Consider the following 56,305-nt stretch of genomic DNA (forward strand, 5'->3'; position numbering starts at 1 on the left):
CAAAAAAGACTGCTTTCCTACCCTTTTAAGGGTGGTTGCAGTCTTTTTTTATTGCGCGTTTTTTTACAGCGCCTTTTGTTTTTAGTACGGTCTTATTTCTCAGGCAGAAGCATCGCAGCCGCAATATATGCGATAACTCCTGCACCGCCTGCACAGCCTATAAGCACTGCACAAATACGGACTATGTTCACGTCGATGTTGAAATACTCCGCTAGTCCTGCGCAAACGCCTGAAATTATCCTGCCTTCTCTTAATTTGTAAAGTGGCTTTGCCATTTCTATCACTCCTTATCTGAAATTAAGCGAAATTTCGCCGATACCGTTGTCAATGTCAAGTTTTATTTTGTAGAGAAGCTCGTTCTCTTCTGTTGTGCTATTTATTTTCACTTTGCTGTCTGATTTTATCTTATAGTCGTTTTTGCAGCCGTCAATATCAAAATTTATACTTCCTATGCCGCCGTCTATATCAGCGTCGCCGAGAAGCTTTCCTGAAAAGTCTGTTTCGCCTACCCCGCAGTCAAAGTCGGAATCGTTAAAAGTGCAGTCTTTGAAAACTGTTTTTCCTACTCCAAGGTCAAAGTCGGCTTCATTTTTGCAGGTGACGTTAATGACCTCTGAGCTTCCTGCACCGAAATCTATGTCGAGGTTTTCACAGGTCAGATCTGAAAGCTTCATTTGTCCTGCGCCTGCGTCTATCTTTACAGTGTCAAACGCTTTTTCAGGAAGCTCTATAGTCAGCGTAGGCTGACTTCCGTCAAAGGAGATATATCCGCCTTTAAGGTGCAAAAGGCTGTCGGCGGTCTTGACCTGAAGCTTGCTGTTTGATGACGAAAAATTTATCTTCTCTGGAAGATTTTCTCCTGTGACGTGGATATTTTCGTCACTGCTCTTTTTGATGTTGAGATCCCCTGCGGAGAAGTCGATCTCCATATTATCTATAGTGGCAACGTCAAAAGTTTCGTTGTAGGAATAACGCTTGCCAAGGCTTTTGGTGTTTGTGACCTTGATAAGCACCACGCTCACAATGAAAAGCACTATGCCGATAATAAATATCGTCAAAAAAAATGGGAAACGTCTGCGTTTTACGTCATCTGTATTATCATATTTTGCCATTATGCCACCGCCTTTGAGCTTACAAACCTATGGACAAAGTTTGTGAATTTGTTGAAAAGGCTTACACAGCCACGCCATATGCACCTTATAATAGGCATTACAATCATGCCTCCAAGTCCGATACAAATAAGTCCTGCACCGATAAGGGCAATGCCTGCGGGATAGACCGTGAAAAGCGTTACTATACCGCCTATTGTAAGGGAGAAGCCTGTTGCGAAAACTGCAATTATTATGCTTAAAAGTGCGCAAAGTATCGCCAAGGCTATTGCGGCAAAGACACACATAAGGCTGAACCATATTGGGCTTGTGATGATGATAACAAGAAGCTTTGAAAGAGAATTGCCGTTCTGTGGCACATTATTGTCAGTATCACGAGCCTGTGAGGGGTCAGCGGCGGCTTCCATTTGAAATACCGAGTCGCCCTGTGGGTGTATGCCACTGTCCTGCAAAATTTTGTTGGCAAGCTCTTCGGGCGAGCCGAGGTTTGCGGCAGTTTCAGCTTCGTGGGCTGCACCTGCATCAAGGAATATCTCCTCATAAAACCCCATTGCGTCATTTATTTCATCTTCGGCAAGTCCGCCGTCTTCAAGCAACCTGCGCAGTTGGGTAAGATACTCAAGTCTGTTCATGTGTTTTCTCCACCTTTTTCTAATAATATACTGTCTACCATATTCTTATGCTTCTTCCACTCTCTGCGGTATTCTTCAAGAGCTTTTTCTCCCTTTGGGGTAACGTGATAATAACGTCTGTTCCTGCCCATATATTCCTTATCGTAGGTTTCAAGCAGATCGTTTTTTTGAAGCCGTTTCAGCACAGGATACAAGGTGGATTCTGAAACGTCCACCGCACTGCGTATGAACTGCGTTATCTCATATCCATAGGTATCCTCTCTGTCTACCACTGACAGTACCATGGAATCAAGCAGTCCTGCACTTATTGGAAAGCCCATTTACTCTCTCCTCTCTTTAGTCAGCTCAGTTGTTATATAGATCTATAATACTATATCGTTGAATATATTATACGTCATATAATATTATTTGTCAAGGGGTAAAATCGATTTTTTTGTTATCATCACTTTATGCGAGTTAGTTTAGAATAATTGTTTGTTGAAAATTCCTAGACAGCCTTGAAGAAGCGTCAGCCCTCAGGGATATTTCCCATATGCCTGCAAGAGTAAAGTGTGCAATGCTTGGCTGGCGGACGCTTTCCGAGGCGCTGAAAGGTAAATAGGGTATAAAAATGCCGCTGAGAGAAGTTCTCAGCGGTCTATTTTAAGCTTCGTTTTTAATGCTTTCCCTGATTTTATCGCAGACCTTTTTCAAGTTCTCGGTGAAAGTGCTGTGCCACTCCTCATAGGTGGTATCATCACTGCTTTCTGGAACTTTTACTGCGTGCATATAAAAATATTTTTTGCCGATAATACAACACTGTTTGAATATCGTTTCAATATCTTTATGTGCGGGGAAAATGACTCCTGTGCGATCAGTCTCAAATATTACCATGTCACGAAGGCATTTGTTAAAGTCGTTGTCATCAAAATCTTTATAATTAGGCGGACTTTTCATACACTCTCCCCAACTAGGCTTGAACTTTGCATCAAGTATCATAAAAGGCTTTTTGTCTTTCTTGAACACAAAGTCAGGTTTTGAGGTGAGCCTTCCGTTCTTGGAAGGGTCTGGAACTTCGTGGGGGTCTGAAAGCTCACAAAGATATTTGTGTTTCTCCTGCGATTTTACCTCGCCAAGATCATATCGGGCAAACTGATTTTTGAGATAATTTTCCCAAAGGGTCGGGATATAAAGCAGGATAGTATCAGCTTCGCTGTCTTGATCAGGGTCAAAGAGGGTGAGATACTCGTCATGGAAAACTTTCAGGCATACCTGTCGGAGCTTTTCATACTCGGTGTAATATGGGTGTGCGATAGGCTGTAAATTCTGCGGAAGAATGGTCTTTACGTTGGTGGAATAGAGATCCATTGACGAGTGGAGAATGTTAAGATAGCTTGTTATCTCACTGCTGTCAAGAAGCGCTGTCATGACGGAGTTGTTGCTAAAGCGTTCTTTCAGGCGTTTGTGTGCGGCATAGATAAGGCGGTTAAGAGGGTTGTCTATGGTGTTTTCACGATAAGAATAGGCTATCCTGCCATTTTGCATACCCATGTTTAGCCTTATGTGCCGTGCGATGTCGATACTGCCCTTTAGGCGGCTGTTATTGCCCTCAAAGCGGCAATATTTTCTGTATACGCCTTTTCTTGAAGCTTCCGTAACGGCGTTTTTGAAAAGATAGACAAGAAGAAAATCGAAGAAATTATCGTCATTTATTCTGAGGTCATTCTCTTTTATATACTCATCTTCAAATGTATCGAGGAGCATGGTTTCCAGAAAATATGGCTTTGAGTCTTTGTCAAAGCGTGATTTTATTTGCAGTGTGATGTCATATTCTTTTTCAGCGTATCTATAGATACGGTTTCTCACTACGCCGACACTTCCGCCGATATAGTTCTTTCCATTGAAAGTTCTACATAGGTGGTGAATTTTTCCCTCATAGGTGTAATTATAGCTGGAGATAAAATCCCGCACCACGTCTTTGTAGTTAATGCCTTCGACTATTTCTATTTCATCAAACTTTGAATAGTCATAGACTGTTGCGGTTATTTTTATGGCTGACATTATTCTTCGTCCTCGGCAGTGGTTTGTGGCTCGTTGGTGTCTTTATCACCGCTTTGGTCATTCATCAAAGCTTTATGACAATCGTTTATGAATTTATCTACGCCGTTCTTGCCACGGAGATATTCCCTGAGTATAGACTCTATATTGTGCTTCCAAATATCATCAAGATTTTCGCCCATGCTCTTGGCTTTATCATAGTCCTTAAAATATGCAGGTCCGATATGATAATCTTCATTAAGACCAAATCTCTTGCCGCTCTCGCCTGAAATGACTTCGTTCATTCTTATGGCTCTCTGTGCAAGGTCTTTGCTGACTTTTTCGTCGTTAAGCATAGACCTGAGCGAGGTTTTCATAAAGTCATTTGCTTTTATAGGTATCCAATCAAAACGGCGGCGGAGTGCAAAGTCAAAGGTCTCAACATTTCGGTCGATATCGTTCATTGTGCCTATTATCACAACATTTTCAGGCACATAGAAGCCGTCATTGAAAATATCATTGTCCAGCTTTTCTATACCGTTTTCTGTTTCTCCATATGTAGGCAGATTGTGATACTGTGTCTGAACTCTATGGTCACTGCCACGCTTTTCAAAGCAATACATAAGCTCGCCGAAAACCTTAGAAAGCTCGGCTCTGTTTATTTCATCTATGACAAAATAGTAGATTGGTGCTTCTATTTCTTCGTCCATTGCGCTTTGTTCAGCCTCAGCCGCTTCACGGCAAAGCGCCTTGAAAGTGCCGTCCATGCGGACAAATACCATTTGATCTCCACGCTCTATAGGGCGCAGACCTTCCACAAAGTCGGTGTAGTCATATGAGCCGTGGAACTGAACGAATTTGAAGTACCTGCTGGAATAACTACATATTGAATCTAGCTGTTCACTATTTTGTTCGTTGACATACTTCTCAACAGAATATGTCTTTCCTGTTCCCGGTGCACCTGTGAAGATTATGTTTTTCTTGCGGGAGGTTTTGATACATTCGGCTATGTAGTCGGTTACTGTTGGGTCATTGGTTTTGGCTGGTGCTGTTGACTGAGTTGGTGTTGGCATTTCGTTACCTCCGTTGCTCTGACAAAGTTCTTCTATCGCAGTATTAATATTTTCAAGGCGTTTATTTAACTCATCTTTTGATAGAGTTGTAAAAAGCGGAGACTTGTACATGGTGGCTAATCTTGGCTCATTAGTAATATCTATCTTTTTGTCATAAATATCTTTTAGCGTTGATTTAAGGTTAACCTCACTAAATTGCTGTACGTCATAGTCAAGCTTGTTGTCTACATTTTTTGTTTTATTTCCTAGGAATTTTACAAGTGTATTTTGTCGAAGTGTACTGTCTCCATTTTTTGTACTATCAGTTGAATAAAACCATTTATTATACCTATGTAAGAGTCCGTTTCTGTCATTGGCAAAGCTTGTTGAACCCAATATTAGTGACATTAAAAATTGAAATGCTGGTTTTTTACCATGCTTATTACTTTTTAGTTTATCTTTCATGTATTCAACATTTTCTTTAAATTTACCGCTTTGGATTCCGTCCCTTATTTCCTGAAACGTAGTATCCATTGTAATTTTCATATAATTCCCTCCGCCTAAAAATTTTATCACTCTTTCATTGTAACAAAATTCTTCAAATTTGTTAATAAAAAGTTAAAACCCGACAGGCTTTTTTTTGCCGTGTCGGGTCGATATTATTCCGCCTTAGAAGTATTTTCTTTCTTCGCCTTGCTGTCAGCCTTTGAGCTATCATTCTTTTTGCTGTCAGCGGATTTTTCTTCCGTGTCCTTTATGGAACTTGCAAGGTGGGTGAAGTCGGGGAGCTTATCCCTTGTTAGAGTGAGATTGTTGTTATACATCTTGATAAGCTCGGCGGCGGTGTTGTTTTCTTCAGCAAGCTTGCCGTCATCGGTCATAAGATAATTTCCGCCCCATTGACCTATGAACGCCCACATGGCTTTTTCGTCTGCAATGCTCTGTATGTCAGGGAAGCTTCCACATTCGCTCATTGCAATAGGCTTGTTCTTTGATATGCTTTGCAGGAAAAGCATTATGTTCACCTGTGCGTCCTTATTGCCGTCGTCATAAACATCGCAGGAAAGCACGTCGCAGTATTTGTCGCCCACATACCAATCGGCATTCTGTGCTGACCATACCCATATGAGATTGTTCAGCTTGTGGTATTTCGTCTGACGCTCGTACATAAGCTTCCAAAGCCATTTGTAGGCTTCCTTGTCATTGCCCCACCAGAAATCGCCATTGCTGGCCTCGTGGAGCGGTCGCCAAAGCACTGCTATTCCCTCATCACGGAGGGTGGAGAGTTTCTCAGATACGGTGTCGATATCCTGAACGACAGCAACACATTCTTTGCTTACCTTGCCGTCCTTTTGAAGCTTTTTGATATCCTCAAGGCTGAGTTCTGCGATATTTTCCTTTGTAACTGCCTTTTTGATGTCAAAATCCGTCTGGTCGGCATAATATTCACGCTTTTCGTCAGGGGCAGCCCAGTGCCACATATAGCCCACTATGCCGTCCTTTGAAGCCCAATCCATGGCGATGTTCATCTCGGTGTCGGTGGTAATGCTGTCCTTTTCAGTGGCAAGCATAAGGTCGCCAAAACGTATTGCAGGGTATTTTCCTGTGGTTTTGTATATCATGTCTGTTTCAGCAGATGTGCCGATGGTGTCATGCTGACCCAAAAGCACCTGCTTGCCGTAGCTTTCGCAAAGATACTGATAAAGCGCTTTTGCGTTGTAGTCGGAGTCTTTGTTTGAAAGAGCAGGCTTTGATATAGTAAGGTCAAGCTTTGATATATCCTCGCTTGCGGTGAGGGTCAGGCAGTCAACGTCAAGTCCGCCGTCCACTGGGATAACGGATATTGCCGTCTTGCCTTTTTCTATGTAGATGTTCTTGAAAGTCACCTTTTCAAACTTGCCCGAGCCGCTGGCTGAGAAATCCTGAAGCTTTTTGCCGTTCACAGCTATGCCGTTCACGCACGGCACATCGGAAGCCACTGTTATGGTAAGGTCATAATACTGTGAGTCGGTAAGCTCGATCTCTCTTGACCAATCTTCCTCAGCGGAAATGTTCGTCACATAACCCTTGCCCTTGTAGCCCTTGCGGTCGCTTTTTACTTTCGCCTTGCCTGAAACTGAGCCTGTTTCGGCTTCAACGCTTTTTGAAAACTTCACATAAGGTATGGCGTTTGCCACTATCTTTGTTTCTTCGTAGCTTTTTAAAGCCTGCTCGTCAGCCTTGCTGTCATCGTTTGTCTGTTTCTTTGTTGTGGTTACAACAGATGTTTTTTCGGGGGCGGTCATGCTCTCGTTTCTGCCTATCTGCACTCCGCAGCCTGACAGCGTGCAAATTGCTGCAACAGCCGCTGCCATTATCCGATAATGTCTCATTTCAATATCCTCTCAAATTTTGTCTTTTGCTCAGAATGTGAGCGTGTATGTTTTACCTGTTTCCGTGTCAAACTCTGCTGCGCCGTCTGTGTACAAGGTCTGTACCTCGCTGCTTGCAGTGTGTACCTTTACACTGTCACACACTATCCTGCACTTCTTTCCGCACTTTGAGTGAATGTGGCAGGCTGTTATCTTTGAGTCTTTCCACTCAAGGTCGATAACAAAGCCGCCTCTTGCACAAAGTCCTTTGAAGCTGCCCTCCGACCATTCTTTCGGCAGTGCAGGCAGGAGAATTATCTCGCCGTTCTCGCTTTGCAAAAGTGCCTCCGTGATACCAGCTGTGCCACCGAAGTTTCCGTCTATCTGGAAAGGCGGGTGCATATCGAACATATTCTCGCTTGTGGAGTTTGAAAGAAGTGCTATAACATTTTCGTACACTTTTTCACCGTCAAAAAGTCTTGCCCAGTGGTTTATTATCCAAGCCCTTGACCAGCCTGTGTGTCCGCCGCCGTGTGAAAGACGTCTTTCAAGGGTAGCCCTTGCGGCTTTGGCAAGCTCAGGGGTCTTTCGCATTGTTATGATGTCAGCAGGATAGAGTGCGAAAAGCTGCGAGATGTGCCTGTGACCAGGCTCTACCTCGTCATAGTCCTCTGCCCATTCCATTATCTGACCGTATTTGCCTATCTCAGGTGCAGGAAGTCTGTCTCTGGCTTCAAGGACTTTCTTTCTGAAACCTCCGTCAGTTTCAAGTATTTTTGAAGCTTCCGCAACGGCAGTGAAAAGCTCATAGATTATCTGGCTGTCCATAGACGGACCTATGCAGATAGAGCCTTTTGAGCCTGAAGCTGTGAGATAGGTATTCTCAGGGGAAACTGACGGGCAGGTAACAAGTCTGCCCTTTTTGTCTTCGATAAGGAAGTCAAGGAAAAATTCTGCCGCTTCTTTCAGGGTGTCATATTTCTCGCTGAGAAACTCTCTGTCCTGAACATAGAGATAATGCTCCCATATGTGCAGGCAGAGCCATGCCGCACCCATTGGCCATTGTGTTCCAGGTATCCACAAGTCCTGCGGTGCGGTGTCGCCCCATATGTCGGTGTTATGGTGACAGACAAAGCCACGGCAGCCATACATATTCCTTGCGGTCTTTCTGCCGTTTGGACGGAGCTTCTCAATATGGTCGATAAGAGGCATATGAAGCTCTGAGAGATTACAGTTCTCTGCACACCAATAGTTCATTTCGGTATTGATATTGATAGTGAATTTACAGCCCCAAGCAGGCCACATATCTTTGTTCCAAATTCCTTGGAGATTTGTAGGCAGGGTCTTTTCCCGGCTGCCTGCAATAAGAAGATATCTGCCGAAATTGTGATACATTTCAATAAGCTTGTTGTCGGGATTGCCCTCTTTCACAAGTGCAAGTCTTTCGTCTGTAGGCAGGGTGGAATTACCTGAGCTGTTGTCGCAAAGGGAGATATTCGCGCGGTCATAGTATGACTTGTAGTCTGCGATATGGTCAGCTTTAAGCTGTGCATAGGTTTTTTCCTCGGCTCTTTCAACGTCAAAGACAGCCTGTCCCTTGTAATCCTCACAGCGGTAGCTTGTCTGTGCGCCAAGGAGAATAGTCACCTCGTCGCAGTCCTCGCAGGTTATGAAGCTTCCATATGGGTAGACCTTTCCGCCCTTGTGGAGTACCTTTATATAAGCGGCAAAGTTTATGCCGTCCTCTGAGCCACATCCACCGTAAAAGAGGATATCGTTGTCATGAACGGGCGAGTTATCATCAAAATAATCATCTCTGCCGTCAATGCATACACGGACGCTTATCGCTTTTTTCTCGGAAGCCGTTATGTGCATAACAAGCACCTGATCGGGCTGTGAGATAAACACTTCTCTTGTGTAGTCAACGCCGTTTATGGCATATTCTGTGGTGCAGACAGCGGTGTTAAGGTCAAGGCTTCTGCTCTTGAAGTCACATTCGCTCTCTTTATAATGTATAACGTTCATGTCGCCCAGTGGCATATAGTGCCTTTGATTTACAGGCGTGCCGCAGAAAGCGTCATAGATTATTTTTTCAGCCTCGTTTATTTTCTCCTCAAAAAGCAGTTTTCTCACTTTTTCGAGATTAGGCAGTGCGGACTTATTATTTCTTTCACGGAAGCCGCCCGACCAGACGGAGTCCTCATTGAGCTGAATCCTCTCTTCAAGTGGCTGAGAGAACACCATTGCGCCTATCCTGCCGTTTCCAAGGGGCAGTGCTTTGTTCCAATCGTCTGCCGGGGTCTTATACCAAAGAAGTGCGGAAGTATCCATAGCTAATCCTTTCGTTATCTGTATATATCTGTATTTTGATATGGTTGTAGGTTACAATCCCTTATATTATAGCATATTTTGTTTTGGTTGACAAGGGGGAGATCGTGGCTCTTGTGAGATGTGAGAAATAACAAAACCAGTGTAAGCCCACAGCAGGCTTTCACTGGTTTTGTTTATCATTTATAAAAAGTTTAACAATATTTTATACGCTGTTTTTATGTGCGAATTTTTTCTGCAATGTTCTGAAAAGCGTCAAAAATCTCTTCTCCCGAATGTCCCAAGGCTCTTATGGCTATGCCACGTTCTGTGTGGGTGGCGCAAAGCTGTGCGCTGTCAGGTCCGCCTGTGTAGTCGGCTTGGTAAATGCTTTCCAGCATTGTCTTGTCAGGGGTGTAGATATACATAAATCCCGTGTGGGTGAAACCCTCGAAAAAGCCTTTTTGCCGTATGGGCAGTGCGGCGGGGTCGATAAGAGTGTTGTCGATAAAATCCGCTCTGCCGTCAATTGCTATCTCGGTGCGTGAGCGAAAGCGCTTCAAGCCGAACTCCTCCCCCATTGCAGTTCTGCCACAGCAGTATATCTCAGAGAAAATAAGCTCAGAGCTTTCTGTGATGTTCACCTTGCCCATAGAGATATGCTCACAGCCTGTGAAAGTCATAATAGGGTGTGGCATATAGTAAAGCCTTGCGTTTTTGCGCACAACAAGCTTTATGCTCTGTTTTGATACGCCGCCGTTTGTGTTGAAAAGCTTTTGATAGCCCTGATCTGTGAAAATGACCTTGCAGTTTTCCCCCACAAAAAGCTTTATCTCGTTTTCGTCACCTGCCAATACTCCTGCTGAGCCGCACATTGAGATATATTTCGCCCAGCCTTTATGGTCATAAAATGGTGAATACACCTTGAAAGGGGGAGCGAAATATAAGTCCTCAGTAACGGTTTTTTGTCCGTCAAAGGCTGTTGACAGGCTTAGTCTGCCGTTCATTTCAGATCCTCAAAAAGCACTGATTTTTTTATCCAGTCTATGACCTGAGAAACGCCCTCACGGCTCATGAGATTTGTGAAAAGAAACGGTCTGTCGCCCCTCATGCGCTTTGAGTCGGAAGCCATTACTTCAAGGGAAGCTCCAACAAGCGGCGCAAGGTCTGTCTTGTTGATAACAAGCAGGTCGGAACGTGTCACGCCAGGGCCGCCTTTTCTTGGTATCTTTTCACCCTGTGCAACGTCGATAACATAGATAGAAGCGTCTGCAAGGTCAGGGGAGAATGTGGCGGAAAGATTGTCGCCGCCGCTTTCAATGAAAACGATCTGGGTGTCAGGGTGCTTTTTCACCATTTCGTCAACGGCTTCCAGGTTCATTGAGCAGTCTTCTCTTATGGCAGTGTGAGGACAGCCGCCTGTTTCAACACCAACTATCCGGTCAGCAGGCAGGCATGAGTTTTTTGTAAGAAATTCTGCGTCCTCTTTGGTGTAGATATCGTTTGTTACAACGCATATGGAATATTCTTTTGACATTTCTCTTGTAAGGCGTTCGATAAGTGCGGTCTTGCCCGATCCCACAGGTCCGCCTACGCCTATTTTTACATAGCTCATTTTTGGTACTCCTTATTATATTATATAAATCATAGCTTATGACATATACTGTCTTGAATACAGCCGCTCGTGCTGCATTGCACGCAGGTCAAAGCCTGCGCCGCTTATGCCAATATCGTTTATATCAGTGGAAAGGGCTTTTCCTGAAGCGGAGGATATAAGCTCAAAGCTCTCTCCGAGAATTTTCTGCCCTGCAAGCTGACTAAGAGGTACAAGCTTCACGCAGTTTGTGACTATTGCGGAGCATATGGAATAGCCGTATACCGCAAGCCCCTCTGAAAGCTCGATGCCATTGTCACGCATATAAAGCCCATAGGCGATGCACTGATGACCCTTGCATATGCCCTGCTCCGTCAGGCTTTTATAAAGTCCTGTGAAGCTTTCCCGACCATTGTTGCATATTTTGAAAAAACGCCTTGTGACCTTTTCTAAGCCGCTTCGTATCTCAAATGGTGTTTTCACCGCAGAGTATATCTCATCAAGACGGCAAAGCTCCTTTTCGTCAGCATTGTATGCCGCTGCCGCCGCACCAAGCTCATTGTAGGGCAGCACTGAGATGTAAGAATGGAGATATTCTTCAAGCTCTTTTGGCGAAGTGATGATATCATGCTCAACGTAGGTTTCAAGCCCGTTTGAAAGCGTGAACGCACCCACTGGGAAAAGGCTGTCGCATATTTGCAGAATGTGCATAAGTCCTGCGGTATCGGTCATTTTTTATTAGCTCCGTTTAGTGTGAATGTTCGTGGTGATGATGTTCCCCATGCTCGTGGGAGTGGCTGTGTGAGTGTCCGTGAGCTTTGCAGACGATAAAATCGTCAAATCTGCCTATGATGTTCTCGCACTCAAAGCCGAGGTTTTTCAGGTGCTTTTCTGTAGGCTCGTCATGTGGGATAAGCACGTTGTCGTCAGATATTTTAAGTGACAAATGCCTGTTGCCTATCTCAAAGCAAAGCCTGCCCATTTCCTGCATAGTGTGAACGTTTATCTTGATAAGGGGACAGCTTGTGAGCTTCACTGCTACGCAAAGCTTATCGTCAAGATAGATGATATCCCCGTCCTTTAGGTTTTCGTCAATGGCAATGCCTATGTCACGTCCTCCTGCGGTGGTTTTTCTTATGCGCTTTTTCTCGGCTTCAAACCAATCAAGCTCAACTGTGTCTACTTCTACAGAGGGGGTGCTTTCAGAGAGATTGCCTAATATTTTTTCTGCTATCATTTTTGTTTCCTCGCTTTAGAACATAAAGTAACGCTGTGCCAATGCAAGCTCGTCAAAAGGCTCGCAGGTAATAACTTCGCCGTCAACTGTGACAGTGTAGGTCTCAGGGTCTACTCTTATATCACCGCAGACGTTGTTGTATACCATATCAGCCTTTGAGATGTTTCGGCAGTTCTTCACAGGAAGCACCTGCCTTTTAAGACCAAGCTTCTCCTTTATGCCGTCATCGTAGGCGTATTTTGATACGAACGTGATACAGGTGCTTGAAAGGGCAAGCCCGTGACCACCGAACATTTCTGTGTAACACACAGGCTGAGGGGTAGGGATAGAAGCGTTTGCATCGCCCATTTTTGATGCGAAAATAAATCCGCCCTTTATTATCATGTCAGGCTTTGCACCGAAAAATGCAGGATTCCAAAGAACAAGGTCTGCCACCTTGCCAACTTCCACTGAGCCTACATATTCTGATACGCCGTGGGTTATAGCAGGGTTTATAGTGTATTTTGAAATGTAGCGTTTTATTCTGAAATTGTCGTTTCGCTGGCTGTCCTCTGGGAGTGCGCCACGCTGTTTCTTCATTTTGTCAGCAGTCTGCCATGTTCGTGTGATAACTTCGCCTACACGTCCCATTGCCTGAGAGTCGGAACTCATCATTGAGAATATTCCCATATCGTGCAAAACGTCCTCTGCGGCGATAGTTTCAGGACGTATCCTTGAATCCGCAAAAGCAATGTCCTCTGGTACGTTCTTGTCGAGGTGATGACACACCATGAGCATATCCAGATGTTCGTCAAGAGTGTTTGCGGTGTAAGGCATTGTAGGGTTCGTTGAGGAAGGGAGAACATTCGGGAATGCTGCTGCTCTGATAATGTCAGGAGCGTGTCCGCCGCCTGCACCCTCTGTGTGATAAGTGTGGATAGTCCTGCCCTTGAAAGCATTGACGGTATCTTCAACAAATCCGCCCTCGTTAAGAGTGTCGGTGTGGATAGCCGCCTGAACGTCATACATATCCGCAACAGTAAGTGCGTGGTCGATAACGTCAGGGGTAGAGCCCCAGTCCTCGTGTATCTTCAAGCCTATACAGCCTGCCTTTATCTGCTCCTCAAGAGTTGTGATGTCGCTTGAATTTCCCTTGCAAAGATAGCCGAAATTCATTGGCAGGTCTTCTGAGGCTTCCAACATTCTGTGGATATTGAACTCGCCAGGTGTACAGGTGGTGGCATTGGTGCCGTCGGCAGGACCTGTACCACCGCCTATCATGGTGGTGATTCCGCTGTAAAGGGCTGTTCTCACCTGAGTTGGAGAGATAAAATGAATGTGCGTGTCAAGTCCGCCAGCGGTGAGGATAAGTCCCTCGCCTGCGATAGCTTCCGTGGAAGCGCCTATTATCATGTTTTTGTCAACGCCATTCATGATGTCGGGATTGCCTGCTTTGCCTATTCCTGCTATCCTGCCGTCCTTTATGCCAACGTCAGCCTTTATGATGCCTGTGCTGTCGATGATAAGAGCGTTTGTGATAACAGTGTCAAGGCACTCCTTGTCAGTGGCTTTGCAGGATTGCCCCATGCCGTCACGGAGAGATTTTCCTCCACCAAACTTTGCTTCATCGCCATGAACTGTCAAATCTTTTTCCACTTCTGCAATAAGAGAAGTATCGCCCAAGCGCACCCTGTCGCCAACTGTCGGACCATACATATCGCAGTAAGCTTTTCTCGATATCTCGATCATTTCCTACACCCCCTTGAAGCCAAGCTTTTTAGCCTTTTCAAAGGCTGCCTGCTTGATGTTTTCATCGTCCATTTTTCCGTTTACAAGACCATTCAGACCATAGCCTATGCGGTCGCCGCCGATAGGTATAAGACGGACGGTCTTTTTCTCTCCCGGCTCAAATCTTACCGCTGTGCCTGCGGGGATATCAAGCCGCATACCATAAGCCGCCTTGCGGTCAAACTCCAAAGCCTTGTTTACCTCAAAAAAGTGGAAGTGGGAGCCTGTCTGGATAGGTCTGTCCCCTGTGTTTGAGACTGTAAGCTCAATGCTTTCTGCTCCCTCGTTGAGCTTGACAGTGCCTTCCTCAACGATAAATTCCCCTGGGTGAAGCTTGCTTGCACCCTTGATAGGGTTGTGTACTGTCACAAGCTTTGTGCCGTCGGGCATTGTGGATTCTATTTGTATTTCGTGTATCATTTCAGGAACGCCGTCCATAACGTCATCAGCGGTAAGAAGCTTTGTGCCGTATTGCATAAGCTCAGCGGCTGACGCTCCTGCTCTTGCTTTTTCCATTACTTCCATGCTTATGTATGCCACAGCTTCAGGGTAGTTGAGCTTTAATCCCTGTGCCTTTCGGTCACGGGCAAGCATGCCTGCATAATGGAGCATAAGCTTATCCTGCTCTCTTGGAACAAGTCGCATTATTATTCCTCCTATTTATATAGTATAGTGTATCTACTGCTTTTTCTCTGTAAGGGCTTTTCTTACTACTCCCTCAGGGTCGCTTATGAGCATAGTGCCGAGCCATACGACGGTGCCGAGTGCAACAACGCAGATTCCTAAAAAGCTGTCGTTTATCATGTCTGCGGTGGCAGGTGTGAAATATCCTGCGCCCTGCTCTTTGTATTCAAAAAGTGCGTCCACGAGCCACATTATAGATGCGCCCCAGTACATATAGCACATCAGCCCCACTTTAAGCTTTCTGGCTTTTGGTGATGTGTACCATGCTATGGTAATGATAACGGCTGCTATGAGTGTGATAAGAAGTGTCATACGGCGTCACCTCCCAGCTTTGCAGTCTCTTTTGGCTTACGTTTCAGTATCTTGTCAGACACCACAGTCAGCACAGCCCATACCGTTGTCACAAGAACAGCCATTGATGTTCCGACAGTCGCCATTTCGTGGAATGCTACTGCCATTTCCGAAGGGTCGTTAGCCGCTGTCAGGAATGGGAAGAACGGAGATATCTCGCCATGCCACAGATGCTCAAATGCCAAAAGACCTGAGCCACCCCACAGAAAGCCTGAGAGCCTTGTTATCTTTTTAGAAAGAGGAAGCTTGTCCTCCGAAAGAGCTTTGACCTTTGTCTGCTCCTCTGCCTTTGCCTCGTGAGACTTTACTGCCTTTGCCACAATAGTTGTAACGATCGCTTCTGTTGCTGGTACTAAAAAACAAGCCATAATAAAACTTCCTTTCAAAATTGTTTTCTGAGTTTGACCTAGTGATAATAAAAAAACAACGCCCTTATAAACCGACAGGCATTGCCGTATCGGTTATAAGAGCGTCATTGCTTTGATTATCAGTATAGCACAGAGCTTTTTATTTGGCAATAGTGTTAATGAAAAATTCTTATTTTATTCAGCTTTGAATAAAAAATAGATGTGAACAAAATGAAAGTCTGATATCTGAATATTGCATTATTGCCGTTTGCAGATTTGCACAAAGAAACTATTCAAAAATGAATAGTTTCGACTTTGATATGGGTGAAATGGCGTAAATACGCTGTATAAGTGATAACAAAGATTATTCCAAAGTGAATAATTTTCAGAAAAATTGAAAAATAGCTCTTGACAACTTGCAGGAATGGTGATATAATTCTGCACATAGAGCAATTCAGAAATGACTTGAACGGTCATGCGGATATGTTCCTCAGTGATTTTGAAAGGAAAGTGACCTCAAATGATCAACAACAATTGTCAGCCACCGAGCGCCTCAGGCTCTCCTCGTTTTTGTAATATGGGTAATTTCATGAGGCTTCCTCACGCGACCTCAGCAGAGGGATTGGATTTCGCTATCGTTGGTATCCCGTTCGATACCGCCGCTTCTTTCAGAGCAGGCGCAAGATTTGGTCCTAACGGTGTAAGAAACATCTCGGCAATGATAAAGCCTAACAATGTTGCAATGGGCGTCAACATTATGGATTCACTCAAGGGCGCAGACCTTGGCGACGTTCCTGTGATCCCTGATTATATCCACGAAACATATGCAGCTATCGAGCAGACCTTGGACGGTGTTCTTGAATGCGGTGCAGTTCCGATAAGCATTGGCGGCGACCACGCTATCACCCTTGGCGAACTTAGAGCTATTGCAAAGAAACATGGAAAGGTAAGTCTAGTGCATTTCGATTCACACCTTGACCTGTGCGATACAGTTTTCGGTCAGAAATACAATCACGGCACACCATTCAGAAGAGCAATGGAGGAGGGTCTTATTGATCCTGAGAAGTCGGTTCAGATAGGCATGAGAGGTTCTCTTTACGATCCTGACGATTTCAAGATCGCCGCAGACCTTGGCTTCACGGTTATCCCAGGGGACAAGCTCCACACATATTCTCCTGAAGATCTTCTCAAGGTCATAAAGGAAAAGGTGGGCGACAATAAGGTGTTCCTTACATTCGATATCGACTTTGTTGACCCGGCTTATGCACCAGGTACAGGTACTCCTGAGGTGAGCGGATTTACTTCCTTTGAAACACTTCAATATATAAGAGCGCTGAAAGATCTGAACTTCACAGGCTTTGATGTAGTAGAAGTTGCTCCTCCATATGACCACTCAGAGATAACAGCTTATATGGGCGCAAATATCATTTTTGAGTTCATGTCTATCCTTGCTTATCAGAAGAAGATCGGCAAGAGATAATAAAGATAGAAAAAATAATTCACTCTCCAATAAATATAATATCAAACGCAACGGAGCGTTGACGGCGGCACTAGGGTGTCCGGCTTGTCAGCGCTCCGAATTATTTAGAAAAGTAAGTGAAAGGTTGGAATCAGTTATGAAAAGCGGAAGAAGATTTGGAATGTTAAGAAAAGTTTGTGCAGTGGTAGTGGCTTCAGTACTTGCGGCAGGATGTCTTACAGCCTGCGGAAGCAGCAAGAACACAGGTCCGCTCACACTGGACCAGATCAAGAAAAACGGTAAGCTCACAGTTGCGACAGAAGCCGCTTATGAGCCTTTTGAATACATGGACGGCGATAAGATCATAGGCTACAACGCAGATCTGTTCGCTAAGATCTGCGACGATCTGGGGGTAGAGCTTGATTATATCGATCTGCCGTTCCAAGGGATACTTGCAGGACTTGAAGCAAAGAAATATGACGTTGTTGGAGCAACACTTGGCGTAACTGCTGAACGTGCAGGCAAGTACACGATGACTTATCCTATCCAGAACGGAACTACAGTTTTCGTAAAGAGAAAGGGCGATGACAGCATCAAGTCTATCGAAGATATGTCGGGCAAAAAGGTCGGCACACAGACTTCTTGCTACAATGAGGACGATACAAAGAAATTCAACGAGAAGCTAAAGTCAGAGGGCAAGGACGGCTATGCTGAACTGCTCAAATACGACTCATTCCCTGAGGCTTTTGCAGAGCTTAAGAACGGCAAGATAGACCTTGTTGCTCAGAACTATGCAAGCTGCGCCGCAGTTGTAATGAAGAATCCTGACGATTATGAGATAGTGGCTGACGATTCAGGCAAGGCTGAAATGGTCGGTACAGACACTTGGGTATCATGGGCTGTTCGTAAGGAAGACACAGAGCTTTCTGACTATATCAACTCTGAGATACACAAGTTCAAAGAGGACGGAACTCTTGCAGAGTTCCAGAAGAAATGGTTTGGTGAAGCCGTTGACCTGCCTGAGAGCGATTATATCCCTGCCGAGTAAAAAGCACCTTTGAAAGGAGGAAATGCTCCGTCGCAAACGGCGGAGCATTATATATCAATGGAGAATTTCAACATAGTATGGCATTATAAAGACCTGCTGCTGAAAGGTCTTGGCTATACAGTATTCGTATCCGTTGCAGCGATACTTATAGCGCTTTGCGTTGGTATGCTGCTTTCGGTGATGAGAATGGGCGGCGACTCGCTTCCTTCAAGGATACTGAAAAAGATAGTCGCAGTTTATATAAGCTTTGTCCGCGGCACGCCTGTGCTGGTGCAGATATACATTATATATCAGGCGCTTGCAGTAATGGGTCTAAACCTTTCAAACCTGGCGTCAGGCATAATCGCTCTGAGCCTTAACAGCGGCGGATTTATCGCAGAAATAATCCGTGGCGGGCTTACGGCTGTGCCAAAGGGTCAGACGGAGGCGGCCAGAGCCTTGGGCATGAGCGAGCCAAAGATACTAATGAGGATAGTTTTTCCGCAGGTATTCAAGGTAGCTTTGCCGCAGCTAACAAGCGAGTTCATAAACGTTATAAAGGTGTCGCCGATGCTTTCTGTATTGGCAATCGTAGAGCTTACAAGAACGGCTCAGCGTCTTGTAACGCAGACATACATAAACCTGCCTTTCTATATTGCTATCGCAATTATGTATTTTGTTATCTGCGCAGGACTTGAAGAGCTTGTAAAGCTTCAGAAGAAAAGACTTGAAAGAAGATAAGGAGGCGCGGATATATGAACGAATTTATGCACGTTGCGGAAATAGCGCTTCCACTGCTTTTGCAGGGTCTTGGAACAACGGCGGCAATATCGGTGCTGTCTATCCTTATTGCAATGGTGTTAGGCTCGGCGGTAGGCTATATGTGCCTTTCAAAAAATAAGGCTGTTGAGCTTATCGCAAGGGCGTTTATAAAGATATTCAGATGCACCCCTTTTATGGTGCAGGTATATCTTGCATATTACGGACTCCCTGCTCTTGGTCTGAACGTTTCAGCGTTTTCAACAGGCGTTATAATTCTTGGAATGTACACAGCGGCTTATACCGCAGTTATCCTTGAAAGCGGCGTCAGCGCTATCCCAAAGGGACAGTTTGAAGCTTCATATGCAATGGGAATGTCAAGATTTAAAACAATGGTGAGAATAATTTTTCCGCAGACTTTGAAAATAATCGTTCCGTCACTGACAGGACAGTTTGTTCAGACTGTTAAGGACTCATCTATCCTTTCTATCATCACAGTTGCAGAAATGACAATGATGACAAAGGAAGCTATCGGTATAACTTTCAGCCCTCTGATAGTTTATATCTGTGCAGGCGTTCTTTACTGGGCGCTGAACCTTGTTATCGAGTTCGCATCAAGATGTATAGAAAAGCACAACAACCGTGTTGCTATCTGACGAAAAAGGAGTGTAAAATACAATGGCTGAAAGCAGAAAGCCTGTTATATCGGTTCACGATCTGGCAAAGAATTACGGGGAGCTTAAGGTCCTCAGAAAAATAGATATGGATATTTACAAGGGCGAGGTGGTAAGCGTTATCGGCCCCAGCGGCTCTGGCAAAAGCACTTTTCTCAGATGCCTGAACTATCTCGAGGAGCTGACATCAGGCGAGATAGATATAGGCGGAGTTTCCCTAAAGGGCATCGACGAGGACAAGCACAACAAAAAGCTCAACGAAAAGGCTGCAAAGGTCATAAGAAAGAACGTTGGAATGGTGTTCCAGCAGTTCAACCTTTGGCCGCACAAAACAGTGCTTGAAAACGTTATGGAGTGTCCTGTTCAGGTTAAAAAGGCTAACAAGGAAGAAACAAAGAAGAAAGCCATGGAGCTTCTTGCGAGAGTTGGAATGGACGGCAAGGCAGACGCTTATCCTACTCAGCTTTCAGGCGGTCAGCAGCAGCGTGTGGCTATTGCGAGGACTCTTGCAATGGAGCCTGAGGTCATACTCTTTGACGAGCCGACTTCCGCCCTTGACCCTGAGTTCGTTGGCGAGGTTCTGAACGTTATGAAAGACCTGGCTAAGGCAGGAATGACAATGATAGTTGTCACACACGAAATGGGCTTTGCGGCAGAGGTGGCAAACAGAGTCTGCTTTATGGACGGCGGCTATGTTATCGAGGACGGCACCCCTGAGGAAGTGTTCAAGCACCCTAAGAGCGACCGTGCAAAGCAGTTTTTCTCAAAGATACTTAATGTGTAAACTATAAAGCCGCAGAAAGGAGTGCAGACAAATGGATTATGAGCAGCTAGGGCACATTCTCGAAAGTATCCACCCAGGAGTGACTATTGCCGACAGCAGCGGAGTGTTCAGATTTGTTTCAAACTCCTATCTCAGCGGCAGAAGCGTAAAAGGCTCTGACATAATAGGTAAATTCGCAGGCTCAGAGGAAATGATGAAGATGTTTTCCCCTTGCGTGACGCAAATGGTTTTTGAAAGCCACAAGCGTGTCACAACGGTGCAAAAAGGCGTTGACAATGACGAAACTTTCGTCACGGGAATACCGGTATTCAAGGACGGAGAGCTTGAGATGATAATAAGCTATTCCTCTTGGGAGATAACAGGCTTTGACGACCTGAGGGAGCGTTACAATGTTTTGCAGTATCAGAACAAAAAGCTTCTTGATGAAATAGAGCTTATGACAGGACGTGACGGTGGACAGCGTTATATCGCCCAAAGCAGCCGTTCAAGAGACGCAAGGCGGCTTGCAGGAGTTTTCTGTGACGCAGGCTGTCCGTGTTACATCTATGGTCCCACAGGAAGCGGCAAAAGCTATCTTGCTTCCACTATATACGGCAAAAAAGGAACGCTTTACACCTATGACTGCGCACCTGTCGGGGAAGAAGTCATAGAAAAGGAGCTTCTTGGAGAGGGGTCGATGATATCGCCGCTTTCGGGCATTTACGCTGTGATAATAAAGCATATAGACAGGCTGTCGCCTAGGCTTCAAAGGGCAGTCCTTGAAAAATGCGCAAAAGCAGGCATTGTGCCTGTGGGGCTTTCTGAACATTCGGTGGAGGAGCTTAAAGGCGCTGACAAGCTGTCGGAGGAGTTTATAAGAGAGTTCGAGCCTTATCAGGTACAGATGTATTCTCTTGGCGAGCGTGCGGAGGATCTTAAAAGCTTTATCGACTATTATCTCGGCTCGGCAAACAAGAAATACTCACGGAGCGTTGAGTTCACGCCTCGTGCCATGGGCTGTTTGTTGGGATATGATTGGAAAGAAAATATCGACGAGGTGCATAGGACTATCGAGCGTATCGTTCTTACTACCGAGAAGAAAAAGGTGGACGTTTTCGACTTGCCTGACAGGATAACAGGCGGTTCGTCTGAGGTATTTGCACAGAATGCTTCCCTGAAGGATATGCTTGAATTTTACGAAAGCGGACTTGTGATGAGAGCCTATGAAAAATACAGAACATCTGTGGCTGTGGCACAGAAGCTTGGCATAAGTCAGGCGACGGCGGTGCGGAAGATACACAAATATGCAGGCAGGGACGTTGAATGAACGAGCGTTTTGATGTTATCGTTACGATACTTGAACTTATCGGCACTGCAGCGTTTGCGGCAAGCGGTGCGCTGACAGCGATAAAAAGGCGTTTTGACCTTTTCGGCGTTATAATAATAGGAGTGACAACGGCTGTGGGCGGTGGGATAATGCGTGATATCGTCATCGGAAGTCATCCTGTGGCGGCGTTTCGTGACCCCCTCGCAATGAGTGCGGCGGCTTTGATATCGGTGCTTGTGTTTGCTGCCTTGGCTGTAAAAGGCGACCTGGGGGGCAAGGCGTTGAAGCTTTATGATACTGCAATGCTCATGCTCGATACTATAGGGCTTGGCATTTTCACTGTTACAGGTATAACAGCGGCAATGAGGAGCGGCGTGTCAGACAACACTTTTTTGCTTGTGTTTTCAGGAGTTATAACAGGCGTTGGGGGCGGAGTTCTCAGGGATATTTTCGTGAACAAGAAACCTGAGATATTTGTGGGCAACATTTATGCCTGCGCTTCTGCCACAGGTGCAGCGGCTTTTCTGCTTTGCTATGGCATGATGTCATTCATGCCTGCCTGCATGGTGAGCCTTGCGGTGACGTTTTCCCTAAGGCTCATGTCGGTGAAATTCGGTTGGAATTTGCCGAAGATTCAGATAAAAGCCAGACAGGAGCGGAGGATAGCCGCCACTAAAGAAAATCTCATAAATAAAAAAGGAGCATAGACTATGAAAAAGTTTATTATTACCATAAGCCGTGAGTTCGGCTGCAACGCAAGAGAGGTCGCAAGAAAGGCGGCGGCTGAGCTTGGCGTGGAGTTTTATGACAAGGACCTTGTAGATATGGCGGCGGAGCGTGCAGGCATAAGCCGTGACTCGTTTCTTGACAGTGAGGAAATGCTTGACAAGAACGCTGACCGCCTGCTGAAGTCATTCGGCTACGGCTCATCAACGCAGTTTTATTCCGACAAGGCTGTAAAAGCGCAGGTCGATATCATCAGAGATCTTGCAAACAAGCGTGTATCCGCCATATTCTTCGGCAGATGTGCAGACTATGTTCTCAGAGAATATCCAAACCACATGAACGTTTTTCTCTATGCGCCTTTGGAAGCAAGGATAAAGCATATGTGTGAAACTTATGACCTTTCATGGCCGGAGGCTGACAAGCTCATAAAACGTGTTGACCGCCAGCGTCACAACTATTATAAATACGTCACTGGCAAAAATCGTGGTGACCGTGACAACAAACATCTTATGATCGACGTAAGCGAATACGGCACTGATCTCACTGCCGAGATGATATGCTTCGCTGCAAGAAAGATGTTCGAGGACTAAGCTTTCTACTGATTACCAAATCTTCATTTGTGGGGTGCTTCTGCTTTGGGGCACCCCTCTTTTCTTACATTTGTGAATATGAACAAAATGCAGGATATAAAATTGCTTTATTCATACAACATTTTCTGTGAGTTTAAAAGACAGCTTGCGTTAATAAAAAATTTATATATGAAATATAAAATGACTGATTTTTAGTATTGCAGTTGTAGTTGCTACAGGATATATCATAGGTATATCGAAAGAAAAGTTTCGTGGAGTAAATTATTTTCGAAAAGTAAAATGAAAGTTAAACAAGAAAATCCTGCAAAGCGCAGCTGTAAATATAGGAGGAATGTAAAGTGAAAAGGTTCAGATTTATAATCAAACGGCTGCTTTCAATGATAGTCATAATGTTTTTGGTATCCTTTCTGGTGTTCGTTGTTCTGAGAATGTCAGACGCAGACCCTCTCACAGTAATGATAGGGAACAATCAATCCACTCCTGAACTCAGGCAGGCTCTTACAGAAAAATATCACCTTGACGACCCTGTGCATATACAGTATCTCAGGTGGATAAAGGGAGTTCTTTCAGGCGACTTCGGTACAGACTATGTTGACGGTCAGGACGTAAAAGGTCTTATAATGTCAAGGCTTCCAATAACATTCGGACTTGTGATAATGAGTTCCGTCATAGGCTCAGTGATAGCTGTTATAATGGGAGTTGCAGCGGCGCTGAGAAAAGGTAAACCCTCAGACGCAGCAATTTCAGGACTTATGCTTGTGCTTTCAGGTGCGCCGTCATTTTTGGTAAGCATACTGATACTTATTTTCATGACAAAGTACGTTCCTGGATATTCGTTTATCGGAACATATACAAATTTCGGAGAGTTCTTACAGCGTATAATGATACCGAGCCTGATAATGGCGCTGACGTTCGTTGCGATGCTTGGACGTATCACACGAAGCAACATGATAAATCAGCTTCAATCTCCTTATATCGCAACAGCGGCTGCAAAGGGATTAAAGCAAAGCAACATAACCTACAAGCACGCTTTTCACAACGCCGTTATTCCTGTTATAACAGTTGCAGGATATATGATAGCAGGCTCTATAGGCTCGACAGTAATAGTTGAGCAGGTCTTTTCTCTTCCTGGTATAGGTGGTCTGCTCATATCGGCGATAGAGGAAAACAATTTTCCAATAGTTCAGATACTTGTGCTTTTCATGCTTGGAGCTTATCTTGTAATGAGTTTTGTTATCGACATACTTTATACCGTTCTTGATCCGAGAGTTGATCTTAAATAAGGTGGGATTTTTAATGAAGAAGAAAAATAAAGCAGGAACGTTTTTCACACCTGTTGTGGCGGTGACGGGAATATTCCTTGCGGTAATAGTTTTCGTATCGCTCTTTGCAAGCGTTATCGCACCGTATGACCCTCTTGCCACAGACGTGAATGCCATATATGCTCCAGCCTTTTCTGAGGGACACATTTTCGGAACTGACGGACTTGGCAGAGATCTTTTTTCAAGGCTCATATGCAGTGCAAGAACTTCCATTCTGAATGCCTTTCTTATAGTTGCCATAGAGGTAGTCATAGGTGTTCCTCTTGGGCTTATCTGCGGATACTACATAGGTCCTCTTGACAGCATCGTAATGAGGGTGTGGGACGTTATAAGTGCAATACCGCCACTTCTTCTTTCCTTTATCCTTATTGCGGTAATGGGAAAGGGCATGATGACAGGTATCATCGCCATAGGCATTTCTTATATCCCTCTTACAACAAAGACCGCAAGGTCAATGATAATGACAGAGAAAAAGGCGGTGTATGTTGAAGCATACAAATCAATGGGCTTTTCAGACGCAAGGATAATTTTCGTGCATATCCTGCCGAACATCATCACACCTATGATATCGCAGTTCACACTTGATATCGGTACAGCTATCACATCAATGGCGACTCTGAGCTTTCTGGGACTTGGCGTTCAGGCTCCGAATGCCGACTGGGGAACGCTTCTCCGTGACGGCATGGGCAACCTTTATAATAGCTCGGCACTGCTTTTTATACCTGCAATATGCGTAATACTTGTAACAGTATCCATAAACCTTTTCAGCGACGGTGTTCAGAACTATCTTGACCCGTCATCAAGAAAGCTTCCGTCATTCAAGAAATACGAAAAGAAACACGGCATAAAGAAGCTTTCAGCGGTTAAGGCAAACGGGGAGGCGTAAAAGATGAAAAAAGGAAACGTTCTTGAAATAAAAGACCTTTCTGTAGACTTTATGACAGTTAGAGGTATCGTATACGCCGTTCAGGGCGTTGACCTTGAAGTGAAGCAAGGGGAGATACATGGTATCGTAGGCGAGAGCGGCTGCGGAAAAAGCGTAACATCAAAGTCGGTCATAAGGCTCCATAACGAGGAGACCACCAGATATGCAGGGGATATCTACATAAGAGATGACAGCGGCGAGAAAGATGTTCTTGCAATGAGCAAAAAGCAGCTCCGTGATTTCAGGGGCAGTACAGCCGCAATGATATTCCAAGACCCTATGACTTCCCTTGACCCTATCATGAAAGCAGGCGAGCAGATAGCAGAAATGCTAAGGGCGAAGAAAAACTTAAATCGCCGTGAAGCAAGAGAAAAGGTCATCGAGATGTTTGAAAAGATAGGCATAACACCTGCGGAGAAAAGATACGAGCAGTATCCGTTTGAAATGAGCGGAGGAATGTTACAGAGAATAATGATAGCAATGGCGCTTATATGCGAGCCGAAGCTTCTTATTGCAGACGAACCTACCACGGCGCTTGATGTTACTATCCAGGCGCAGATACTAAAGCTTATAAAAAAGCTCCAGCAGGAAAGCGGAACGTCGGTAATATTCATCACTCACAACCTTGGTGTTGTGGCTGAGATTTGCGACAGCGTGACTGTGATGTATGCAGGAAAGGCCGTTGAGACCGCAAGCGTTGTGGATATTTTCGACCACCCTGCTCACCCATACACAAAGGCGCTCCTTGAAAGCAATCCAAGAGAGAGCGACACAGAAAAAAGAATGAAAAGCATACCTGGCAGTCCTCCGCTTCTGTATGAAAAGTTCAAGGGCTGTGCCTTTGCACCAAGATGTAAGTATGCTGACGATAAATGCAGAAGCTGCGTGCCTGTTACAGAAAATGTGTCTGAGGGACACAGCACAGCTTGCTTCAAGTGGCGGGAGGTGACATCACAATGAACAAAGAAAAAGACAGACAGCCTTTTATAAGCGTCAGAGATCTGAAAAAGTATTTCTGCCTTGACAATTACAAGCTTGCAAAGGCAAAGACGAGATATATCCACGCCGTTGATGATGTTAGCTTTGATATATACAAAGGCGAGATATTCGGCATAATAGGCGAGAGCGGCTCGGGCAAATCAACCATAGGAAGATGCGTTCTGAAGCTTATCGACGTTGATTCAGGCGAGATATATTTTGACGGCAAAAACATAACTCATGTAAGCCGCAAGGAACAGCAGGAACTGCGTTCAAGAATGCAAATGGTCTTTCAAAATCCTCTTGCTTCCTTTGACCCGAAAAAGACTATACGCTTTAGCCTTGAAGAATCTGCAAAGGTGCATAAGATAAAGCCTGAGGTCTACAAGGCGAGGATAAAACAGCTTATGGAGTATATAGCGCTTCCGGAGGATTTGCTCACAAGATATCCTAAAGACCTTTCGGGCGGTCAGCTCCAAAGGCTTGCAATAGCAAGGGCGCTTATGCTGGAGCCTGATTTCATTCTTGCAGACGAGCCTGTTTCGGCACTTGACGTTTCTGTGCAGGCGCAGATATTGAATCTTATGCTTGACCTGAAAGAGGATAAAGGGCAGACGATACTTTTTATCTCCCATGATCTGAACGTTGTCCGTCACGTTTGCGACAGGATAGCGGTGGTATATCTGGGAGCGGTAATGGAAATGGGTACGGTGGAGCAGGTCTATAACAGCGTTGCTCACCCTTACACTCAGGCACTTATTTCAGCGAAGCCAAAGGAACACCCTCTTGAAAATAAGAAGCATATCCTGCTGGAGGGAGATATACCGAACGCAGTGGATATCCCCGAGGGCTGTCGCTTTGCAGGCAGGTGCAGATATTTCAAAGAGGGCTTGTGCGACAACCGCACGCCAAAGCTCAAAGACATTGGAAACGGGCATTACGTTGCCTGTCATTTCCCACTAGGCATTGACCGCAGCAAGACTGCTGCGGATATGTAATAAATCTTTTGAAGAAAGGAAAGTTATCATGAAAAAATTCTCACGCAAGATCGCGGCCGCTGCTGCATTGGCAATAACAGTTTCAAGCTGTATGACAGGCTGCTTCAACAACACAGGTTCCGGTTCAGGCTCAGGTTCTTCAGGAGGAAATTCAGAGACAGTTCTCAGAGTAGGCTATACTCAGGAGCCGTCATCATTTGACCCTGCCGATTTCACTATCGTGGCAGCAACTCTCACAGGTTATGACTGCTATGACACGCTTCTTAACTTCTCACATGACGGCACAACAGTTGAGCCTGCCCTTGCAGAATCTTGGGAGCAGGTTGACGATACTACATACACATACAAGATAAGACAGGGAGTAAAGTTCTCAGACGGCAATGAAATGACAATGGACGATGTGCTTTATTCTCTTAACAGAGTAACAGAAGACAACTATTATATGAGCTATCTTTTTGCAAACGTTGACAGCTTTGAAGCCGACAACGATACTTGGACGCTGACAGTTCATCTTAAGCAGCCTGACTCATCATGGCAGTATGTTCCTGCAACATCAGCCTGCACTATAGTCGAGAAGTCTGTAACAGAGGAGCAAGGCGACAAGTACGGCACTGCTGACGGAAAGACTGTCGGCACAGGTCCTTACAAGCTTTCTTCATGGTCATCAGGAAGCGAGATAGTTCTTGAAAAGAATGAAAACTGGTGGGGCGACCCTGATACTCTCGATATCGACAAGGTAGAATATTACGTTATCGAGGACGAAAGCGCATTAGCACTTGCGGCAAAGGGCGGACAGATAGACTTTGTCGAGGGTATGTCAAACAGCGTTATGTCTGTATATCAGAGCTGTCAGAACTTCAATATCCTCTCATGCGAGGGAACGACTTCAAACTATATCGCATTCAACACAGCTTCAAAGCCGTTTGATGACGAGTGGGCAAGAAAGGCTGTTGCATATTGTATCGACCGTTCCCAGATAACAACAACTATCGGCGGCGATTATGCAAAGCAGTCGGCTGTTGTTCCAATGAGCGAATCCATGATGTATATGGATAAGGATAAGTGGGATTCAACTATCGCCGAAAGCGATGTTTATACTCAGGATTATGACAAGGTAAAGGAATGTCTTGCAAAGTCAAAGTATCCTGACGGCTTTGAGTTTGATTTCTATACGACTTCACAGACGCAGAAGCAGGCTGAGCTTCTCAAGTCAATGGTAGACGCAAGCGGCTCTATTACAATGAATCTTGTGGAAGTGCCTGACAGCGATATCTTCAGCTATATGTTCGGCTACAAGACAAAGGATAACGGCGAGAGATATTACAACGCAGTCGGCACATACATGATGTCAGACTTTCTTGATCCTATGGGAATGTTAAAGACATTATATGCAGGCTCTAACGCTTGCGAGGGCGGAACGAACGAAACACTTTGGACAAGCACAGAAGCAGACGGACTTCTTGATAATGCGGCTCAGACAACAGACGACGCTGAGAAAATGGGTTACTATACTGACGCATATAAGATATTTGCTGATGAGTGCCCTTACCTTGGACTTTACACATCATCTGATGTTTACGCAGTAAGCGACAAGTTCACATATGACCCAAGCCCGATGTTCTGGTATAACTTCAGTTACGCAGACGTTCATGTGGCAAAATAAGAAATAATATGAAAAAGGAAGTGCGATAATGTATTCATCTCTGGATACCGTGTGGGTTCTTCTCTGCACAGCTTTGATATTCTTTATGCAGGCAGGCTTTGCAATGCTGGAAACAGGCTTCACCAGAGCAAAAAATGCAGGCAACATAATAATGAAAAACCTTATGGATTACTGCATAGGCTCTGTTCTTTTCTGGGTTATCGGCTTCAGCTTTTTGTATGGCGACTCCATAGGAGGATTTATCGGAACGCCAAGCCTGTTCGCAGCAGGAAAGTTTGCAGCCGCAGGAGATCTGCCTAAGCGAGTGTTCCTTATGTTCGCAACTGTTTTTTGTTCAACTGCCACGACTATAGTTTCAGGAGCAATGGCAGGCAGAACAAAGTTCAAGGCTTATCTTACATATTCGGCTGTTATGAGCGGAATAGTTTATCCTATAACAGGTCACTGGATATGGAACAGTGCAGGCTGGCTCAAAAGTATAGGCTTCCACGATTTCGCAGGCGGAACTGCCGTTCACTTTGTTGGCGGAACTACCGCTCTTATAGGTGCGCTGCTTGTGGGAGCAAGGATAGGCAAGTTTGATAAAAACGGCAAGGCGAGAGCCATACCGGGACATAATCTCACTATCGGAGCTTTGGGCATATTCATTTTGTGGATAGGCTGGTTCGGATTTAACGGTGGCTCGCTTCTCACCGCTCAGGGCGGCAATGCGGCGGCAAAGCTTGGGGATATCTTCTTTAACACAAACATATCTGCGGCGGCTTGTGCAATAGCTGCAATGTTCATCACATGGGTGCGCTACGGCAAGCCTGACGTGACAATGACCCTTAACGGAGCACTTGCAGGACTTGTGGCTTCAACCGCAGGCTGTGACACAGTTTCGGCAGGAGGAGCATTCTTTATCGGCATAACAGCAGGCTTTGTAATGGTGTTTGGTGTTGAGCTTATAACAAAGCTAAAGGCTGACGACCCTGTGGGTGCGGTAAGTGTTCACGGTTTGTGCGGAGCATGGGGAACGCTTATGACGGGCGTTTTCGCAAAGAAAAGCGGTCTTATATATTCAGGCAGCCCGAAGGATCTGCTTATACAGCTTGCAGGCGTGCTTTCAGTGGCGGCATGGACAGCGCTTATTATGGTGATAGTGTTCACAGTGATAAAGAAAACAATGGGTCTGAGAGTTAGCGAGAACACAGAGATAGTTGGTCTTGACAAGTGCGAGCATGGACTTTCAAGCAGTTATGCGGATCTTCTCAACACAGCTCAGTTCATCACCGCTGCCGCTGACGAGCCTTCAAAGGTGAGGGCTATAGACGAAGCCTCAGAGCTTAACGCTTCTGACTACAAGGCGGACGGAAAGATGCACAAGGTGGTCGTTCTTATGAACGTCGCAAAGTTCGAGTTGCTGAAAAATGCTTTGGATAAGCTTGATATAACAGGTATGACAGTTACGCAGGTGAGCGGCTGTGGAATACAAAAAGGAAGCACTGAGCTTTACAGAGGCTCTGAGCTTGAATCAAGGCTTCTGCCTAAGATAAAGGTGGAGATAGTTATAAGCACTGTTCCTCTTGGACTTCTTATCGACACTATCAGAAAGGTGCTTTATACGGGCAAGATAGGCGACGGAAAGATATTTGTTTATGACGTTGCAAACGTTGTGAAGATAAGAACAGGGGCAGAGGACGAGCAGGCTCTTGAATAAGCTGTCATAATAATTGGAATGGGGGACAAGATATGACTGATGATATGAAATACACTGTGTTTTATACAGACGAAAACGGACAGCTTGTCCCGAATGGGGAAAAGCTTCTGAGCATAACCGAGATAGCAAAGTATCGAAACATACCTACCGAACGGCTTAGATATTACGATAAGATAGGGCTTTTAAGACCTGACTATGTTGACAAGCTCACAGGGCGGAGGTTTTATTCGGCACAGCAGTGTGAAAAGCTTGGCACTATAAAAGAGCTTCGCAGGCTGAATTTATCCCTGAAAGAGATAGAGGACTATTTCAGCGACAGAAACCTTGAAAAGTCCGAGCGTGTTCTCAGACAGCGTTATGAGCTTTTACAGCAGGAGATAGCGGATAAGCTTGAAATAAGCCGTGTGCTGAAAGAAAAGCTTAAATTTATCAGAGAGCTTAACAACACAGATTTCAAGCTTGATGACCCTGTTATAAAGGAGCTTCCTGAACGATATGCCCTCAAAGGGGAGAGCAACAAGTTCAGAACAAATCTCACTGGTATAGAGTTTATGAAGCTTGAGGAGGCTATAGGCGGAACTTCACCTGTGCTTGCCACTGATAAGGTGGCAATGACCATAAAAAACTCAGTTGACCCAGACGATATGGATTCCGAGGTCTGCCCTATGGTGTTCTGCTCGGCAGATCAGGCTGACAAGAAAAGCTTCACAACAGTGGCAGGAGGAAAATACGTTTGCGCTTTTCACAGGAATTGCTACAGCTATTTCGGTGAGCTTATAATGAAAATGCGCTGTCTTGCACAGGAGCATGGCTACACCATTGGAAGCGTCGGAGTGATGATATACCGTATAGACATAACACTTACGGACAACAGTGATGAAACTATTGCGGAGCTTCAGTTTCCGCTTATAAAAGAAAGCAGGGAGAAATGATCATGATAGACAGAAATGAACTGCACGCCATGAAAACGGCGGCAAGATTTGATGAATTTGGCAACACAAGATTTCCTACAATGGCAAAGAGAGCCGTTGAGTTTGGATTAGAGCCTGTGGACAGCATTAAAAGCGAGGGCATGAGCTGTTTTGCAAGAACAAATCTCGGCCCTACATACACAAGCCACGAAACTTTTCTCAGAAGCCCTTTCTGCGAGGATATCCATAAGGTGTCAGAATATGACGTTGCAGTGGTGGGTATCCCATATGACAGCGGAGCGTCAAACCGTTCAGGCACAAGACTTGGCCCTGCCGGCATAAGACACGCTTCTTCGCAGATATCCCCTTTCAACCCTGACTATGGCGTTGACCTATACGAAAACATAAAGCTTTGCGACGCAGGAGATATTTACACACTTCCTGCAAATGCCGAAAAGACTTTCGACCAGATAACAAAGGGCATAGGCTATATATTCTCTCAGGGGGTAACGCCTATCGTTCTTGGGGGCGACCACTCTACCACTTTCCCTACGCTCAGGGGCATTTCAAAGTATATCGACGGCAATATCGGCGTTATCCATATCGACCGCCACAGCGATTGCGACGCTATCCAAATGGACGAAAAAATGCACGGCACAGAATGGTATCATTCCACTCACCTGCCTAACCTCAGCGCAAAAAATCTTGTGCAGATAGGCATAGGCGGAAACTGCTGCAAGTCATGGTCAAAATTCACCCGTGACAGCGGCTGTACTGCGATCTCAATGGAGGATATAGACAAGTATGGTATCGACAAGGTGGCAGAGCTTGCTCTCGATATCGCATGGAAGGGCTGTAAGGCAGTGTATGTGAGCCTTGATATAGACGTTCTGGAAGCTGCTTTCTGCCCGGGTACTGGCACACCTGATTTTGGCGGTATGCTCCCAAGAGAGCTTTTAAGGCTTCTCAAGCTCGTGACAGCTCCCGGTATTTGTGGAATGGACGTTGTGGAGGTATCTCCTCCGTTTGATGTGAGCGAGATAACTTCACTTGCGGCGTCAAGATGTATAATCAATGTGCTTTGCAATCTTGCGCTGAACAAGTCGCTATATAAGCACTGATAATATTTGTATCTGAAAGAGGCAGCTTATGAATGATCGGCAGCTAAAGGAACTTATACTGGCGGCTAAGGGTAAGCTGCCTTTTGATATTTATTTTTACAACGCAAGAATAGTTGACGTTTACAGAGAACGGATAATAGACAGCGGCTCGGTGGGGATAAAAAACGGCATTATCGCCGCAGTTTGCCCTGACTTTGAGCCTAGAGCAACAGAGTTTATTGATTGCAGAGGAATGTATCTTGCGCCTTCTTTTATCGACGCTCATATGCACATAGAGTCCTCAAAGCTCACTTCTTTTGCATACTGCGAGGGCGCAGTGCCACACGGAACGGGCTGTGTATTCTTTGACCCTATGCAGATGTCGAATACTCTTGGTCTTAAGGGCATAAAAGCTATATGCGAAATGCTTGGGGAAATGCCCGTAGAGAGCTTTTTGCAGCTTTCTTCGCAGTATCTTTCCACCCTGAAAATGCAAGATGATATTATTGATGTTATCAAAGAGTGCAGGGCGAAAACTGTGGGTGAGATAAGCGGTGCTGTGGTGGGGAATGAGGAGATAATAAAGCTTCTCGGTGCGGCAAAAAGGGCAGGTGTAAAGGTGAACGGTCACTGTCCGTCAATGGGCTTTCGTGACGTTCAGCAGGCGGCTTGCGCCGGGCTTTGTGACGACCATGAGTGCGAAAGCATAAGCGACCTTGAGCAGCGGCTAGACTGCGGAATGGCTGTGTTGGTAAGAGAGGGAACTATAGAGCCGAACTGCCGAACTCTTTGCGAGGGGATGGTAAAAAATCATATCCCTACGGACGATATAATGTTCTGCACTGATGACAAGTCTGCGGAGGATATAAAGGAAAACGGCTGTATAGATAATGCTCTGCGCATTGCAGTGAAATGCGGTATTTCCCCTGTGTCAGCAATAAAAATGGCAACTCTCAACGTCGCAAGGCACTATGGTGTTGACGATATCATAGGCTCGGTCGCTCCCTCAAGAAAGGCGAATTTTCTGCTTATGGATAGCCTTGAAAATATGACAGTGAAAAAGGTCTATCACCAGGGCAGGCTTGTGGCTGAAAACGGCGAGTTTCTTTGCAGGCATGAGTTTGACTTAACTCGCTATCCTGAGCTTAAAAACACTGTGATATTGCCCAGAGGGCTTGACAGCCATTCTTTTGAGATAAAAGCAGGCTTTGAGAGGGGATATGTTACTGCAAATGCAATTGAAATGCCCGAGGGTGGCATAGTCACAAGGCTTGTAAAAGGCAGGCTTGAAGTCAGCAACGGCATTGTATGCGGTGATACAAAAGCCAATATTCTGCCCATATTCGTTGTGGAGCGTTTCGGCAGGAGTGGTGAGATAGGCAGTGGCTTTATAAAAGGTCTTGGCATTAAAAGGGGAGCTGTTGCCGCAAGCTTTGCTCAGGAGAGCAATAATGTCGTTGTATCGGGCGTTGACCCTGCGGATATGCTTTGCGCTGTGAAAGCTGTTGAAGCCAACGGCGGCGGTGCGGCTATGGCTATTGACGGTAAGGTGGCAGGGCTTTACTCCCTTCCTGTGGCAGGCATACTAAGCGGTGAAAACATCGCAGGCGAGATAAAGGCACAGAAAGCTTTCAGAGAAGCCCTTGCCCTCACAGGCGGAAACATACAGCGTATGACGGCAGTGCTTACAGTGTCGCTGTGTCAGACTATCCCGGAGGTGGGGCTGACGGAAAAAGGGCTTTTTGACGTAACCCAGCAAAGATACATACCCACATTCACAGGCGGTGAAGAATTTGAAGAATAAGCCGGAAAATGTAATAATGACAGAGGGCGACCCTAAGAAAATAATATTCCGATTTGCACAGCCTCTTATATTTGCAAACCTTTTTCAACAGCTTTACAACACCATGGACACCATAATAGTGGGCAAGATAAATGGTGACGAAGCTCTTGCGGCGGTGGGAGTTTCTTTTGCAGTGACAATGGTCATGATAGCCGTTGCAACTGGTACGGGCATAGGAACATCGGTGCTTATAGCGAAATACTGCGGTGCTGGGAACAAGTCAAAGGTCAAGACGGGCATTTCCACTGTGCTGATATTTTCACTTATGGTCGCAGCGTTGATAGCGGTTCTTGGGGTGGTACTTAGTATGCCGCTTTTAAGACTTCTGAAAACGCCGCATAATATCATAAATGACGCTGCTGACTATCTGCGGATATATTCCTTAGGTATGCCGTTTATGTTTCTTTACAACGTGCAAGCGTCGGTATTTAGTGCCCTTGGCAACTCAAAGACGCCTTTTCATCTGCTTGTGATGTCCTCTTTGCTGAACATAGGGCTTGACCTTTTGTTTGTGGGGGGATTTTCCATGGGCGTATCAGGTGCGGCATGGGCGACTTTCATTGCTCAGGGAGTATCGGCAGTGATATCGTTTCTGCTTCTTACTGACAAGGTATACAGAAAAGACCATGAAAGAGCAGAGTTCAGCTTCTTTTCGGGGGCGGTGTTAAAAGAGATGTCGTCCTATGCGGCAGTATCGGTGATACAGCAGTCAGTGGTGTCGGTGGGAATGTTAATAGTGCAGTCTGCCGTCAATCCCTTTGGCTCGGACGTGCTTGCAGGGTACACGGCGTCTTCAAAGATAGACTCCTTTGCCATAATGCCGTTCATAGCTTGCGGAAATGCGGTATCCACCTACACAGCACAAAATCTTGGGGCAGGCAAAAAAGAGCGTATCAGAGAGGGCTACAAGGCGAGCGTGCTGTTATGCGCAGGCATAGCGGTGATAGAATTTGCAGTGATAATGCTTCTCAGGCGGCGATTCTTGGGTTTTTTTATGGACTTGTCAAGCTCCTCAGCTTCCGCCATAGAAACAGGCATGGGCTACATGACAGACCTTGCGTTTTGTTATATAATAATGGGAATAAATTCAAGTTTTAACGGAATGTTAAGGGGGCTTGGGTGTTTGAAGCTGTTTTTATCCGGAAGCATAATAAATCTCACGTTCCGAATTATTTTCACCTACGCTCTGGTATCGGTCATAGGCGTATCGGCAGTATGGCTGTCAATGCCGGCAGGCTGGGTTCTGAGTTTTATTTACGGGAGAGTGGGGTATAGGATCATGTGCAAGAAGAAAGATAGTGCAGGGATAAGCGATATATGATATGTAAAGCATTAGCTTCCGAGCAGTTGTCAGCGGCTGTTCGGAAGCTGTTTTTATTGTAAAACAAAAACTTGCAAACCCTCGTAAATAAAGGATTTGCAAGCTTTCTAACTTGGTGCGGCAAACGGGACTTGAACACTCAAAAATGCGTTTAGCGGCTTTTTGTAAATCCTCGCAAACGTCGGTAAATAGGGCTTTTGCGTGGGTTATCGTTTAGCATTGTCAAGTCTGATTTTGGGTGTTATTGCGGCTCGTAACACCCAAACAACACCCAAAAAACGAGTACAAATAATTGTACATTAGTTGTTTTTAGTTGCAAATTGATAAAAATTAGTAGTATCAATAGACTTTGAACTTGCTCATTTTTGAGCTGGTTGCTATCGCTCATATTTGAGCTAAAGCACACACGTTCAGTAAAACAAGCCCCTTAGAAGTGCAATCATCGCTAAATCTATCAGAAAGCCGTATAAGCCGTTGCAATTTCAAGAACATAACTTAACCACAAAACACGCAGAACGCCATACAGCACACGCTAGGGGCATTGTAGAGCGTTTTAACAGCATACATACAAAATAATAGCAGGCTTTGCACCTTTAAACTGTCGATAAAGTGTCGAGAGGGTGTAACGCCTGCTTGATTTATTCTCTTGATAATTGTTCTTCCCAATTATCGGGAAAGCCAATGCAGTTTATATCAATATAGCTGCTATATTCTTCTATAAGTGCGGCAAGCTCTGTAACAACGCCGTTCCAGCTTTCAGGTGACGGGTACAACACTTTCATAATGTATAAATATGGGTAAAGATAAATAAAATTGCGTCCACGAGCGTACGCCTTGTATTCTTCCTCGTAAGGCAAAGACGGAAACCATTTAAACCTTGAATAATAAATTCTTCCAAAGTGAGCACATTTATTTCTAAGTGTGGTAAGACACCGCAGACAGCTTTCAAGCTGAGAATATGTACATTCTGTTTGTGTTATGTACGAAATAGACCTTGCTATAACTTTTTTATCTGCTGTTTTCATTTGCGAGTAAAACTGTGATGTATTGCCCAAAGTAAATAATTCAACAGCTACCCACAACGGAAATTTGCCGTCATAATTGTCTATATGATGTTTCACGAAAGGTAATTCTTTGTTGCGTTTTACCTCAGTGTTGAAATTATCAATAAGCTTTTTATGTTTTTCTATCATTTTATCGGCAACGTTGGAATGATCTAAATAACCTAAAGCACCATATTTGTTTGAATGATAGTAAGCTATCTGTGTTTTTACAAAAACCTCTATCTTTTGAATTATCCCATAAAGAAACGCACTTAGCTTTCTGTCAAATTCATATATCTTATAAACTTGCAAAAGCGTTGTGCCCTGCTTATAATTTCCGTCATTATCTCTAAACGGCAAAAAGTAAGCTGATAATTTATAATAATTGATTTTGTTAAGTATCATTATGGCTTGCTCATAGTCGGTTATTTCACAGCCGTGCTCTATAAGCTTATTTACCTGTCTGCAAAATAACTCAGGCTCTTTTGTATTCATACCATAATCACCACCTAAAAAAAAGCCCTCACTGGGACACATTGTTAAGAGGTGCGTGAGGTTCTGTTACTGTTATTATACTCAAAATTGAGTAAAAATGCCATTCGCAATATGCACAAACTTTGCTTTTCTTTTTGTTCAATATTATGCAGTATCATTTAATGAGCATTAGTAATGTGGAGTATAATAACGCCTGCTGTTTTGTTATTCGGTGCCCTCCTCACAACTGCTTGAATAATAACCGCAAAGAGTACATTGAATTCCGTTACATAATTCAAAACCTTTGTAGTATTCACAATTCTTACAAGTGACTTGACTAATCACGCTGTCATTATCCGGACACATATCTCTGTCGTATGAAAGCTTTATTATCTTATCCATTTTTACAGCTTCACTCCCTTTCTTCTATTTTCTCCAACACAAAATCCTTGAGTAGAGCATTAGCGGTTTTGCCATTGTCCGCAGCATATTTCTTAAACTTTTCTGCTTGTTCTCTCTTGACCTTGCAGCCTAATGTTATCATATTTTCTTTGTCCCATTGTCTGTTGGCTTTCTTTTGAGCTTCTGATACTGACATTGTAACACCCTCTTTTTATTCTGTTTCATCTCTGCTCATAGTTTCGTGAATAGCCCTGTTAATAAAGCCTTTAAGACTTTCACCCTTGCTTTCTGCGTGGGCTTTTGTCACAGCCTTTGTCATATATATCACCCCTATTTTTTGTACTTTGCTATATCGTCCTCAATAAGCTCATTGATCAAGCCGTTAAGGCTCAACCCCTTTTTCTCAGCGTGAACTCTGTATTCTTCTTTCTTGCCTTTAGGAAATGTTGCTGTAAATCGGTCATATTTTTCAGCCACATACTTGTTTTGTCTGATGATTTGCTTTTGCTTATCCATACATTCCACCCCCAAGTATATTATACATCTATAGGCTGTATTACGCAATATGCAGTTTGCACAAAGATATTACGTAATATTTGTATATGTTTGTCGCTCAAAAGTATTGACGTATTACGTAATATATGCTATAATAATATCAACAAAGAACGAAAGGGGGCGGTTAAGTTGGACAAGAAAATAAAAAAGCTTGTTAAGCTGGTCCAACAACTTAACAAGCTAATGATCGAGATAATCGGCTTGATTGGCTACATCTTGATCATAAAAGATTTACTTAAATAGTAAATTCGGCAGAAAGGAGAGTTGACCGCTCTCCCAACTGCTTGAATTATACCACAAAAACGAAAGGGTGTCAATATGAAAAATGATATTTTCAAACTTTGCAAAGAGCTGCTCAAGCTTGGCGGATTGATACTTGCAGTAGCGTTCTTAATACTGAGATAATTCAAGGAGCTGAAAACAATGACCAAAACCACAAAATCAAGACTTATGACAATAGCAAACAAGCTCGTAGGCAAGGGCTATAACCGCCGCACAGCAATGCTCAAGGCGTGGGTGATAGCTAAAGCCGAAAGGCTGTCCGTAAGGATAGCAGGGACTTCATTCAACCGCCGTCAGAGCGTTCTCAAGGCTATGGAGAGCAAGCCTGCTGTGCTGAAACTCAAGCACGAAAGCACCAACGCCGCAGACCGCAACGCCGTGAGCCTGTGGGCGTTCCCAGAGGGTGCAAGGGGCTTTTACCGAATTGGCTATCTGCCGAAAGCTGTCGCCTATGTTATAGCCCCTCTGCTGGACAAAGGCGAAACTCTCAACCTTGACCGCCTCAACATCATAGATACCAACATAGCAGGCTTTAAGCTCGGTGCAAGGCTTATGCTTGCGGTATAGACCAAACACCACACCAACATTTTGACCCGAATTCTGCAATAAAGGGCGAATATATAAAACATAAAGGAGTAACCAAAAATGACCACACCACAAAACAACGTCAAAAGCGTATCGGCCCTTGACCTTGAGGACTTTGTAATAAACCTTGAGCAAGCTGAAAACCTGCTTAACGTGTACCTTGAGTTTATTGATGATGAGTGCCCTGCTATCGAGAACAAGGACACAAAGAAAGAGAGCATTGCGGCTGTTGTGTATGCCTCACGCACGGATATGTTTCAAGCCGTCCTAAGAGCTTGCTTTGACATAATAAAGCAGAGCAAGACAGAGCTTTCAAAGCTTATTTACCCACCACAGACCGCATAAATGCCAAAGGACAAGCCTCGTGCTTGCCCTTTTTTACTCTAGGAATAACTAGGATTTGCCACATTCTGCAAATATGCGAGAAATATAAGCAATGAAGACGTGAACGTGAAATTGCCCCTCAAAGTGGGTGATATGCCCCGTATTGCTGCGAAACAAGCTCCTCAAAGATCGTCATTGCTTGATACTCTGCATTGTCCTCTGCAAGCTGTTCTATCTCGCAGTCATATATTATAGCCTGCCGCTGTCCGTAGCTGAGGTATGAGCCACGCTTTATTATCTCTGAGATACGCTGTTGAGCTTTGAAGTAAGCCCTCGTGTTGGTGCGGCTGTCAAAATGCAGGCGGCTTTCAATGTTCTGTTCTTCCCACAGTATTCTCAGTTCAGCCATACAACGGAGCTTTCTAAGAGCCTTTGCCTTGCGTTGTCTGATACGCTCACCGCTCACGCCCTCACGCTTTGCTATCTGCTCTTGTGTCATATCCTCAAAGTAATAAAGCACTATCACATCACGCAGGGGCTTGTCTAAGCGGTCAAGAGCCTTGTGCAAGACCGCTCTTGTGTGATCGTCTGCAATGGTCTGTAAAGCCTGCTCAAAGCCCTCTTGCGAGTTGCTGTCGGGGATAATATCAGCTAAGCAAAGCTCTTTGCTGTCGCCTGTATCAAGGGGCTTATCAAGGCTTGTGCAGTTGTCAAGAGGCTTGTTATTCTCTCGGCCAGCGTTGCGTATGCCCAACAGCTCCGCACCTGCATTGCGTATGTGATATTCAAGATAGCTTGTGAAAGCATAGCCCTTTTCGGGGCTGTACGCTTCAATAGCCTTTATAAAAGCAGGATAGCATTCTTGCCGAAAGTCTGCAAGTTCAGCCCCACAAGACGTGAAACGCTCCTCATAGCTGCTGTAATATTGCCCTGCAAGCTTGAACATCAAGTGCTTTACCCTATCCCACAAAGCAGGCTTTAGATCGTCCGCACCGCCTTGCTTGATAAATTCCGCAAGCTGTTCATTTGTCATTGTGTCACCCTCTCACATTCTCTTACATTTACGGCTTTGTTCGAGCTTTACTCTCGGTTCGTGTTAAACGTTATGCTGTTACTTTCTGAAATTGCGATAAGCAAAGCAATTTCAAGAAATGTAACAAGCATAATAATTTAAGTTATATTAAAGTAAGTTTAGTTTCTTACTTTACTTAACTTTAAATTATTTTAATTGAAATATAATATATTATATTTGGTTGTTTTGGGTTGTTTTTGGGTTGTTTTGTTGCCGCCTTGCGGATAAGATTTGCTTGATTTCTTCTTCGGTAAAGTCATAGTGTTCTTTGATTTGGGTTTCTGAAATATCAGTAGCTTCCAGAGCTAAATCACATTTGCTATAAAAGTGTTTGATCTCATCAAGTGACATTTTCAATAACTTGTCCGCTGCTTGCTTGGTACGTGCAAAGGTTTCCGTAAATGTTTCATCACCTTCCTCAAATTCCGCTGCTGCATATTGCTTAAGCTCGTTGCAGAATTGCCGTGCACTTTTGTTTATAATAAATTCTTTCATTGTACCGTCAAATATATCGGAAATATCATCTACATCAAGTATGTGGTAACAAGCTGCAATGCTTGCTATTTGTGATTTGCTAAGATACTCAGAAATCGCAAAATCTTCTTTTTGAGCGTTCCAGAAAATGACATCAGCAATCCTATACGCTATATCCCCGAAAAGCTCGTTTATTGGCGGCTCTTCTGTTGCCTTTTTCTTAGCGGCGTTTTTATTACCTTTTGGAGCTCCGCCTTTTTTGCCGTTTTCACATTGTGCATGATATTTGCGAAAAGAATGGTCTATATCTGTTTTTATAAATTCAATAAGCATTGCGGCTGCTTGATCTTCTATTGTTGGCAGCTCTGCTTGTTTTACATATGAGCAGATATATTTTATTACAGCTCCAGCTTGTTCATTATTGAGCATTTGAAACCAATCACAATATTTTGTATTAAAGTAAAAGTAAGGCGGTATTTTGCTTTCTTCACTCATTATTCTTGTCCTTTCCACTCCTCAAGAAGTCTTTCCGCAGAGCGTAACGTCTGAGAAATAGAGCTTGCTCTTGAACGCTCCCTGTTGACGTATCGGTTAAGCTCTGAGCGGTCAGCAGGATAAAAATAGCCGCAGTCGCTTGAGCATATCACTGCACCTTTACGCCGCATATCCTCAATCACAAGCCTTGTGTGGCGGTTGTCAAGCCCCGATATGATACACATATCCGCAAGGCTTACAGCGTTGCTCTCGCCTTTTCTAAGGGCGTTTGATATCCTTTCGGCTGCTGTCATATGCTTGCCCCCTCACCCTCGTTAAGAAACTCAACCAGCCTGTCAAGGTTTATGAGCGTTTTGCAGCCTGCCTTGACGTATGTAACACGATTTTGCTTGACAAGCTGTCTCACAAAGTATTCGTGCAGCCCTGTTGCCTGTGCGGTTTCCTTTATGGTGAGCATTTTCGGCAATGCCCTTGTGTTCTGTTTATTCAAAATATTCTCCTATCTGCCACATTCAAGACTTGCATTTCCGCCCTCGAATGTGGTATAATAGGAGCGGAAACGTGTGTGTTTTCATATGCGGGCATTAAAGCCTGCTTTGCCGTCTGAATGTTGGTAGCGTTCAGGCGGTTTCTTTTTGTGCTGAAAGTTGGTCAATAATAGCCTTGAGCCTCTCAACCTCGCTTTCATTAAACGGCTTTCTAAGGCGGCGTGAGAAATTGCTGTCATTCACGCCCCACAGCTCGGCAACTTGCCAGCATTTCAAGCCTGCTGCAAATATAAGCTGTTTTACCTCTGTTCCTGTCACCTTGTTTCACCTCGCTTTTGCTGTTGCTGTGATTTAATTATATCATTAGACAACAATAAAGTCAATATAACTTAACTTTATATTTTAAACCTTTAATAATTCAATGTGATTTGAATTATAAGTCAAGCTATCTTCGTAAATAATCTTAATATTAACAAGAACACTTTCCTTGACAAAATTGACTGTTTATGATACAATGATAACAACAACAGCAAAGGGGTTAAAACTTATGAACAATTACACTTTCAATGTTGAACATATGGGCAATGAAATAAAGCTTGCACGAGTAAAAGCAGGCTTAACGCAAGAACAACTTGCAGAAAAAGCAAGAACGACTAAAACAACTATTGTTGCGGTAGAAAAGGGAGAAAAACAAAGCGGCGGAAACATTATGCTTATTGCGAATATAGCGGCGGTGCTAAATCTTTCGCTTGATGAAATTTGCGGTATTAATACAAAGCCTGTTGAGGAAACTGAACAAGATGAAAAGAACAAGATACTAAACGCACTAAAAGTTATATTTGATTTAAAAGATGCAACGCATAGCATATCCGCAAGCGACTTTCCGAGTGGTACAGCAAATTTGAATATTACAATAAATGACACTGGATTGGCATATTTTGCACAAGAATATTCAAAGGCTGTTGCAATGATTGAAACTAATAAAAATACGGAATATTACGAAGATGTAAAATCGGCAATAATGAATGCTTTCGAGTGTCGCTTTGCCAATTTAAAAAAAGACGTTTTTGAATATTCTTTTGATGACAAAATATTCATATTAAATGGAGAGGACAAACAACATATTACAATATCACTTGGAGAAATACCCAAAAGCGATGATGATTTAATCCCGTTCTAATTTTACAGAAAGGACTTGATACAATGGCACAGATAGAAAAGCGTGCAAACGGCTCATATAGAATAAGAGTGTTCTGTGGCTATTCAGCGGACGGTACAAAGCAGAAATCACAGTCAATGACGTGGCGACCCTCAAGACCTAATATGACCGAAAAGCAAATAGAAAAGGCTCTGAACAAAGCGGCTTTTGATTTTGAGGAGAAGTGCAGGAGCGGTCAAACTGTCAACGCTGAGAAATTCGAGAACTTTTGTGAAACGTGGTTTGAAAACTATGCAGAGCGTACTTTAAAGCCCTCAGGCGTTGAGCGGTGCAGAGAATACACCCCACGAGTGTATGAAAAGCTCGGTCACTTGCGTATAGACCGCATAACCCCACGAGAGATAGACGGCTTTATAGCTTGGCTTGGTAAACAGCACGTTGAAAAGACCGCAAATGCAACTTTCAAGGGTGACTTAAAAGCCATTCTCAGCCACAAGGGTATGACACAGAAAAGCCTTGCAGAGCAAGCAGGCGTAAGCTCACAAACCATTAAATCAGCCGCAGAGAGCAAGCTTATAAGGTGGGAGAACGCCGAAAAGATATCCGCAGCATTGGGAGAGCCTTGTCAAAAGCTCTTTGATAAGCGTACAGACAATAAAATGCTTTCTCCAAAGACTATAAAGAATTATGTTTCTTTCGTGTCAAGCGTGTTTGACTATGCCGTGCATATAAAGGCTATCAAGGAAAACCCCTGCAAAAATGCCGCACTCCCAAAGATACCGCAGGCAGAGCATAAAATGTTCACCATAGACGAGGCTAAACGCTTTCTTGATATACTCGATCGTGACGATACGCCTATAAAATACAGGGCTTTCTTTCAGCTCGCTATATTCGGCGGCTTTCGCAGGGGCGAGATACTCGGTCTTGAGTGGGAGGATATAGACTTTGACACGGGCATTGTGCATATCCGCAGAACTGTTCACTATTCAAAAGAGCGTGGCTATTATGACACAGAGCCAAAGAGCCGCAAGTCTGTAAGAGCCTTGACCCTGCCCAGCGGCGTGATATTTACAATAAAGCAGCTAAGAAACGAACAGCTTTCACAGCGTTTAAAGCTTGGTGACAAATGGCACAGCACGAGCAGGCTTTTCACCACTTGGGACGGACACCAAATGCACGGAGCAACGCCGTTCACTTGGCTGACAAAGACCTGTGAGCAATACGGCTTGCCAAAGGTCAATCTTCATTCGTTCAGACACTTAAATGCAAGCTTGCTCATAAGCTCGGGCGTTGACGTCAAGACAGTTCAAAGCGTTCTCGGACACTCGCAGGCAAGCACCACCCTTGACATATACGCCACCGCCTTTCAAGACAGAGAGGCACAAGCTCTCGGAGCTGTGGCGGATATCCTCACGTGGGAGAGGAAATGTAAGGCGGAATAACCGACCAACTAAAAAAGAGCAAGCTCTTAAGCCTGCTCCTTAAATTTTTATCACAGTAACACCCAAACAACACCCAAACGCAAAATCTACATAAAACAAAAAACTTGCAAACCCTTGTAAATAAAGGATTTGCAAGCTCTCTAACTTGGTGCGGCAAACGGGACTTGAACCCGTACGTCAAGGACACACGCCCCTCAAACGTGCCTGTCTGCCAATTCCAGCACTGCCGCATTTGCTATTCTTTTCGCTGAACTCTTTCGTTTTGTTTGTGTTCCGTGTCATTCAGCTTAATTATTATAGCATTTATTTTTTCTATTGTCAAGGCTTTTTTTCAAAAAAATTCGACTATTTATAAATATACATACCACATACTTGTTTGTATATGTTCGAGCTTCGCTATTGACAAATCAGTCAGGCGATATAACAGTTCTGTTGGGCTAGATATTCTAAACCAAAGCGGAAATTGAGCTGTTCCACCTATACAAAACAGTTTCACTCATTATGAATTTTTTCAACAAAAAAGGACTTCATTACGAAGTCCTTTAATTTTTTGTGTAAACTCAGAATTACTTGAGCTCAACAGAAGCGCCAGCAGCCTCAAGCTTTGTCTTGATCTCCTCAGCGTCAGCCTTTGAAGCACCTTCCTTGATAGCCTTAGGAGCACTCTCAACGAGTTCCTTAGACTCCTTAAGACCAAGACCTGTGATCTCCTTAACAGCCTTGATAACAGCCATCTTAGCATCGCCGAATGAAGTCAGAACTACGTCGAACTCTGTCTTCTCCTCAGCAGCAGCGCCAGCAGCACCAGCAGCTGGAGCAGCAGCAACAGCAGCTGTTACACCGAATTCTTCCTGAATAGCGTCAACAAGCTCTGAAAGCTCGAGAACGGAAAGTTTCTTGATCTCTTCTACAAAATTCATAATCTTCTCTGAAGCCATGATAAAAATCTCCTTTTTATTAAATAATTTTTCGGGTCAAAGCCCATTCATTAAGCGGCATATAAATTATGCAGCCTCGTTGTCCTTGTCCACAACAGCCTGAAGTGTTGCGGCAAGCTTCTGGATAGGACCCTGAAGGGAACCAACCAGCTGTGCGAGCAGAGTTTCTCTTGAAGGGATCTTCGAGAGAGCCTTAACGCCTGCCTCGTCATAAACGTCCTCACCAATGTAACCAGCCTTGAGGAAGAACTTTTCGTCCTTGCAGTCCTCAGCAAACTTACCGAGTATTCTTGCAGGAGCTGTCTGGTCGTCGTTAGAGATAGCGATAGCTGTTGTACCCTCGAGTACGTTTGTGATACCGTCAAGACCAGCTTCCTTAAGAGCAAATCTCAGGATAGTGTTCTTCTCAACGAAATAGCTTACGCCAGCCTCTCTCAGCTCTTTTCTGAGCTTTGTATCCTCTTCAACAGTGATACCCTTGTAATCAACGAGTACGCCTGCAGCAGAGTTCTTGAGCATTTCAACGAGCTGTGCAACTCTTTCCTTCTTAGCGGACAATGTCTTTTCGCTTGGCATTTCAATTTCACCTCTTTGAACTAATTTACGCAAACCGTAAACTAACAAAAGAAAAATCCCTTTCGTCGCAAGACAAAAGAGATACAAAGTCATAATTACTTTGCTATTCCTTTCCTCGGCTGGACTTCCGCAGTTTCCTGCTGCCAACTGTCTTTAGATACGAATGCTCTAACATTATAACAGACCCTTGACCTTTTGTCAAGAGTCTGTTATGCTTTTGATGTAAACTTTTTGTGAACTTAAATATTTATCTTGTGCTTGTTATACTTGCTTGATATCTTAAGCCTTGCCACAGCCTTGCTGAGAGCTGCCTGCGTGTGATAATATTCTGAAATGCTCTGCTTCTGCCTGAGCTTCTCCTCAGCTCTCTCCTTGGCGGCTTCGGCACGCTTTTCGTCTATCTCCTCAGGGCGTTCCACAGTGTCCGCAAGAAGCGTCACATATGACGGCATTATCTCCACAAAACCATCGCTTACCACCGCATAGTGCCACTGGTCGCCCGTTCTGTAACGCAGCTCACCTGCGTTAAGACAGGTTATCATGGGCTGATGATTAGGCAGTATTCCGAAAGAGCCGTCCTGACCCGGGAATATAAGCTCGTCACATTCTCCCGAATAGAAAACGTGGTCGCTGGCAAGTATTTCAAGCTTGAATGTCTTTACCATTTCAGCTTCTCCTTTCGGTGAGGGTCATCACTCGTTTTCAAGCTGTTTAGCCTTTTCGATAACATCGTCGATAGTGCCTGCGTTAAGGAATGCAGCCTCCGGATATTCGTCCATTTCGCCGTCTATTATCTTCTTGAAGCCTCTGATTGTTTCTTTCAGAGGAACATATTTGCCCTCTATGCCTGTGAAGTTCTCTGCAACATGGAAAGGCTGTGAAAGGAATTTCTGTATCTTTCTTGCTCTGTAAACAGCCGTCTTGTCGGCGTCATCAAGCTCCTCCATGCCCAGGATAGAAATGATATCCTGAAGTTCCTTGTACTTCTGCAAAAGCTCCTGAGTCTTTCTTGCAACTTCGTAATGCTCCTGACCTACTACGTCAGGCTCAAGTATTCTTGAAGTTGACTCCAGTGGGTCAACGGCAGGATAGATACCCTGTTCAACTATCTTTCTTGAAAGCACTGTTGTTGCGTCAAGATGTGAGAACGTGATAGCAGGGGCTGGGTCTGTCAGGTCGTCCGCAGGGACGTATACAGCCTGAACAGATGTGATAGAGCCTTGCTTTGTTGAGGCGATACGCTCCTGCAAAGCGCCCATTTCGTTCGCAAGGGTAGGCTGATAACCAACGGCTGACGGCATTCTGCCCAGCAGTGCCGATACCTCAGAGCCTGCCTGAACGAATCTGAATATGTTGTCTATGAAAAGCAGTACGTCCTGATGTTCCTTATCTCTGAAATATTCAGCCATTGTAAGTCCTGTCTGAGCAACTCTCATTCTTGATCCTGGTGGCTCGTTCATCTGACCGAACACTAGGGCTGTCTTTTTGATAACGCCTGAGTCTGTCATTTCGTGCCATAGGTCATTGCCCTCTCTTGAACGCTCTCCAACGCCTGTGAATATGGAATATCCGCCATGCTCTGTGGCAACGTTTGTGATAAGCTCCTGAATAAGCACAGTTTTACCAACTCCTGCACCGCCGAACAGACCTATTTTACCGCCTTTTGCATATGGAGCAAGAAGGTCTATTACCTTTATGCCTGTTTCAAGGATCTCTGTTGCAGGCTTCTGATCTTCAAATTTTGGCGGCTCTCTGTGTATCTCCCAGTAGTCATCAGCCTTGACAGGCTCGCCGCCGTCAATGCTCTCACCAAGGACATTGAACATTCTTCCAAGGGTAGCGTCGCCTACAGGAACTTTTATGCAAGCGCCTGTGGCAGTGACCTCCATATCCTTTTCAAGTCCGTCGCTTGAAGCAAGCATGATAGCTCTGACAGTGTTGTTGCCAAGCTGCTGAGCCACTTCCATGACCTTTGTCTTGCCGTCAAGCTGTACAGTAAGAGCGTCCTTTATCATAGGTAGCTTGCCGTTTTCAAATTCAACGTCAACGACAGGTCCCATTATTTCAACGATCTTTCCTTTTTCCATTTTAATCTCAACACCTTTCCCGAAAGCCTTAACTCTCGTCCTTTTGAGCATTTGCTCCGCTGACGATCTCGGTTATCTCCTGTGTGATAGCCGCCTGTCTTGCACGGTTATACTGCAATGACAGCTCCTTTATCATCTCCGAAGCACTTGTGGTAGCACCGCTCATGGCGGTCATTCTGGCATTCTGCTCACTAGAGAACGCCTCTACCAAAACGCCGAATATAAGACCTTTCATGTAGTTCGGCACAAGATGATCCATTACCTTTTCAGGACTTGGTCTGAATGTTACGATATCGTGATCCTGCTTTTGCAGAGGGTGTTCAAAGTCCTCACGCTCCAGCGGAAAAAGCTTGAGCATCTCAGGCTCCATATCCATGGAATTTATCATCTTGGTGTAAATAACATAAACCTCGTCAAGATATTTTCTCTCAAAAAGATCTGTGACAGTTTCGGCGATCGCCCTCGCCCTGTAAAGGGTAGGATTTTGAGCCGTGTAAAGGAACTCAGCGTCGATAGTCACGTTCTTTCTTGAAAAATAATGTCTTCCGATCTGTCCCACAACGAAAAGGCAGGTGTTCTTGTGCTTAGCCATTTCCTGCTCTGCAAGCTTTAAAACGTTGTGGTTATAAGCTCCTGCCAGACCCTTGTCGGCTGTTACCACTATGTAGCCTATCATTTTGTCCTCAGGCTTTTTCTCCTCACGCTGGTCGAAATACTTGTGCTCGAACTCAGGTGTGTGGAGCAGTATGTGGTGAATGGTAGATTGGAGCTTTTCAAAGTAAGGCTCGGTGTTTTCAAGCCTTTTCTTGGCTTTTTTCAGATTTGAGGAAGAGATAAGGTACATAGCGTTTGTGATCTTCATGATCTCGCTTACGCTTGCGATCCTTTCTCTTATCTCTCTCATTCCTGCCATGCCTTATGCCTCCTTTCGGTGCAGAGCCTTTATCTGCCCTGCTTAAATTCCTTTGCGGCAGCAACTATCTTTGCGTCAAGCTCGTCTGTCATGACCTTTTTGTCGTTTATCTCGGCAATTATATCGCTGTGATTTGCCTCAAAGTAGGAAAGCATATCGAGAGTGAATTTTCTTATCTCCTTAACAGGCACGTCAAGCAAAAGCTTGTGCTGTGCGCAGCAGAGGATAATTACCTCCTCGTGCATTGAATAAGGGTGATAGAGCGGCTGTTTAAGTATCTCAACGAGCCTGTGACCATGGTCGAGAAGCTCCTGCGTTGTCTTATCAAGCTCAGAGCTGAACTGTGTGAACACTTCCATTTCTCTGAACTGCGCAAGGTCGATACGCAGATTGCCTGATACTTTCTTTACTATCTTGGTCTGTGCCGCACCGCCTACACGGGATACTGAAAGACCAACGTTTACAGCAGGTCTTACGCCTGAGAAGAACAGCTCTGTTTCAAGGAAGATCTGTCCGTCTGTGATAGAAATAACGTTTGTAGGGATATATGCGGAAACATCGCCCGCCTGTGTTTCGATTATAGGCAGGGCAGTGATAGAACCGCCGCCGTGAGCGTCGTCAAGTCTGCATGAACGCTCCAGAAGTCTTGAATGAAGATAGAATACATCTCCAGGGTAAGCCTCACGTCCCGGAGAACGTTTCAGAAGCAGGCTCATTGCTCTGTATGCAACTGCGTGCTTTGAAAGGTCATCGTATACTATAAGAACGTCCTTGCCCTTATCCATGAAATATTCAGCCATTGCTGTGCCTGCGTATGGGCATATGTACTGCAAAGGCGCAAGGTCGCTGGCCATAGCTGTTACAACTATGGTGTAATCCATAGCACCATGCTTTTTAAGATCCTCAACGAACTTTGCGACTGTGGAAGCTTTCTGTCCGATAGCCACATATACGCATATCATATCCTTGCCCTTTTGGTTAAGAATGGTATCAAGAGCAATTGAAGTTTTACCTGTCTGACGGTCGCCTATGATAAGCTCACGCTGACCTCTGCCGATAGGGAACATTGAGTCGATAGAAAGAATACCTGTTTCCAGAGGCACTGTAACAGACTTTCTGTTGCAAACGCCTGCCGCCTCACGCTCGATAGGGTAATAATCATCATATTCTATCTCGCCCATGCCGTCGATAGGAGCGCCCAGAGCGTCAACAACTCTGCCCAGAAGCTTTTCGCCAACGCCGACACCTGCCCTTTTCTTTGTTCTGACTACCTTTGAACCTTCCGTAAGACCATGGTCAGAGCCAAGAAGAACGCAGCCGAGAGTTTTTCTCTCCACATTCTGAACTATTCCTTTAACGCCTGTTTCAAATTCAACAAGCTCACCATACATTGCATGATTAAGACCGTAAATATTTACGATACCGTCATTTATGGATATTATCCTGCCTGTTTCGTTGACCTGAGTTTTCGCCTCAAAGTCAGCTATCTCACTTTTAAGCACCGAGATAATATCGCTTCTGCTTGAACCTGCCAAGCCGTTCACCTCCCTGATATCCTGTTCTGCAAAGCTTTTATCATACCCTGAACGCTCTTGTCATACTCGACCCCGTTCACTTCAAGACGATAGCCGCCCATGAGGGCTTCGTCGGTATTCACTTCCAGCAGAACATCGCTCACGCCGTATTTCTTTTTCAGCGTTTCTTTTATTTTATCCGTCTGTGCCTTTTCAGGCGGGCAGACGCAGTAAAGCTCAGCTTTAAGTATATTTTTGCTTTTGAGGACTTCATCGTCATATGCGTCAAAAATGTCCATGATGTTATCCATGTGACCCCACTGACACATGACCTTGAGAAAGTTTCTCATGTCCTCAGGAAAAAGCCTGTCTATAACTTTCTCCTTTTCCTTTATTTCCACAGCAGGGCTTGCAAGAGCGTCCTTAAGCTCGTCACAGCTTTCAAAAAGTTCTCTTGAAGCCTTTACGCTCTCAGCCTTTGGCGAAAGCTCAAAAAGCACTCTGCCGCAGACTTCCTCGGGATAAAAGATCATTTGGCAGCACCTACCTCGGAGAGAAATTCATCAACAGTTTCTCTGTCGGAGTCGCCTCCCACATTTTTCTTAATGACCTTAGCAGCCGCCAGTATAGCAAGGTCTGCGATCTGGTATTTTGCGTCGTCCATAGCCTTTTCCTTTTCGTTTGCAATGGACTTTTCAGCTTCTTTCATTATCTTAGCAGACTCGGCTCTTGCATTTTCAAGCATAAGGTCGCATTCTCTGCCTGCCTGTGCTTTAGCCTTGTTTGTTATCTCAACAGCCTGACTGTGTGCATCGGCTATCTCAGCTTCATAGTCAGCTTTTATTTTTTCAGCGTCCGCCTTAGCCTGTGCCGCACCGTCAAGGTCGCTTTGTATCTTTGCAGACCTCTCGTCCATCATTTTGCACACGGGCTTGAAAAGAAACTTTTTAAGGAGCAGATACAGTACCAGCAGATTTATTATTACCCATACCAAACTTATATCAAGACTTATCATAGCTATGCTCCTTTCATAAAGATGTTTTGTTTTATTACTTCAGGAAGAAGATGATAAGGATAGCTACGATAAGACCGTAAATAGCGGTCGCCTCTGCAAGTGCGCAGCCGAGAAGCAGTGAGCTTCTTATATCCTTTTTTGCTTCAGGCTGTCTTGCGATAGACTCTGTTGCCTTTCCTGTTGCAAGACCGATTCCGATACCTGCGCCTATACCTGTAATAACGGCTACAGCCGCACCAATTGCTACTAACATGATATATACCTCCGTTTTTATTCTTTTACTTTTCTACGCTTATTCTCTTACTTCAGGAAGAAGATGATAAGGATAGCTACGATAAGGCCGTAGATAGCTGTTGCCTCTGCAAGTGCGCAGCCGAGAAGCAGTGAGCTTCTTATATCCTTTTTAGCCTCAGGCTGTCTTGCGATAGACTCTGTTGCTTTTCCTGTTGCGATACCTATTCCGATACCTGCTCCTATTCCTGTAATAACGGCTACAGCCGCACCTATTGCTACTAACATAGATCATACCTCCGAATTTCTGTTATCTTAGTCGTCGTCCTCTATTGCTTCATTTATGAACAGGGACGTGAGGAACACGAAAACATATGCCTGAATGAAGCCGTCGAAAATATCAAAGTATGCCGAGAATGCCAGCGGTATCACTATCGGGCAAACGGCGTCGATAAGCTCCATGATGATATAAGACGCAAGCACGTTTCCGAAAAGTCGCATACAAAGCGACAGCGGTCTGATAACAAGCTCCATTACATTCAGCGGAGCGATTATCGCCACAGGTTTGGCAAAGCTTTTCAGCCAGCCCTTCGTTCCTTTTGCTCTTATTCCTGCAACCTCCACAAGCACAATGCTCATGATCGCAAGTCCTGCGGTAACATTCAAGTCTTTTGTAGGCGGTGTAAAGCCCAGCAGACCGATGATGTTCGCAAAGCCTATGTAGATAATGACAGTTGCAAGGAACGGAAAATACGCCATACCCTTTTCTCCAAGCTGTTCTCTGAAGAAATCTCTGAGAAAGCCTACGAATGATTCAAGCATCATCTGTTTCCTGTCAGGGATAAGTTTAAGGTTTCTTGTGAGAAGTATTGAAGCTATCACAAGTATCGCCATTATTATCCATGTTACCACGCAGGACACAGGAACGGGTATGCCTCCGAAAATCGGTATCCTGAAAGCTACTTTGTTTTGCATAGCCTCGGAAAGATTTTCGGAAATTCTCTCCAGCATTTTATCACCTCCAAAAAAATAAAACCAATAAGAATGCCAGCCTCATAAGGGTATAATAAGGTCCTTACCGTTCACCCCCAGCGGTCGAATGCAATCGTCATTGATTTTATCATGATAAAACATTTTTTGTATGCGTCCCCCTATGGGCGCAGTGATGTAAGACTTGCTTTTTGTCTACGAATATATTATAATACAATCATAAGCATATGTCAAATAGATATTTTCTATTGTAAACATACTCATAGTGTATGGATAGAGAGGAGAGGAACGGTTTATGAGAGAGATAAATTTCGAGCATTATAAGATATTCTATTATGTGGCAAAGTTCCAGAACATAACAATGGCGGCAAACTATCTGTTTTTGTCGCAGCCGAGCATAAGCCGATGCGTAAAAAATCTTGAGGACGAGCTTGGGTGCAAGCTTTTTGTGCGGTCAAAAAAGGGTGTAGAGCTGACAACGGGCGGAGAGATGCTCTTTAAGCATATATCCATAGCCTGCAAGCATATATTCTCGGCAGAGGAGGAGCTTGCACTGATAAGCGAGCGTGACAGGGCGATAGTAAGGCTTGGAGGAAGCGAGGTGGCACTGCAAAGCTTTCTTATCGACCGAATAGTAGAGTTTCACAGAGAACACCCGAAGATACAGATAAAGATAGACAGTATGTCCACCCCTGACGCTATAGAAGCGTTGAGGGCAAATCTAATAGACGTGGCGGTAGTTACCTCGCCGTTTGCAGACAAAACGGGGCTTAACATAAATGTGATAAAGAAGCTTCAGGATATCGTTGCCGCAGGAAACGGTTTTTCCTATCTTAAAGACAAGGAGATATCCCTGCATGAGCTTGTGAAATATCCTCTTATCTGTCTTAAAAACACCACCACCACCCGAAACTATCTTGACCATATATTCAGACAGCACAATCTGCTTTTGCGACCTGACATTGAGCTTACGTCCATAAACTTTGTAATGCCAATGGTAAAGAACAATCTTGGCATAGGCTTCATGCAGTATGCGACCACCAAGGCAGAGATAGAGGCAGGGAACATCTTCAGGGTAAACACAAAAGAGCAGATACCTCCAAGGAGCATATGTGCGGTGACGGCTTCCCAGTATGAAACTCCTGAGCCTGTGCAGAGGTTTATAGACAGCCTGCTTGAAAAGGAGAGCGTGAATATATAAATGCAATTTGTGGCGTTGGTGACAGCGTCCTTTTTGTGCTATAAAATAGAAAAAGCGGTGCAGAGTTTTACGCTCCGACACCGCTTTGTTTTGCTTTTTACAGCTCCATTATATATTTTTCCGCAGAAGAAAGTGCGTTTGCACCGTCAGCCGCTGCTGTTATTACCTGTCTGAGAGGTGTAGTACGGACATCTCCTGCCACAAAAAGACCCTTTGCAGTGGTGATCCCGTCCTCGCCAGCTTTCACATATCCGCTTTCGTCAAGCTCGCAAACGCCCTCTAAAGCTTGTGTATTCGGCACGCTTCCGATTGCGCAGAACACTCCGTCCACGGCAATGTTCTTTTTCTCGTCGTTTTGCGTATAGGTAACGCCCTCTGCGTTCTCGCCGCCTGTTACCTCTTTTATAACTGCACTCATAACAGGCACGATATTATCTGTTTCAGCGACCTTTTTCTGCAAAGCTTTATTTGCTCTGAACTCGTCACGTCTGTGGATAAGGTAAACAGTTTTTGCAAGCTTTGAAAGATAAAGTGCGTCACCAAGTGCAGTATCTCCTCCGCCCACAACAGCCACAACTTTATCCTTATAGAAGAAGCCGTCGCACACTGCGCAGTAAGAAATGCGCTGTTTCTCACCGCCTGCCACGTCAAGATGACGATATGAAGTGCCTGCGGTGTAAATAACAGTTTTTCCTTCTTTTACAGAGCCGTCCTTGAATATGACCTTCCAGCCCTCGGCTGTTTTCTCAAAGCTCTCAGCCTCACCCTCGTAAAACTCAGCACCAAGAGTTTCAGCCTGCTCTCTGAACTTTTCTCCAAGGTCATAGCCGTTTATGCCGTAAAGACCAGGGTAGTTCTCAACTCTGTCTGTAACAGATATCTGACCTGTACCCATGTAGTCCTTTTCGCACACCAGTGCGGAAAGCATTGCTCTGCCTGCATATATCGCCGCAGTAAGCCCCGCAGGACCACTGCCTATTATTATAACGTCATACATAAAAACACATCCTTTATATATAGTATACACTCTCTGTCCCTAATTATAAAATGAAAACCGATTTTTGTCAATCAGATATAATACATAGGCTCTGAAACGTTCTCTGCTGACTCTTTATTATAGAAGTCAACGAGCTGTCTGAGGGTGATAGACTCAGTGTAGCTTTTCAGCTTGTTCTCTAATCTCAGCCATATATAATCGTCAAGCACCTGTGCAAATTCTGTGTTTTCGTCATTTACTACCGCAACATCGCTTCCAAGCACAGATGGGTCGAGAGCGTCGATTATTTCTTTGAGTGTTATCTTCTCCGGCTTTTTGTTGAGTATATATCCGCCCCTAGAGCCTTTTATGCCTTTTATGAGCCTTGCCTGTCTCAGAGAAGTAAGCACCTGCTCAAGATATTTTCCTGAAAGTCCACGTCTTTCTGCCACGCTGTATACTGTCACTGTTTCGCCGTTTTCTGAGTTCATTGCAATGTCTGCAATGGCAATTATGCCACATTCTACTTTTGTTGAAATTTTCATTTTCGCACCTCCCTTAGCAAACAAATATTGTCTGCTCTCATGCTTTTTATACTTGTCCTGTTATTCATAGTAATCCTATCAATATAATATATTTTATACTTTTTTGAGCAAACTGTCAAGAGTTTTCATAAAAATAAGGGCATATTTTAAAAGAAATGTTAAATCTATAGTAATCCTATTGACTTTATATGATTTATGTTGTATAATATCTACAGTAACAAAGAACATCGCACCTTGACAGGCTTGCGGTGATAGCTATATAATAAGAAAACAGGGGGCGTTTCCTTTGAAATTCAATACAAAATTGCTCCATGGCGGATTTGGACCTGAGAAAACAACAGGCTCAACGCTCACTCCCATATATCAGGTGAGTGCCTTTGCGCAGGAGTCGGCTGAGCAGCTTGAAAAAGTATTCAATAATAAAGCACCGGGATATGCTTACACAAGAATAAGCAACCCGACAGTGGCGGCTTTTGAGAACCGAATGAATACACTTGAAAAAGGTGTTGGCGCAGTGGCGTGTTCATCAGGCATGGCGGCTGTTACAATGTCGCTTCTGAACATTCTTGAAGCAGGGGACGAGATAATATGCGGCGCAGGTCTTTTCGGCGGCACTATCGACCTTTTCGGCGACCTTGCGGCATTCGGTATCAAGACCAAGTTCGTAAAGCACGTTACAAAAGAGGAAATAGCCCCTATTATAAATAGTAAGACCAAAGCGGTCTTTGCCGAGCTTATCGGAAACCCTAATCTTGAAATAGTTGATATAAAGTCGGTGGCTGACCTTGCCCATGAAAACGGTGCAGTGTTTATACTTGACAGTACAACGGCTACACCTTATCTTATAAATCCATTTGACTACGGTGCTGATATCGTGGTACATTCCACGTCAAAGTATATAAACGGCGGTGGAAATTCCATAAGCGGCGTTATAATAGACAGCGGAAACTTCAAATGGGATTATGATAAGTTCAAGGGTCTAGTTGAGTATA

Annotated in this window: 61 protein-coding genes, 1 tRNA gene and 1 other annotated feature (1 of these 63 cut by a window edge); of the genes, 24 read left to right on the plus strand and 38 right to left on the minus strand. The window is 44.5% G+C overall.

Going from position 1 to position 56,305, the window contains the following annotated elements; all coding sequences use genetic code 11:
• Positions 1-92: 92 nt before the first annotated feature.
• The 16 genes from AB5Z01_RS06075 to AB5Z01_RS06150 form a co-directional block, all read right to left on the minus strand.
• Positions 93-275: a PspC domain-containing protein gene (locus tag AB5Z01_RS06075; protein WP_022286964.1), complete on the minus strand. Its 183-nt coding sequence runs from the start codon at positions 273-275 to the stop codon at positions 93-95.
• Between the two features lie 12 nt (positions 276-287).
• Positions 288-1,112 (minus strand): DUF4097 family beta strand repeat-containing protein, encoded by an 825-nt coding sequence (locus AB5Z01_RS06080; protein WP_287215371.1) that lies wholly within the window; start codon positions 1,110-1,112, stop codon positions 288-290.
• Positions 1,112-1,741: a DUF1700 domain-containing protein gene (locus AB5Z01_RS06085; protein WP_278634237.1), complete on the minus strand. Its 630-nt coding sequence runs from the start codon at positions 1,739-1,741 to the stop codon at positions 1,112-1,114. Before AB5Z01_RS06085 ends, AB5Z01_RS06080 begins: the two co-directional genes overlap by 1 nt.
• Positions 1,738-2,061, minus strand: coding sequence for a PadR family transcriptional regulator (locus AB5Z01_RS06090; RefSeq protein ID WP_287215368.1), 324 nt, complete (start codon positions 2,059-2,061; stop codon positions 1,738-1,740). The genes AB5Z01_RS06085 and AB5Z01_RS06090 overlap by 4 nt, the downstream gene beginning before the upstream one ends.
• 322 nt (positions 2,062-2,383) lie before the next feature.
• A complete protein-coding gene (locus AB5Z01_RS06095) occupies positions 2,384-3,781 on the minus strand; it encodes a hypothetical protein (RefSeq protein WP_287215365.1) in 1,398 nt (465 codons plus the stop codon).
• Positions 3,781-4,830: an McrB family protein gene (locus AB5Z01_RS06100; protein WP_287215362.1), complete on the minus strand. Its 1,050-nt coding sequence runs from the start codon at positions 4,828-4,830 to the stop codon at positions 3,781-3,783. The genes AB5Z01_RS06095 and AB5Z01_RS06100 overlap by 1 nt, the downstream gene beginning before the upstream one ends.
• 638 nt (positions 4,831-5,468) lie before the next feature.
• Positions 5,469-7,181: a glycosyl hydrolase gene (locus AB5Z01_RS06105; protein ID WP_287215360.1), complete on the minus strand. Its 1,713-nt coding sequence runs from the start codon at positions 7,179-7,181 to the stop codon at positions 5,469-5,471.
• 30 nt (positions 7,182-7,211) lie between these two features.
• Positions 7,212-9,491, minus strand: coding sequence for a glycoside hydrolase family 95 protein (locus AB5Z01_RS06110; RefSeq protein ID WP_287215357.1), 2,280 nt, complete (start codon positions 9,489-9,491; stop codon positions 7,212-7,214).
• Between the two features lie 215 nt (positions 9,492-9,706).
• Positions 9,707-10,474 (minus strand): urease accessory protein UreD, encoded by a 768-nt coding sequence (locus AB5Z01_RS06115; protein WP_287215355.1) that lies wholly within the window; start codon positions 10,472-10,474, stop codon positions 9,707-9,709.
• A complete protein-coding gene (ureG, locus tag AB5Z01_RS06120; RefSeq protein WP_002851818.1) occupies positions 10,471-11,082 on the minus strand; it encodes an urease accessory protein UreG in 612 nt (203 codons plus the stop codon). Before ureG ends, AB5Z01_RS06115 begins: the two co-directional genes overlap by 4 nt.
• 36 nt (positions 11,083-11,118) lie before the next feature.
• Complete coding sequence (locus AB5Z01_RS06125; protein WP_287215350.1) at positions 11,119-11,793, minus strand: urease accessory protein UreF; 675 nt, start codon at positions 11,791-11,793, stop codon at positions 11,119-11,121.
• A gap of 16 nt (positions 11,794-11,809) precedes the next feature.
• Positions 11,810-12,298: an urease accessory protein UreE gene (locus AB5Z01_RS06130; protein WP_117864122.1), complete on the minus strand. Its 489-nt coding sequence runs from the start codon at positions 12,296-12,298 to the stop codon at positions 11,810-11,812.
• A gap of 15 nt (positions 12,299-12,313) precedes the next feature.
• On the minus strand, positions 12,314-14,026 hold the full coding sequence (gene ureC, locus AB5Z01_RS06135) for an urease subunit alpha (RefSeq protein WP_287215348.1): 1,713 nt from the start codon (positions 14,024-14,026) through the stop codon (positions 12,314-12,316).
• 3 nt (positions 14,027-14,029) lie between these two features.
• Positions 14,030-14,710: an urease subunit gamma gene (gene ureA, locus AB5Z01_RS06140; RefSeq protein ID WP_117864124.1), complete on the minus strand. Its 681-nt coding sequence runs from the start codon at positions 14,708-14,710 to the stop codon at positions 14,030-14,032.
• Positions 14,711-14,743: 33 nt separating this feature from the next.
• Positions 14,744-15,061: a hypothetical protein gene (locus tag AB5Z01_RS06145; protein ID WP_287215344.1), complete on the minus strand. Its 318-nt coding sequence runs from the start codon at positions 15,059-15,061 to the stop codon at positions 14,744-14,746.
• Positions 15,058-15,468, minus strand: coding sequence for a hypothetical protein (locus tag AB5Z01_RS06150; RefSeq protein WP_287215342.1), 411 nt, complete (start codon positions 15,466-15,468; stop codon positions 15,058-15,060). The genes AB5Z01_RS06145 and AB5Z01_RS06150 overlap by 4 nt, the downstream gene beginning before the upstream one ends.
• Before the next feature lie 499 nt (positions 15,469-15,967).
• On the opposite strand from AB5Z01_RS06150, the gene speB (AB5Z01_RS06155) reads away from it, so the two are divergent.
• The 18 genes from speB (AB5Z01_RS06155) to AB5Z01_RS06240 all read left to right on the plus strand — a co-directional run bounded on the left by speB (AB5Z01_RS06155) (position 15,968) and on the right by AB5Z01_RS06240 (position 35,532).
• Complete coding sequence (gene speB, locus AB5Z01_RS06155) at positions 15,968-16,927, plus strand: agmatinase (RefSeq protein ID WP_368365386.1); 960 nt, start codon at positions 15,968-15,970, stop codon at positions 16,925-16,927.
• Positions 16,928-17,087: 160 nt separating this feature from the next.
• Positions 17,088-17,954, plus strand: coding sequence for a transporter substrate-binding domain-containing protein (locus AB5Z01_RS06160; RefSeq protein WP_368365387.1), 867 nt, complete (start codon positions 17,088-17,090; stop codon positions 17,952-17,954).
• A gap of 57 nt (positions 17,955-18,011) precedes the next feature.
• Entirely contained in the window at positions 18,012-18,674 is a 663-nt protein-coding gene (locus AB5Z01_RS06165) for an amino acid ABC transporter permease (RefSeq protein ID WP_368365388.1), read from the plus strand.
• Positions 18,675-18,688: 14 nt separating this feature from the next.
• Positions 18,689-19,348: an amino acid ABC transporter permease gene (locus tag AB5Z01_RS06170; protein ID WP_051706754.1), complete on the plus strand. Its 660-nt coding sequence runs from the start codon at positions 18,689-18,691 to the stop codon at positions 19,346-19,348.
• 22 nt (positions 19,349-19,370) lie between these two features.
• On the plus strand, positions 19,371-20,150 hold the full coding sequence (locus tag AB5Z01_RS06175) for an amino acid ABC transporter ATP-binding protein (protein WP_046441104.1): 780 nt from the start codon (positions 19,371-19,373) through the stop codon (positions 20,148-20,150).
• A 31-nt stretch (positions 20,151-20,181) separates the two neighbouring features.
• Complete coding sequence (locus tag AB5Z01_RS06180; protein WP_368365390.1) at positions 20,182-21,456, plus strand: sigma 54-interacting transcriptional regulator; 1,275 nt, start codon at positions 20,182-20,184, stop codon at positions 21,454-21,456.
• Entirely contained in the window at positions 21,453-22,163 is a 711-nt protein-coding gene (locus AB5Z01_RS06185; RefSeq protein WP_046441108.1) for a trimeric intracellular cation channel family protein, read from the plus strand. The genes AB5Z01_RS06180 and AB5Z01_RS06185 overlap by 4 nt, the downstream gene beginning before the upstream one ends.
• Positions 22,164-22,166: 3 nt before the next feature.
• Positions 22,167-22,772: an AAA family ATPase gene (locus tag AB5Z01_RS06190; RefSeq protein WP_046441110.1), complete on the plus strand. Its 606-nt coding sequence runs from the start codon at positions 22,167-22,169 to the stop codon at positions 22,770-22,772.
• 338 nt (positions 22,773-23,110) lie between these two features.
• Entirely contained in the window at positions 23,111-24,055 is a 945-nt protein-coding gene (locus AB5Z01_RS06195; RefSeq protein WP_117927264.1) for an ABC transporter permease, read from the plus strand.
• A 13-nt stretch (positions 24,056-24,068) separates the two neighbouring features.
• Positions 24,069-24,980, plus strand: coding sequence for an ABC transporter permease (locus tag AB5Z01_RS06200; protein WP_368365391.1), 912 nt, complete (start codon positions 24,069-24,071; stop codon positions 24,978-24,980).
• Between the two features lie 3 nt (positions 24,981-24,983).
• Positions 24,984-25,979 carry an ABC transporter ATP-binding protein gene (locus tag AB5Z01_RS06205; RefSeq protein WP_022286942.1) on the plus strand — a complete coding sequence of 332 codons (996 nt, stop codon included), beginning with the start codon at positions 24,984-24,986 and terminating at the stop codon, positions 25,977-25,979.
• On the plus strand, positions 25,976-26,995 hold the full coding sequence (locus AB5Z01_RS06210; RefSeq protein WP_287215332.1) for an ABC transporter ATP-binding protein: 1,020 nt from the start codon (positions 25,976-25,978) through the stop codon (positions 26,993-26,995). Before AB5Z01_RS06205 ends, AB5Z01_RS06210 begins: the two co-directional genes overlap by 4 nt.
• 28 nt (positions 26,996-27,023) lie before the next feature.
• The gene (locus AB5Z01_RS06215) at positions 27,024-28,658 is read left to right on the plus strand and encodes an ABC transporter substrate-binding protein (protein ID WP_287215330.1); all 1,635 of its coding nucleotides are present in this window, start codon (positions 27,024-27,026) and stop codon (positions 28,656-28,658) included.
• 28 nt (positions 28,659-28,686) lie between these two features.
• On the plus strand, positions 28,687-30,357 hold the full coding sequence (locus AB5Z01_RS06220) for an ammonium transporter (protein ID WP_368365392.1): 1,671 nt from the start codon (positions 28,687-28,689) through the stop codon (positions 30,355-30,357).
• Positions 30,358-30,389: 32 nt separating this feature from the next.
• On the plus strand, positions 30,390-31,289 hold the full coding sequence (locus tag AB5Z01_RS06225) for a MerR family transcriptional regulator (RefSeq protein ID WP_286961433.1): 900 nt from the start codon (positions 30,390-30,392) through the stop codon (positions 31,287-31,289).
• Positions 31,290-31,291: 2 nt separating this feature from the next.
• Complete coding sequence (gene speB / locus AB5Z01_RS06230) at positions 31,292-32,389, plus strand: agmatinase (protein ID WP_287215327.1); 1,098 nt, start codon at positions 31,292-31,294, stop codon at positions 32,387-32,389.
• 28 nt (positions 32,390-32,417) lie between these two features.
• Positions 32,418-34,172 (plus strand): adenine deaminase C-terminal domain-containing protein, encoded by a 1,755-nt coding sequence (locus tag AB5Z01_RS06235; protein ID WP_195220760.1) that lies wholly within the window; start codon positions 32,418-32,420, stop codon positions 34,170-34,172.
• On the plus strand, positions 34,162-35,532 hold the full coding sequence (locus AB5Z01_RS06240) for an MATE family efflux transporter (RefSeq protein WP_368365393.1): 1,371 nt from the start codon (positions 34,162-34,164) through the stop codon (positions 35,530-35,532). The genes AB5Z01_RS06235 and AB5Z01_RS06240 overlap by 11 nt, the downstream gene beginning before the upstream one ends.
• A gap of 638 nt (positions 35,533-36,170) precedes the next feature.
• On the opposite strand, the gene AB5Z01_RS06245 is transcribed toward AB5Z01_RS06240, so the two are convergent.
• From AB5Z01_RS06245 to AB5Z01_RS06255, 3 genes are all read right to left on the minus strand, one after another.
• A complete protein-coding gene (locus tag AB5Z01_RS06245; RefSeq protein ID WP_038670396.1) occupies positions 36,171-37,070 on the minus strand; it encodes an Abi family protein in 900 nt (299 codons plus the stop codon).
• Between the two features lie 391 nt (positions 37,071-37,461).
• Complete coding sequence (locus tag AB5Z01_RS06250) at positions 37,462-37,647, minus strand: hypothetical protein (protein WP_038670398.1); 186 nt, start codon at positions 37,645-37,647, stop codon at positions 37,462-37,464.
• A 134-nt stretch (positions 37,648-37,781) separates the two neighbouring features.
• A complete protein-coding gene (locus tag AB5Z01_RS06255) occupies positions 37,782-37,967 on the minus strand; it encodes a hypothetical protein (protein WP_038670400.1) in 186 nt (61 codons plus the stop codon).
• Positions 37,968-38,429: 462 nt separating this feature from the next.
• Between AB5Z01_RS06255 and AB5Z01_RS06260 the strand changes: the two genes are divergently transcribed.
• Entirely contained in the window at positions 38,430-38,855 is a 426-nt protein-coding gene (locus AB5Z01_RS06260) for an HIRAN domain-containing protein (RefSeq protein WP_195220758.1), read from the plus strand.
• Positions 38,856-38,933: 78 nt separating this feature from the next.
• Complete coding sequence (locus AB5Z01_RS06265) at positions 38,934-39,218, plus strand: hypothetical protein (protein ID WP_195220757.1); 285 nt, start codon at positions 38,934-38,936, stop codon at positions 39,216-39,218.
• Between the two features lie 118 nt (positions 39,219-39,336).
• Here the strand turns inward: AB5Z01_RS06265 and AB5Z01_RS06270 are convergent, their stop codons facing one another.
• From AB5Z01_RS06270 to AB5Z01_RS06290, 5 genes are all read right to left on the minus strand, one after another.
• Positions 39,337-40,230, minus strand: coding sequence for a sigma-70 family RNA polymerase sigma factor (locus AB5Z01_RS06270; RefSeq protein ID WP_195220756.1), 894 nt, complete (start codon positions 40,228-40,230; stop codon positions 39,337-39,339).
• Positions 40,231-40,440: 210 nt separating this feature from the next.
• Complete coding sequence (locus tag AB5Z01_RS06275) at positions 40,441-41,238, minus strand: DUF6291 domain-containing protein (protein WP_038670407.1); 798 nt, start codon at positions 41,236-41,238, stop codon at positions 40,441-40,443.
• Positions 41,238-41,531 carry a hypothetical protein gene (locus AB5Z01_RS06280; protein ID WP_287215316.1) on the minus strand — a complete coding sequence of 98 codons (294 nt, stop codon included), beginning with the start codon at positions 41,529-41,531 and terminating at the stop codon, positions 41,238-41,240. Before AB5Z01_RS06280 ends, AB5Z01_RS06275 begins: the two co-directional genes overlap by 1 nt.
• Positions 41,528-41,728 carry a helix-turn-helix domain-containing protein gene (locus AB5Z01_RS06285; protein ID WP_038670411.1) on the minus strand — a complete coding sequence of 67 codons (201 nt, stop codon included), beginning with the start codon at positions 41,726-41,728 and terminating at the stop codon, positions 41,528-41,530. The genes AB5Z01_RS06280 and AB5Z01_RS06285 overlap by 4 nt, the downstream gene beginning before the upstream one ends.
• Positions 41,729-41,858: 130 nt before the next feature.
• Positions 41,859-42,044, minus strand: a complete 186-nt coding sequence (locus tag AB5Z01_RS06290) for a hypothetical protein (protein ID WP_287215313.1) — start codon at positions 42,042-42,044, stop codon at positions 41,859-41,861.
• A gap of 229 nt (positions 42,045-42,273) precedes the next feature.
• On the opposite strand from AB5Z01_RS06290, the gene AB5Z01_RS06295 reads away from it, so the two are divergent.
• Positions 42,274-42,906 (plus strand): helix-turn-helix transcriptional regulator, encoded by a 633-nt coding sequence (locus AB5Z01_RS06295; protein WP_287215311.1) that lies wholly within the window; start codon positions 42,274-42,276, stop codon positions 42,904-42,906.
• 23 nt (positions 42,907-42,929) lie between these two features.
• Entirely contained in the window at positions 42,930-44,327 is a 1,398-nt protein-coding gene (locus AB5Z01_RS06300) for a tyrosine-type recombinase/integrase (RefSeq protein ID WP_287215309.1), read from the plus strand.
• A 146-nt stretch (positions 44,328-44,473) separates the two neighbouring features.
• On the opposite strand, the gene AB5Z01_RS06305 is transcribed toward AB5Z01_RS06300, so the two are convergent.
• From AB5Z01_RS06305 to AB5Z01_RS06360, 12 genes are all read right to left on the minus strand, one after another.
• Positions 44,474-44,557 (minus strand) — tRNA-Leu (locus AB5Z01_RS06305).
• A 336-nt stretch (positions 44,558-44,893) separates the two neighbouring features.
• The gene (rplL, locus tag AB5Z01_RS06310; protein WP_022288201.1) at positions 44,894-45,265 is read right to left on the minus strand and encodes a 50S ribosomal protein L7/L12; all 372 of its coding nucleotides are present in this window, start codon (positions 45,263-45,265) and stop codon (positions 44,894-44,896) included.
• Between the two features lie 66 nt (positions 45,266-45,331).
• Entirely contained in the window at positions 45,332-45,841 is a 510-nt protein-coding gene (gene rplJ / locus AB5Z01_RS06315) for a 50S ribosomal protein L10 (RefSeq protein WP_022288200.1), read from the minus strand.
• A 41-nt stretch (positions 45,842-45,882) separates the two neighbouring features.
• Positions 45,883-46,016, minus strand: a sequence feature (ribosomal protein L10 leader region).
• Between the two features lie 64 nt (positions 46,017-46,080).
• Complete coding sequence (locus AB5Z01_RS06320; RefSeq protein WP_117891383.1) at positions 46,081-46,506, minus strand: F0F1 ATP synthase subunit epsilon; 426 nt, start codon at positions 46,504-46,506, stop codon at positions 46,081-46,083.
• A gap of 27 nt (positions 46,507-46,533) precedes the next feature.
• A complete protein-coding gene (atpD, locus tag AB5Z01_RS06325) occupies positions 46,534-47,928 on the minus strand; it encodes a F0F1 ATP synthase subunit beta (RefSeq protein WP_022288198.1) in 1,395 nt (464 codons plus the stop codon).
• 28 nt (positions 47,929-47,956) lie between these two features.
• Entirely contained in the window at positions 47,957-48,841 is an 885-nt protein-coding gene (atpG, locus tag AB5Z01_RS06330; protein WP_038672510.1) for an ATP synthase F1 subunit gamma, read from the minus strand.
• A 29-nt stretch (positions 48,842-48,870) separates the two neighbouring features.
• Positions 48,871-50,385, minus strand: coding sequence for a F0F1 ATP synthase subunit alpha (gene atpA / locus AB5Z01_RS06335; RefSeq protein ID WP_333632093.1), 1,515 nt, complete (start codon positions 50,383-50,385; stop codon positions 48,871-48,873).
• Positions 50,382-50,888 carry an ATP synthase F1 subunit delta gene (gene atpH / locus AB5Z01_RS06340; protein WP_038672505.1) on the minus strand — a complete coding sequence of 169 codons (507 nt, stop codon included), beginning with the start codon at positions 50,886-50,888 and terminating at the stop codon, positions 50,382-50,384. The genes atpA and atpH overlap by 4 nt, the downstream gene beginning before the upstream one ends.
• The gene (gene atpF, locus AB5Z01_RS06345) at positions 50,885-51,370 is read right to left on the minus strand and encodes a F0F1 ATP synthase subunit B (RefSeq protein ID WP_046441676.1); all 486 of its coding nucleotides are present in this window, start codon (positions 51,368-51,370) and stop codon (positions 50,885-50,887) included. The genes atpH and atpF overlap by 4 nt, the downstream gene beginning before the upstream one ends.
• 34 nt (positions 51,371-51,404) lie before the next feature.
• A complete protein-coding gene (atpE, locus tag AB5Z01_RS06350) occupies positions 51,405-51,623 on the minus strand; it encodes an ATP synthase F0 subunit C (protein WP_022288193.1) in 219 nt (72 codons plus the stop codon).
• 47 nt (positions 51,624-51,670) lie between these two features.
• On the minus strand, positions 51,671-51,889 hold the full coding sequence (gene atpE, locus AB5Z01_RS06355) for an ATP synthase F0 subunit C (RefSeq protein WP_022288192.1): 219 nt from the start codon (positions 51,887-51,889) through the stop codon (positions 51,671-51,673).
• 27 nt (positions 51,890-51,916) lie between these two features.
• Positions 51,917-52,612, minus strand: coding sequence for a F0F1 ATP synthase subunit A (locus AB5Z01_RS06360; RefSeq protein ID WP_022288191.1), 696 nt, complete (start codon positions 52,610-52,612; stop codon positions 51,917-51,919).
• Between the two features lie 274 nt (positions 52,613-52,886).
• Between AB5Z01_RS06360 and AB5Z01_RS06365 the strand changes: the two genes are divergently transcribed.
• On the plus strand, positions 52,887-53,792 hold the full coding sequence (locus AB5Z01_RS06365) for a LysR family transcriptional regulator (protein WP_022288190.1): 906 nt from the start codon (positions 52,887-52,889) through the stop codon (positions 53,790-53,792).
• A gap of 97 nt (positions 53,793-53,889) precedes the next feature.
• Here the strand turns inward: AB5Z01_RS06365 and AB5Z01_RS06370 are convergent, their stop codons facing one another.
• Complete coding sequence (locus tag AB5Z01_RS06370; RefSeq protein ID WP_287215875.1) at positions 53,890-54,789, minus strand: NAD(P)/FAD-dependent oxidoreductase; 900 nt, start codon at positions 54,787-54,789, stop codon at positions 53,890-53,892.
• Positions 54,790-54,860: 71 nt separating this feature from the next.
• On the minus strand, positions 54,861-55,313 hold the full coding sequence (locus AB5Z01_RS06375; protein ID WP_117865194.1) for an Rrf2 family transcriptional regulator: 453 nt from the start codon (positions 55,311-55,313) through the stop codon (positions 54,861-54,863).
• Positions 55,314-55,599: 286 nt separating this feature from the next.
• Between AB5Z01_RS06375 and AB5Z01_RS06380 the strand changes: the two genes are divergently transcribed.
• On the plus strand, positions 55,600-56,305 hold the 5' portion of the coding sequence (locus tag AB5Z01_RS06380) for an O-acetylhomoserine aminocarboxypropyltransferase/cysteine synthase family protein (protein WP_287215876.1). 521 nt of this gene lie beyond the right edge of the window; the window shows 706 of its 1,227 coding nt (coding positions 1-706); it begins with the start codon at positions 55,600-55,602; the stop codon falls past the right edge of the window.

Source organism: Ruminococcus sp. RTP21359st1_H3_RTP21359_211015 (assembly GCF_040909065.1).
Taxonomy (GTDB): domain Bacteria; phylum Bacillota; class Clostridia; order Oscillospirales; family Ruminococcaceae; genus Hominimerdicola; species Hominimerdicola aceti.

What these genes read in the sequence shown, in the direction of transcription:
- AB5Z01_RS06320 (WP_117891383.1), bottom strand. Translation starts at nt 46,506, where the DNA reads ATGGTAAAGACATTCAAGCTTGAAATACTTGCCAGCGACCACGTTTTC.
- atpE (WP_022288192.1), bottom strand. Translation starts at nt 51,889, where the DNA reads ATGTTAGTAGCAATAGGTGCGGCTGTAGCCGTTATTACAGGAATAGGA.
- AB5Z01_RS06190 (WP_046441110.1), top strand. Translation starts at nt 22,167, where the DNA reads ATGAAAAAGTTTATTATTACCATAAGCCGTGAGTTCGGCTGCAACGCA.
- atpG (WP_038672510.1), bottom strand. Translation starts at nt 48,841, where the DNA reads ATGGCAGGAATGAGAGAGATAAGAGAAAGGATCGCAAGCGTAAGCGAG.
- AB5Z01_RS06370 (WP_287215875.1), bottom strand. Translation starts at nt 54,789, where the DNA reads ATGTATGACGTTATAATAATAGGCAGTGGTCCTGCGGGGCTTACTGCG.
- AB5Z01_RS06220 (WP_368365392.1), top strand. Translation starts at nt 28,687, where the DNA reads ATGTATTCATCTCTGGATACCGTGTGGGTTCTTCTCTGCACAGCTTTG.
- ureG (WP_002851818.1), bottom strand. Translation starts at nt 11,082, where the DNA reads ATGAGCTATGTAAAAATAGGCGTAGGCGGACCTGTGGGATCGGGCAAG.
- rplJ (WP_022288200.1), bottom strand. Translation starts at nt 45,841, where the DNA reads ATGCCAAGCGAAAAGACATTGTCCGCTAAGAAGGAAAGAGTTGCACAG.
- AB5Z01_RS06100 (WP_287215362.1), bottom strand. Translation starts at nt 4,830, where the DNA reads ATGCCAACACCAACTCAGTCAACAGCACCAGCCAAAACCAATGACCCA.
- AB5Z01_RS06175 (WP_046441104.1), top strand. Translation starts at nt 19,371, where the DNA reads ATGGCTGAAAGCAGAAAGCCTGTTATATCGGTTCACGATCTGGCAAAG.
- AB5Z01_RS06185 (WP_046441108.1), top strand. Translation starts at nt 21,453, where the DNA reads ATGAACGAGCGTTTTGATGTTATCGTTACGATACTTGAACTTATCGGC.
- AB5Z01_RS06130 (WP_117864122.1), bottom strand. Translation starts at nt 12,298, where the DNA reads ATGATAGCAGAAAAAATATTAGGCAATCTCTCTGAAAGCACCCCCTCT.
- rplL (WP_022288201.1), bottom strand. Translation starts at nt 45,265, where the DNA reads ATGGCTTCAGAGAAGATTATGAATTTTGTAGAAGAGATCAAGAAACTT.
- AB5Z01_RS06075 (WP_022286964.1), bottom strand. Translation starts at nt 275, where the DNA reads ATGGCAAAGCCACTTTACAAATTAAGAGAAGGCAGGATAATTTCAGGC.
- atpD (WP_022288198.1), bottom strand. Translation starts at nt 47,928, where the DNA reads ATGGAAAAAGGAAAGATCGTTGAAATAATGGGACCTGTCGTTGACGTT.
- AB5Z01_RS06115 (WP_287215355.1), bottom strand. Translation starts at nt 10,474, where the DNA reads ATGAACGGCAGACTAAGCCTGTCAACAGCCTTTGACGGACAAAAAACC.
- AB5Z01_RS06095 (WP_287215365.1), bottom strand. Translation starts at nt 3,781, where the DNA reads ATGTCAGCCATAAAAATAACCGCAACAGTCTATGACTATTCAAAGTTT.
- atpF (WP_046441676.1), bottom strand. Translation starts at nt 51,370, where the DNA reads ATGATAAGTCTTGATATAAGTTTGGTATGGGTAATAATAAATCTGCTG.
- AB5Z01_RS06110 (WP_287215357.1), bottom strand. Translation starts at nt 9,491, where the DNA reads ATGGATACTTCCGCACTTCTTTGGTATAAGACCCCGGCAGACGATTGG.
- AB5Z01_RS06080 (WP_287215371.1), bottom strand. Translation starts at nt 1,112, where the DNA reads ATGGCAAAATATGATAATACAGATGACGTAAAACGCAGACGTTTCCCA.
- AB5Z01_RS06295 (WP_287215311.1), top strand. Translation starts at nt 42,274, where the DNA reads ATGAACAATTACACTTTCAATGTTGAACATATGGGCAATGAAATAAAG.
- AB5Z01_RS06145 (WP_287215344.1), bottom strand. Translation starts at nt 15,061, where the DNA reads ATGACACTTCTTATCACACTCATAGCAGCCGTTATCATTACCATAGCA.
- atpE (WP_022288193.1), bottom strand. Translation starts at nt 51,623, where the DNA reads ATGTTAGTAGCAATTGGTGCGGCTGTAGCCGTTATTACAGGTATAGGC.
- AB5Z01_RS06090 (WP_287215368.1), bottom strand. Translation starts at nt 2,061, where the DNA reads ATGGGCTTTCCAATAAGTGCAGGACTGCTTGATTCCATGGTACTGTCA.
- AB5Z01_RS06160 (WP_368365387.1), top strand. Translation starts at nt 17,088, where the DNA reads ATGTTAAGAAAAGTTTGTGCAGTGGTAGTGGCTTCAGTACTTGCGGCA.
- AB5Z01_RS06205 (WP_022286942.1), top strand. Translation starts at nt 24,984, where the DNA reads ATGAAAAAAGGAAACGTTCTTGAAATAAAAGACCTTTCTGTAGACTTT.
- AB5Z01_RS06280 (WP_287215316.1), bottom strand. Translation starts at nt 41,531, where the DNA reads ATGACAGCAGCCGAAAGGATATCAAACGCCCTTAGAAAAGGCGAGAGC.
- ureC (WP_287215348.1), bottom strand. Translation starts at nt 14,026, where the DNA reads ATGATCGAGATATCGAGAAAAGCTTACTGCGATATGTATGGTCCGACA.
- AB5Z01_RS06250 (WP_038670398.1), bottom strand. Translation starts at nt 37,647, where the DNA reads ATGTCAGTATCAGAAGCTCAAAAGAAAGCCAACAGACAATGGGACAAA.
- AB5Z01_RS06215 (WP_287215330.1), top strand. Translation starts at nt 27,024, where the DNA reads ATGAAAAAATTCTCACGCAAGATCGCGGCCGCTGCTGCATTGGCAATA.
- AB5Z01_RS06210 (WP_287215332.1), top strand. Translation starts at nt 25,976, where the DNA reads ATGAACAAAGAAAAAGACAGACAGCCTTTTATAAGCGTCAGAGATCTG.
- AB5Z01_RS06085 (WP_278634237.1), bottom strand. Translation starts at nt 1,741, where the DNA reads ATGAACAGACTTGAGTATCTTACCCAACTGCGCAGGTTGCTTGAAGAC.
- AB5Z01_RS06270 (WP_195220756.1), bottom strand. Translation starts at nt 40,230, where the DNA reads ATGACAAATGAACAGCTTGCGGAATTTATCAAGCAAGGCGGTGCGGAC.
- AB5Z01_RS06180 (WP_368365390.1), top strand. Translation starts at nt 20,182, where the DNA reads ATGGATTATGAGCAGCTAGGGCACATTCTCGAAAGTATCCACCCAGGA.
- speB (WP_287215327.1), top strand. Translation starts at nt 31,292, where the DNA reads ATGATAGACAGAAATGAACTGCACGCCATGAAAACGGCGGCAAGATTT.
- AB5Z01_RS06165 (WP_368365388.1), top strand. Translation starts at nt 18,012, where the DNA reads ATGGAGAATTTCAACATAGTATGGCATTATAAAGACCTGCTGCTGAAA.
- AB5Z01_RS06235 (WP_195220760.1), top strand. Translation starts at nt 32,418, where the DNA reads ATGAATGATCGGCAGCTAAAGGAACTTATACTGGCGGCTAAGGGTAAG.
- AB5Z01_RS06360 (WP_022288191.1), bottom strand. Translation starts at nt 52,612, where the DNA reads ATGCTGGAGAGAATTTCCGAAAATCTTTCCGAGGCTATGCAAAACAAA.
- AB5Z01_RS06245 (WP_038670396.1), bottom strand. Translation starts at nt 37,070, where the DNA reads ATGAATACAAAAGAGCCTGAGTTATTTTGCAGACAGGTAAATAAGCTT.
- atpH (WP_038672505.1), bottom strand. Translation starts at nt 50,888, where the DNA reads ATGATCTTTTATCCCGAGGAAGTCTGCGGCAGAGTGCTTTTTGAGCTT.
- AB5Z01_RS06275 (WP_038670407.1), bottom strand. Translation starts at nt 41,238, where the DNA reads ATGAGTGAAGAAAGCAAAATACCGCCTTACTTTTACTTTAATACAAAA.
- speB (WP_368365386.1), top strand. Translation starts at nt 15,968, where the DNA reads ATGATCAACAACAATTGTCAGCCACCGAGCGCCTCAGGCTCTCCTCGT.
- AB5Z01_RS06200 (WP_368365391.1), top strand. Translation starts at nt 24,069, where the DNA reads ATGAAGAAGAAAAATAAAGCAGGAACGTTTTTCACACCTGTTGTGGCG.
- AB5Z01_RS06365 (WP_022288190.1), top strand. Translation starts at nt 52,887, where the DNA reads ATGAGAGAGATAAATTTCGAGCATTATAAGATATTCTATTATGTGGCA.
- AB5Z01_RS06170 (WP_051706754.1), top strand. Translation starts at nt 18,689, where the DNA reads ATGAACGAATTTATGCACGTTGCGGAAATAGCGCTTCCACTGCTTTTG.
- AB5Z01_RS06255 (WP_038670400.1), bottom strand. Translation starts at nt 37,967, where the DNA reads ATGGATAAGCAAAAGCAAATCATCAGACAAAACAAGTATGTGGCTGAA.
- ureA (WP_117864124.1), bottom strand. Translation starts at nt 14,710, where the DNA reads ATGCGACTTGTTCCAAGAGAGCAGGATAAGCTTATGCTCCATTATGCA.
- AB5Z01_RS06225 (WP_286961433.1), top strand. Translation starts at nt 30,390, where the DNA reads ATGACTGATGATATGAAATACACTGTGTTTTATACAGACGAAAACGGA.
- AB5Z01_RS06150 (WP_287215342.1), bottom strand. Translation starts at nt 15,468, where the DNA reads ATGGCTTGTTTTTTAGTACCAGCAACAGAAGCGATCGTTACAACTATT.
- AB5Z01_RS06260 (WP_195220758.1), top strand. Translation starts at nt 38,430, where the DNA reads ATGACCAAAACCACAAAATCAAGACTTATGACAATAGCAAACAAGCTC.
- AB5Z01_RS06125 (WP_287215350.1), bottom strand. Translation starts at nt 11,793, where the DNA reads ATGACCGATACCGCAGGACTTATGCACATTCTGCAAATATGCGACAGC.
- AB5Z01_RS06105 (WP_287215360.1), bottom strand. Translation starts at nt 7,181, where the DNA reads ATGAGACATTATCGGATAATGGCAGCGGCTGTTGCAGCAATTTGCACG.
- AB5Z01_RS06300 (WP_287215309.1), top strand. Translation starts at nt 42,930, where the DNA reads ATGGCACAGATAGAAAAGCGTGCAAACGGCTCATATAGAATAAGAGTG.
- AB5Z01_RS06265 (WP_195220757.1), top strand. Translation starts at nt 38,934, where the DNA reads ATGACCACACCACAAAACAACGTCAAAAGCGTATCGGCCCTTGACCTT.
- AB5Z01_RS06375 (WP_117865194.1), bottom strand. Translation starts at nt 55,313, where the DNA reads ATGAAAATTTCAACAAAAGTAGAATGTGGCATAATTGCCATTGCAGAC.